This is a genomic window from Actinomycetospora sp. ABD4_176, assembly GCF_056311855.1.
In genome coordinates this window covers 2,768,624-2,823,560 of sequence record NZ_CM149974.1, presented here as the reverse complement: position 1 = coordinate 2,823,560, position 54,937 = coordinate 2,768,624, and the positions used below count along the sequence as shown (strand labels likewise).

Sequence of the window (54,937 nt, the reverse complement as noted above, 5' to 3'; positions counted from 1 at the left end):
CAGCGCGCACCCGAAAATGATCATCGGCCGGCACCCGATCCGGTCCGCGGCGGACCCGCCGACGAGGAAGAGCCCCTGCTGGCTGAGGTTGCGCAGCGCGAGCACCAGACCGATCGTCGCCGCCGCGTAGCCGAGCCCGGCCATGTACGTCGCCAGGAACGGCAGGACCAGGTAGAAGCCGACGTTGATCCCGAACTGGTTGATCACCAGGAGACGGCTCGGGGCCGACAGGGTCCGGAACGAGGCGAGCACTCAGCGCGCCTCTCGGTCGGAGACGGCCCGGGACCGGGCGGGTGGCACCCCGTGACCTCCTCGCTACTGCTCGTCGTGGATCGGGCGCGGCAGATCACCACAGATCGGGCATCAGCCACAAGACCTCAGCAGATGATGAGATGTTGCAAGAGCCGAGGAACTGCGGGGGTCTCGCGAGCGACGGGCGTGCGGATCAGCTCGCACTCAGGACGAAGAAGTCCTCGGCGACCGGCCACGCGGACTGCGGCAGGACGTCCTCGACGCGCCTGCTCGCCGCGAACCCCGCCTCGGCGAGCAGGCTCGCCGCGACCGTCGCGTCGAGCCCGCGCCAGAAGGGCGCGTGCCGACCCAGCACGATGCGGTCCCGGGCCCGGCGCAGACGTCCCCTGGCCCCCGGGAGCCCGACCGCACCCCGCGGGTCGGGCCGCCGCGGGCGCCACATGCCATCGACGACGAGCAGCGTTCCGCCGGGGCGGAGGACGGACTGCCAGGCCCGCAGCGCGGCGACCGGGTCGGGGAGGGTCCAGAGCACGTAGCGGGCGGTGACGACGTCGACGCCGCCGCGGAGCTCGGCGAGGTCGCCGACGGTGTCGGCGGCAGCCGGCACGAAGATCGGGCCGACGCGCCGCCGGGACGCCTCGGCCCGGGCGTGCCCGAGCATGCGCTCGGACACGTCGACCGCGACGACGTGGTGACCCAGCGCCGCGAGCGTCGTCGACAGGAAGCCGGTGCCGGTGCCGACGTCGAGCACGCGGCGCGGCCCGTCGCCGAGCCAGGTGGCCGCGGCCGCCGACCACGCCTCGCGGCGGTTGTCGCCGTAGCCGCGGTAGAAGGCGTCGTACCGCTCGGACCGGCGTGACCAGACCGCTGCGACGGCCGCGACAGCGCGTTCGGACCCGGACTCGGTGCGGTTCCTCGTCGCCATCGGCGCCTCCGTCGCGCGGTGCTGCGGCTATTGCCTCGAAGTGGCAACAGTAGACCAGGAGGCGGTCGCGGTCAGCCTGTGTCCGCGCGTCCCGTCCCGTCGACGGCCTCGACGAGGTCGGCACGTGCCCGCGCGACGCGGGACCGGATCGTGCCGATCGGGCAGCCGACCACCGCGGCGGCCTCGCGGTAGTCCAGGCCGAGCAGCTGGGTGAGGACGAACGCCTCGCGGCGGTCCCAATGCAGGGTCGCGAGGACCGAGTTCAGAGCGACGCGCTCGGCGTGATCGCCGTGACCGGCGACGGACTCGGCGACGCGGTCGCCGTCCGGGGCCTCCGCCGGGCGGCGCCCCCTGCGGCGGAGGTGGTCGGCGGCGACCCGGCGGGCGATGGTCAGCAGCCAGGTGCGCACCGAGGACTCGCCGCGGAACCGGGGCAGCGCCAGGAACGCGCGTTCGTAGGTTTCCTGGGTGAGATCCTCGGCGACGACGTGGTCGGACAGGTTCACCAGCAGGCGCCACACCTGGTGCTGGGTGGCGGTGACGAGCTCGCGCGCGGCCTCGCGGTCGCCGGCGCGCGCCGCCAGGGCGACGGCGCTGAGCGGGTCCGCGGGGGCGGCACGGCAATCGTCGGGGCACACGATGATCCGAGCCTCGCGCAGACCGCCGGAGGGATCAATCCGGCGGGTGGACGAGAAGCATCACTCCGCCTCGTCCCCGAGAAACTCGGCACGGCCCGGAACCGGACGGCCGCGATGGACGACCAACCGTCGTTCCCACCCGTCCGCGTGGAGGAGTGTCGATGTTCCCGGTTCCCGTCGCCGTCGCGTTCACCGTCCTGTTCGGCCTGACCGGGGCGTACGCGCTCGTCCGGTACGTCCGCATCAGCGCGGGCCCGCCGGCCGTGTCGGCCGGCGCGGCGACCGGCGAGGCCCGCGTGGTGGAGCTCCTCCACTTCCTGATGAGCGTGGCGATGATCGGGATGTCGTGGGGGCTCACCGGGGGTCCGACGTCGGTGAGCGGCATCGCGCAGCTGGTCGCCTTCGGGGTCCTGACGCTGCTCTTCGGGCGGCTCGCGCTCGCCGGTCGGGCTCTGGCCCGCGGCTCGCACGCGCTCATGGCGGCCGCCATGGTGTGGATGGTGGCCACCATGCCGCTGCTCATGGGCCACGTCCACGACACCGGCGGTGGCGAGGCCGGACACGGTCACCACGGTGGCGCCGGCAACGCCGTCGATCCGGGCATGGCGATGCCGATGCCACCGGCGGCTCCTCCCGCGTGGACCGTCGTGATCACCGTCGTGCTGGCCGCCGTCATGCTCGCCTCGGCCGTGTTCTGGGCCACGCGGGCCGTCCTGGCTGCCCGGACTGTCACCGCGCCGCCCCCGGCCGCTCCCGCCGGGGCACCTTCGGGCGGCGCGGTGCCGGAGGGATCGGTGGCGACGCTGACTGCTGTGACCCCCGAGGTCGACACGCCGAACCGCGGTGCTCGGGGTGGCGTCCTCCCGGCGACCTGCCACGCCCTGATGAGCGTCGGCATGGCCGCGATGCTCCTCCTCATGCTCTGAGGACCGCCCCGACAGCTCACGATCGATCGAGGAAACCATGACCGATGTGATCGACCCGCCGGGGTCCTCGCCGGAGTCCGAGTCCGAGCTGCCGCGCTCCGAGCCGTCCCGCCCCGGCGGCGCCGGCTGGTGGTGGCGGGGGCTGCGGCCACTCGTGGCGCGCCTGCACTTCTACGTCGGGCTCTTCGTCGGGCCCTTCCTGTTCGTCGCGGCGGTCAGCGGGCTGCTCTACACGATCACGCCGCAGCTCGACCAGCTCGTCTACCGCGATGTCCTGCACGCGCCGGTCGGCCCGACGACGCTCGACCTGCGGGCCCAGGTCACGGCGGCCGCGGCGGCGGTCCCGGACGGGACGGTGACCGAGATCCGGCCCGCCCCGGCGGCCGGCGACACCACTCGCGTGTCCTTCGAGGCCCCGGGCGTCCGCGAGGACTTCGCCCGCACCGCTTTCGTCGACCCGTCCACCGGGGACGTCCGCGGTGTCCTCGACACCTTCGGCGAGTGGCTCCCGGTACGTGCGTGGATCGACGAGCTGCACCGCACACTGCTGCTCGGCGACGTCGGGCGCGTCTACAGCGAGCTCGCCGCCAGCTGGCTGTGGGTGCTGGCCCTGTCGGGTCTGGCGCTCTGGGTGGTGCGCCGCCGGCGGGGGCACCGTGTGCGCCGCACCCTGCTGCCCGCGACCACGGCCCGCGGTGCGGCACGGCTGCGCTCGTGGCACGGCGCGGTCGGCGTCTGGGTGACGGTGGGTCTGCTGTTCCTGTCCGCGACCGGTCTGACATGGTCCCAGTTCGCCGGCGAGAACGTGTCCACGCTGCGCGGCGCGCTCGACTGGACGACCCCCGAGGTCAGCCAGGAGATCGCCGCAGCCCCGCCGACCCCCGCCGCGACGTCCCCGTCGACGTCGCCGTCGGACCTCGGCGCGACGGCCGACCGGGTGCTCGCCGCCGCCCGCGGGGTGGGCCTGGGCGACCCGGTGGCGATCACTCCCGCCGATCCCGGCGAGGCGTGGGTCGTCAACCAGGTGAAGCGCTCGTGGCCGGTGCTGCAGGACGCCGCGTCGGTCGACCCGGCCACCGGCCAGGTCCTCGACGTCGTCCGCTTCGCGGACTGGCCTCTGGCCGCGAAGCTCGCCAACTGGGGGATCGACGCCCACATGGCGATCCTGTTCGGCTGGGTGAACCAGGTGTTCCTCGTGGCGCTCGCGGTCGGGCTGCTCTGCATGATCGTCTGGGGCTACCGGATGTGGTGGACCCGCCGTCCGACCCGGGGCGGCCTGCCCAGCCCGCCCGGAGGATCGCAGCGTCCGAGCGTCGGTGCCGTCCTCGTGGTCGCGCTCGTCGCGATCGCCGTCGGCCTCTTCCTTCCCGTGCTCGGGGTGTCGCTGTTGGCGTTCCTGGTGCTCGACGCCGTCCGGCAGACCCTCGCGAGACGCGCGGACCCGGAGCCGACGGGGTCCGGCGACGAGGGCGAGGACGACTGGCGGCCGGTGGGTGTTGATCCCGGCGCCGGTGACGGGCAGCGTTGACGTCGTGGACTGCGAGGAGTGCCGGGAGGTGATCTCGGCCCGGCTCGACGGCGAGTCGACCCGGGACGAGGACGCCGCGTCGGACGCCCACCTGGCGACCTGCGCGGACTGCCGGCGCGCCGAGGACCGGATCGCGGCGCTGACGCGGAAGGCGCGGCTTACCGTCGTCGAGGCGGGACCGGACGTCGCCGACGCCGTCCTCGCTCGGGTGCTCGGTCCGGACGCGGCGCTGCCGGTGGTGGTTCCGGTGGCCACCTGCGGGTGCGCCGCCACGTGCGGGTGCGGCTGTCAGGACGGGCTGCCGTGCGGCTGCCACGCCGGGGCGGCCTGAGTCGGACGCGCCACGGGCCGGCACCGGTATCCCGGTGCCGGCCCGTGGCGTGCGTCAGACGCGCTGTACCTCGACGAAGTCGGCGTAGACGATGACGTTCGCGAGGTAGTGCCCCGAGCCCCGGTCGAAGCTCCCGCCGCAGGTGATGAGCCGCAGCTGGGGGTTAGCCGTGTCGTTGTAGACGGCGTCGGTCGGGAACGAGTCCTTCGGGATGGTCTCGACCCGGGACACCTCGAACACCGCTCGCTGCCCGTCGGCACGGTCGACGAACACCTGGGCGCCCGCGACCACCTCGTTCAGCTTGTTGAAGATGCCCGGCTGACCGCCGCCGTTGACGTGCCCGAGGATGATGCTCGGGCCCATCTCCCCGGGCGTGGGGCTCTGGTCGAACCACGACGCCTGCATCGGCTGGGACACCGGCGGCACCTCGAGGCTGCCGTTCTCCTGCAGACCCGTCGGCACGAGGCTCGACTCCGCCGAGATCGACGGCACCGTGACCCGGGTCGGGGACGACGCCGCCAGCGGGTCGGGCGAGGAGAACGCCGACGGGCCGGACGAGTTCGCCCCGACGATCAGGGCCAGGAGGACCAGGATCACGACCAGGCCGATCGAGATGTTGGTCATCGACGGCCCGGACCTGGCGTCCTTGTCCGTCTTCTCGGTGGTGGCCATGGTCAGTTGCCCGTGTCCACGCCGCCGGACGGGACGCGCTTGACCTGCGTCGCGTGCACCTCGCCGACCGGGCGGTACTTGTACCAGTAGTGGTTCACCGAGCTGCTGAAGTAGCAGACGGTGCGGGCGTGGCCGTAGTAGCCGCCGTGGTGGTAGCTCGAGTCGTAGTCGTCACCCTGGTCCGTCGTGGTGAGGGTGGCCTCGCTCTCGTCGAGGTCGGCGTCCGTCTGGCCCGGGGTGCTCGAGTCGGAGTCAGCGGCCGACTGCAGGTTCAGCACGCCGCTCAGCCCGCCGGACGGGACCACGCTGCTCCCGGTGGTGCCCCCGTCGGTGCTCGCGCCTCCGTCGGTGCTCGCGCCTCCGTCGGTGCTCGCGCCTCCGTCGGTGCTCATGCCTCCGTCGGTCGTGGTGCCCCCGTCGGCGGTCGTGCCCCCGTCGCCGCCCCCGTCGCCGATGATGTCGTCGAGGGGGGTGTCGCTGGCCGGGTCGGTGACGGTGTCGAGGACGTCGTCCAGCGGGGTGTCGGTGGCCGGATCCGTGACGGTGTCGACCACGTCCGTCACCGGGTCGGTGACGGGGTCGGTGCCCGGGTCGGTCACGGGGTCGAGCACGGGGTCGAGGACGGGATCGATCGGGTTGGTGTCGGTGCCGTCGGTGTCGGTGCTGTCCGTCGAGCTGTCGGTGTTGTCGTCGCCGTTGCCGTCCCGGCCCGGGTGGTAGTTCGACACCTCGACGCAGGTGTTGCCCGTGTAGTAGTCGGTCGCCGACGCCGAGCCCACGCCCAGCGACCCGATGAGCAGGACCCCGGCCCCGAGCACCAGGAACCGGCGTCCCTTCTCCTGACTTGTCATGCCTCTCTCCGTCCCCGGCCCTCGCCGGCCCGATCCGTGCACTGACCCGTCGCCCCGTCGACGTTGTCCGTGTCGGGTGTCACCCGTTCGTTGTTACTCGCTGGAAGCATCGTGACGAAAGCGTTAGCTCAAGCGTCGGACAACGCCTTCCTCCCCGGTGCCGCATCACCGTGCGTCGATCGGTCGACGACCTTGTCGTCGTCCGTGGCAGAGGCGGGCACGGCCGGCTCCGGCGCGGCGTGCGCGGGCTCCCGAGCCTCCGGAACGGGACGCTCCACGCACGCGCCGGCCGGGAGCGGCTCCGCGACCGGTTGCGCGCGCACCGGCCCGGGACGGCGTCGTCGGAGACGCCCGACCCGGTCGCGCACCCATCGCAGGACCTGCTCGGCCCGCTCGGGCGGGAGGAAGGCGAGGTACAGGGTCACGATCGTCATGCTGAAGAAGCCGACCGCGAGGGTGAGCTCGATCGACAGGTGCAGGAGCACGCCGATCGCGAGCACGTAGGGCCGCGCCACCTTGTTCCACACCAGCACGCCGACCGCGAGCTCGCCGGCGAGCGTGCCGTAGGTGGCGAGCTGGGCGAGCACCAGCGAGTCGGTGACGAACGACGGCACCGGGAAGCGGCTGACCTCGCCGATCCGCACCGCGTACGACACCGCCGTGCCGTCGCGCCAGTGCGCGCCGCCCGCCTTCTCCCAGACGGTGGAGATGTAGATGACGCTGAGCTGGATCTGCGCCAGGCGCAGGGCCCACGGCGCGCGACGGGGGAAGCTCCAGAGGTTCGCGCGGTCACTGCGCCACCGGTCCACCGAGACCGCGGAGCCGGCCGGCATGAGGAGCACGTAGAACGAGACGATCCGCAGCAGCGCGTCGCCCGCGTTGAACGCGAGCGGGGCCGAGCGGGTCACCGACATCATCACGACGAACACGACGAGGGCCGCGAGCCGCGTGCGAAACCCGACGGTGAGCGCGACGGCGGCGAGCAGGCCGAGCAGCCACAGCACCCAGATCGCCGGCGTGCCCAGGATGAGGCTGAACATCGTCCAGCTGCCGAAGGGCAGGTCCCGGGCCGTGATGACGCCGCGGTCGCCGAAGAACGGTTCGAGCACCGGGACGAGCGACAGCATCCAGAGCGTCGCGAGGACACCGAAGACGATGCGGATGACCTCGACCGGCGCCGTCGACTGCGGCGCGAACCAGAACCGGTCCCAGCCCGCACGTGCGCGCGCCCACCGGGCGGTCATCGCCGGCTCGCCGGAGTCGTGAAGAACGGGATCTCCCGCCACTCGCCCGCGTCGGGACCCGGCCCGGGAGGGAGGTTCTGCCGCGTCAGGCGGAGCAGCGTCACGCGCACCGGCTCGTGCCCGGCGGCGCGGTCCTGGTCGGCGACGTAGCCCGCGAAGGCGACGCGCTCACGTTCGGCGCCGCGCTTGCGCCACATCTGCTCGGCGTACTTGCGCCAGCGGTAGTCCCAGTACTCCGTGATCCCGGCCCCGCCCTCCATCGGGTAGACGCCGACGGTGCCGTCCGCGCGGTCGACGCGGGCCACCACCTCGTTGGTGGTGGTGGGCGGGCTGGGGGAGAACACGCCCCACCCCTGGTCGACCCCGGACGCGAGCAGGAACGGTCGGGTGGCGTCCCGCAGCTCCTCGCGGAGCTGCGACTTCGGGGCGACGCTCGCGAGCATGCCCAGGAGGACGAGCACGATCAGCACCGAGATGCCGAGGCGCTTCCGGCGGCTCGGGGCCTCCGGCGCCGCGGCGCCCTCGGCCGCGTCCTCCAGGTCCTCGGAGGCCGCCGGCGGGCGGTCCGTCTCCTGGGTCGTCGTCACGTCGTCCCCCGAACTCTCGATCTGCGTGCTCGCTCACACATCGGCGCCACGCGCTGAGCGTTACGGAGCAGGCAACTAACGCCTCCGTCGGCTGCGCGGCGCACGACATCTCAGCGATCGATGAGGTGTCGGGCTACGGTGTCGGCGTGCTGGCGCGGCAGGGACATCGGCTCGTCGTCCTGCTCGCCCTGCTCGCCCCGCTGGCGGGCGCGCTCGTGCTCGGAGTCCCGGCGGCCGGGGCGCACGAGTCGACGCCGACGGGCGTCACCCGCCTCGAGCTGGACCTGGGGTCCCGGGCGCTCGCGCTGACGATCACCGCGCCGCCCGAGGGCGGGGGCCGCCTACCGGTCGTGGTGCTGCCGCGCGGGGACGCGCCGCCCGGAGAGGTCACGCTCGCCGCCGTGCGGCCGGGCGCCGCCGCCGTCGACCCCGTCGCCGTGCCCGTGGCCCCGGTCGGGCGGCCGCACGAGGCCGCGCTCGCCGTCGACGGCCCCGGCGACTGGGAGGTCCTCGTCGACGACGGGAGGACGGTCGCCCGGGTCCCGCTCACCGTCCCCGCGCCCGCGGGCACGCCCGGCTGGGTGTGGGCGGTGCGGGTCGGTGCCTTGGTCGGTGTCGTCGCGCTGATCGCGGCGCTGAGCCCGGGCGCGCGGCAGCGACCACGCCTCGCCGTCGCTCTCGGGGCGCTGGCGCTGGTCGGCACGACGGTGGCGGTGACGGCGGTGGCGACGGCCCCGACCACCCCGACGGCCGCCGCTCCCGCGGCCGCCCCCCTGCCCGCGACGCCCCCGGCCGGCGCGCACTCCGGCCACTCCGGCCACTCCGGCCACGGTGGCGCCCCGCCGGCGGCCACCCCGGTCGCCGTCCCCGCGACGGCCGGCAGCGTCGTGGTCACGGCCACCACGGCGTCACCGCCGACCGCCGGCGCCCCGGCCGACCTGCAGCTCGACCTCACCGACTCCGCGACCGGCGCAGTCGTCGACGACATCGCCGTCCACGACGATGCCCTCATCCACCTCGCGGTGATCGGTCCTGACCGCCGGCTCGCCCACGTCCACCCCGTCCGCGTCGCGCCCGGCCGCTACGTCGTGCGCCTGACGCCGGCGACGGCCGGGCGCTACGGGGTGTTCGCCGAGATGGAGCGGGCGGGCGACGGCGGGCACCAGGTCGCGCGCACCGCGCTCGCCGTCGGCGGTCCCGCGCCCACAGCGACCGCGCCGTCGCCCGGGCCGGGACCGCAGCAGGTGGACGGGATGCAGGTCGACGTCCGGGTGGCCGACGCCGTGGCCGGGCGCCCCGCGCGGATCGCGGCGCGGTTCTCCGAGAACGGCCGCCCGGTCACCGACCTGCAGGGATGGCTCGGCATGGCAGGGCACCTCATGATGCTCGGGCCGGGCGTCGCCGGTGCGCCGGACCCGGCCGACCCGGCGTCGGCGTTCGGGCACGTCCACGACATGAGCGCCGCCGGACCGGCCGGTACCTACGGGCCCGAGGTCGGCTTCGACCACACCTTCCCGCGAGCCGGCACCTACCAGCTGTGGATGCAGGTGCAGCGCGACTGGCAGGTCGTCACCGTGCCGGTGACCGTCGACGTCGCACCGGGGTCAGCGACGACCCCCTGACGGCACGGCGAAGTGCCGCACGAGCCGGCGGTGACGATGGGCGAAGAAGGCCGCGATCACCCGGTGCAGGAGCGGGCCGGCCCTCCGCAGCGCCGCGCGGGGCTCGAACGCGACCCGATCGGTCAGGGTCGTCCCGCCGTCCGGGGCCGGCTCGAGGGTCCGTTCGTGGACCCAGCCGCGCATGCTGAGCATCGTCGACTCCTCGAGGAACCGACGGCCGGGCTCGAGCTCGGTGACCACGAGGTCGTCGGCGTCGAACGGCACGACGCCGAACAACCGCAACCACGCGCGACCGAGGGGCTCGCCCACCCGGACGGTGTCGATGCCGACCTCGTCCGCGCCGCGCGGGAACGCCATCGTCATCCACGGCCGCATCTCGTCGTTGATGCCCTCCGGGGTGACGACCCGGCGCCACACCGCCCCGGGGTCCGCGGCGACCACGGACGAGCGCTCGAACGACCACTCCCGCGCCATGGTCAGCGGAGGCTGTCGGCCAGCACCGGGTAGGGCACGAAGGTGCTGCGGTCCTCGTCGACGTCCAGCGGGCGGCCGAGCGGCGGGAACGCTCGCTGGGGACAGGCCAGGCGCTCGCACGTCCGGCACCCGCTGCCGATCGGGACGGTGGTCGAGCGGTCGGCGAGGTCCAGGCCCGAGGAGTAGACGAGCCGGTCGGCGTGCCGCAGCTCGCAGCCGAGACCCACGGCGAAGGTCTTGGTCGGGCTGTTCCAGCCGCCCCGGCGACGCGAGACGGTGCGGGCGATCCAGAAGTAGCGCTGGCCGTCGGGCATCTCGGCGATCTGGGTGAGCACCCGGCCGGGGGCGGCGAACGCCTCGTAGACGTTCCACAACGGGCACGTGCCGCCCGTGCGGGAGAAGTGGAACCCGGTCGCCGACTGACGCTTGGACATGTTGCCGGCACGGTCGACGCGGACGAACGAGAACGGCACACCGGGAAGCGACGGCCGCTGCAGGGTGCTCAGCCGGTGACAGATCGTCTCCACCCCGACCCCGAAGTGGTCGGCCAGGCGCTCGATGTCGTACCCGGCGTCCTCGGCCGCCCGGTGGAACGGCCGGTAGGGCAGCACGAGCGCGGCGGCCGCGTAGTGCGCGAGGCCGATGCGGGTCAGGGCCCGGGTGGCGTCGTCACCGATCTCGTCCGCGCCGGCGGCGACCTCGGTCTCGATGAGGTCCTCGAACTCCAGGAGCGCGATCTGGGTCGCGACGCGGAAGGCACGCTGACCGGGCCGCAGGTGCGGCGCCAGCCGCAGCACGCGGTGATCGGGGTCGAAGCGGTGCAGCTCCTCGTGCTCGTCGTCGCTCGCGGGCGGGTCGGCGCCGACGCTCACGCGCACGCCGTGGCGCTCGGCGAGCCGGCGGACCAGCGCCCCGCGGGTCTCGCCGGCCCGCACGCCGATCTCGGCGGCGACGCACTCGGCCGCCTCGTCGAGGGCCGCCACGTGGTTGCGGCGGCGGGAGAAGAAGTCGCGCACCTGCTCGTGCGCGGTCGGAGGGCGGGCGGTGGTCCCGCCCTCGGTCGTGCCCGCCACCGCGTGACGGAGCCGGTCGTGCCGCGTCCGCAGCTCGACGAGGGCCCGCGCGACGCCGGGCAGGCGTTCCGCGAGCTCGGCGACCTCGCTCGCGGCGACCCGTCCGTCGTCGAGCTCGTCGACGAGGGCCTCGCGCGCCTCGGCGGTGAGCCGTGCGGTGTCGCGGCCGGCGAAGAAGCCGGCGTCGACCCCGAACGCCTCGGTCAGGCGCAGCAGCACGGGAACGGTCAGCGGGCGCGCGTCGTGCTCGATCTGGTTGAGGTAGCTGGGGGAGATCTCCAGCAGGCGGGCGAGCCCGACCTGGGACAGGCGGTGCTCCTCGCGCAGCCGCCGCAACCGGGCGCCTGCGAAGGTCTTCGCCATCGGCCCGCCTCTCCTCCCTGACCAGGAAAGACCGTAGCGGAGATACGCACTTCATGCCTTCGCCGTCTTCGCCGGACGGGCGCTCGGCTTCGCCGGATGTGGCCCTCCGTGGCGCTCGTCCCGGCCCACCGGGCGCTGTCAGCGTCGTGATCGCGGCGGGCGGACGCCGCGGACAGCACGACTCCCGAGGAGGACCGAGATGAGCACGGACCCGGTGACCGCCGTCGAGGCCGAGGCAGCCGAGCTGGCGCAGCGGTGGGCCACCGACCCCCGGTGGGCGGGTGTCGAGCGGACCTACACCGCCGAGGACGTGGTGCGGCTGTCGGGCAGCGTCGTCGAGGAGCACACGCTCGCCCGGCGCGGCGCCGAGCGGCTGTGGGCCGCGCTGGACCGCGAGGACTACGTGCACGCGCTGGGCGCGATGACCGGCGGCCAGGCGGTGCAGATGGTGAAGGCCGGACTGCAGGCCATCTACCTGTCGGGCTGGCAGGTCGCCGCCGACGCCAACCTCGCGGGCGAGGTCTACCCGGACCAGAGCCTCTACCCGGCCAACTCCGTGCCCAGCGTGGTGCGCCGCATCAACAACGCCCTGCTGCGCGCGGACCGGATCGCCGTCGCGGAGGCCGGGAAGGGCGAGACCGACTGGCTCGTCCCGATCGTGGCCGACGCCGAGGCGGGCTTCGGCGGGCACCTCAACGTCTTCGAGCTGACCCGCTCGATGATCGCGGCCGGTGCGGCGGGCATCCACCTCGAGGACCAGCTGGCCTCGGAGAAGAAGTGCGGCCACATGGGCGGCAAGGTGCTCATCCCCACCAGCCAGCACGTGCGGTCGCTCAACGCCGCCCGGCTGGCCGCGGACCTCGCCGGCGTCCCGACGATCGTCGTCGCCCGGACCGACGCCCTGGCGGCGAACCTGCTCACCACCGACGCCGACGAGCGTGACCAGCCGTTCCTCACCGGCGAGCGGACCGCCGAAGGCTTCCACCGCATCCGCAACGGCATGGACTCGGCGATCAACCGCGCCCTGGCCTACGCCCCGTACTCCGACCTCATCTGGATGGAGACCGGCACGCCCGACCTCGACGAGGCGCGCCGCTTCGCGGAGGCTGTCCACGCGCAGTTCCCCGACCAGAAGCTGGCCTACAACTGCTCGCCCTCGTTCCACTGGCGTCGCCACCTCGGCGACTCCGACATCGCGAAGTTCCAGCGCGAGCTCGGGGCCATGGGCTACGCGTTCCAGTTCATCACCCTGGCCGGCTTCCACGCCCTGAACCACTCGATGTTCACGCTGGCCAAGGGCTACGCGGAGAACGACATGACCGCCTACGTCGATCTGCAGGAGGCCGAGTTCGCCTCGGAGTCGGACGGCTACACCGCGACGAAGCACCAGCGCGAGGTCGGCGCCGGCTACTTCGACCTGGTCTCCACCGCGGTCAACCCGAACTCGGAGACGACCTCGCTGCGCGGGTCGACGGAGTCGGAGCAGTTCTCGTGAGCGGCGCGGTGGCGCCGATCGAGCGCGTCGGGGTCGTCGGTGGCGGGCTGATGGGGTCGGGCATCGCCGAGGTGTGCGCCCGCGCGGGCTGCGACGTCGTCGTCGTGGAACGCGATCCGGGTGCCGCCGAGGACGCCCGCCGGCGCGTCCAGCGCTCCCTCGACCGCGCGGCGCGCCGCGGCAAGGTGAGTGGCGAGGAGCGCGACGGCGCGCTGGTCCGTCTCGGCGTCTCCTCCGACCTCGGCGATCTGGCCGACCGCGAGCTCGTGGTGGAGGCCGTCGTCGAGGACGAGGCGGTCAAGGCCGAGATCTTCACGACGCTGGACAAGGTCGTCACGGATCCCGCCGCGATCCTCGCGTCGAACACCTCGTCCATCCCGATCATGCGCCTCGCCACCGCGACGGGGCGCGCCGCACACGTGGTGGGCATGCACTTCTTCAACCCCGTGCCCGTGATGGGGCTCGCCGAGGTCATCGGCTCGCTGCTCACGGCGACCGATGTGCGGACCCGCGCCGAGGACTTCGTCGAGACCACCCTCGGCAAGACCGTCGTGCGCGCGGCGGACCGGGCGGGCTTCGTCGTCAACGCCCTGCTCGTGCCCTACCTGCTCTCGGCGATCCGGATGGTCGAGTCGGGAGTCGCCACGCCCCGCGACGTCGACGCCGGCATGCGGATCGGGTGCGCCCACCCGATGGGGCCGCTCGAGCTGGCCGACCTCATCGGGCTCGACACGGTCAAGGCCATCGCCGACTCGCTGTACGCCGAGTTCGCCGAGCCGCAGTACGCGCCGCCGCCGCTGCTGTGCCGGATGACCGACGCCCGCCTGCTCGGGCGCAAGACCGCCCGCGGCTTCCACGACTACTCCGACGGGGAGACCCCATGAGCGTGACCAGCTTCCGACCCGCGATCCGCCCGGCCGCGGTCAGCCGACTGATCGCCGAGGTCGGCGGGCTCGGCACCGCCGACGTCTGCGACCGCTTCGGCGCCCAGGCGCGGGTGCTCGACCTGCCCCTGCGGTCCTTCGGCGGACGCACGGCGTTCTGCGGACCGGTGCGGACCGTGAAGTGCCACCGCGACAACGCGCTGGTCGGCCAGCTGCTCGACGGACCGGGGATGGGCTCGGTGCTCGTGGTCGACGGCAGCGGCTCGCTGCGCAGCGCGCTGCTCGGCGACCGGCTCGCCGAGCTGGCCCGGGTGAACGGATGGAGCGGCGTGGTCGTCCACGGCGCCGTGCGTGACGTCGCGGCGCTCGAGGAGACCGACCTCGGCGTCGCCGCTCTGGGCGCGTGCCCGGAGCGCAGCAGCAAGACCGGCCGCGGCGAGGTCGACGCCGACCTCGCGCTCGGCGGGACCGCGATCCGCCCGGGCGACGTGCTCGTCGCCGACCGGGACGGCGTCGTCGTCCTCGACGCCGAGCGCGTGGACGCCAACCACTTCTGAGGACGGCCCCGGGCGCGGGCCGGGAACCACGAGCTGCACACGGACGACCTCCGTGTCGAGCGCGGGAACCGGTCCGCGCCGACGTCGAGGGGTGGAGACATGACGAGGTCGTCGATCGGGCCGGTGGCCTTCGTGGTCTATCCCGGCCTGACGCTGCTCGACCTGGCCGGCCCGCTACAGGTCCTGTGCGCCGCGCGTGACGTCGGAGCGGTCGGCGAGGTGGTCGTCGTCGGCACCTCCTCCGACGTGCTGGACACCGACACACCCCTGCGGGTGCAGGCGGACCGGTCGTTCGACGAGGTCGGAGACCCTGCTGTCCTCGTCGTGCCCGGGGGAGGGGTGCCCACCCTGCGGGCCATGACGGACACGGCGCTGATCGACTACCTGCGGCAGGCCGGCTCGGGCGCGCCCCGGGTGTGCTCGGTGTGCACCGGCTCCCTGCTCCTGGGGGCGGCCGGGCTGCTCGAGGGACGGCGGGCGACGACGCACTGGGCCTTCCGGCACGTCCTGCCGCGGCTCGGTGCCGTCTCCGCCGAGGGCCGGTGGGTGGAGGACGGCCCGGTCCTGACCGCGGCCGGGGTGTCGGCCGGAATCGACATGGCGCTGCACCTCGTCGGCGCCCTCGCCGGCGACGACGCCGCACGCACCGTGCAGTTCGGGATCGAGTACGACCCCGCGCCCCCGCTCGGTGCCCTGCCCTGGGACTCGGCGCCGCGCGAGTCGATGGCCCCGCTGGTCGAGCAGGCACTGGCCCTGGCGTGGCGCAACCTCCCTGCCGACCACCCGTGGCGACAGCCCGCCTGATCGTGCCCACCCGGCGTGGGGCGAGCGATCAGGCGTAGAGGGCCTCGGCGTTGCCGGCGAGGGTGAGCCGGCCGAGCTCGCCGTCGCCCATCGCCTCGGCCATGCGGGCGAGCTCGCCGGTCCGGTCGCCCCAGGGCTCGTCGCTGGCGAACAGCACCCGGTCGTGCCCGACGCCGCGACGCTCGATCTCGGCGGCGAGCCAGCGGGGCGCGAAGCCGATCGCCCAGCTCGTGTCGGTGTAGACCTGCTTGCCGGCCGCGATCCAGTCGAAGAACCGGCCGCCGACGAGCTTGATGTGCCCGCTCATGCCGCCGCCGAGGTGCACGAGGTGCAGCTTGACGTCGTCGGCGTAGCGCTCGACGAGCTCGCCGACCTCGTCGATGTCCGACGCCGCGCCCGGCGAGGTGTGGACGTGGACGACGCGCCCGTGCTCGCGGGCTGCGGCGAAGATCGCGTCGAGCTGGGGTCGGCAGGCCTCGTCGGACGCCCGGCCGCCGAGCAGGAAGCTGATCTTGATGACGCGGACCTCGGGCTCGGCGGCGAGCTCCAGCGCCTTCGCGGTCATCTCCGCGTCCTGCGGCCGCGGCGACGCCCAGATGCCGGCGCGGATCCGGGCGTCCTTCTGCGCGGCTTCGAGGCAGAGCTCGTTGAGCGCGAACGAGGCGCTCGCGTCCGGCACGCCGTAGTTCGGGATGGCGACGGCCAGCTCGGTGCCCTCGGCGTCGAGGTCGGCGCGCAGGTCGTCGATCGTCGCGCGGGCGCCGATGTCGGGGTTGACCGGCGGCCCGCCGTAGAACGGGTAGGCGGGCAGGACGCCCAGGTGGCGGTGGGCGTCGTGGACGGCGGGCACGACCCGGTCGGCGAGAGCCATGACGTGAGTCCAGCAACGCCGTGTTGCCGGGTGATGTCGTCCGGACGACGTCGTGTGACGCGGGCCGACGTGAGAGCGTGCCCGTCCGTGCGCACGGTGCAGGTGGTGGGGATCGGTCTGGGCGACCCGGGGCAGCTGACGCTCGACGCGGTGGAGGCGCTCGGCGGCGTGGACGTGGTGGTGCTGCTGCACAAGCCGGGACCGGCGGACGAGCTGACCGCGATCCGCGCGCAGATCGTCGAGCGCTTCGCCCCGCAGGCCCGCGTGGTCGAGCGCGACGACGCCGTGCGCGACCGCACGTCCCCCGACTACGAGGGCGCCACCGAGCGCTGGCGCGACGAGCGGGCGGCGCTCTACGAGCAGGCGCTGCTCGACGAGGTGCCCGACGGTGGCTCGTGCGCGCTCCTCGTGTGGGGCGACCCGGCGATCTACGACGGCACCGTCGAGATGCTCCACCGCCTCGACGCCCGCGGCCGCGTGGCGCTCGACTGGCGGGTGGTGCCCGGGCTCGGCGCACCGTCGGTGCTGGCCGCGGCCCACCGCACGACGCTGACCCGCACCGCCCGCGCCGCCACCATCACCCCCGCCCGCCGGGTGCTCGACGACAGCGTCGACTCGGGCGAGGCGGACCTCGTCGTCATGCTCGACGGCGCCCGCGACCACGGCCTGGCGCACCTGCCCGACGACGCCGAGGTCTACTGGGGCGCCTACGTCGGCACACCCGACGAGGTGCTCATCGCCGGGCGCGTCGGCGAGGTCCGCGAGCGCATCCTCGCCGCCCGCGCCGAGCACCGGGAGCGCAAGGGCTGGCTCATGGACACCTACCTGGTGCGCCGGCGCTGATGGGGCTCGAGGCGGTCTACCGCGCGTACCTGGACTGTCTGAACGAGCGCGGGTGGGACCGTCTCGGCGAGTACGTGCACGACGAGCTCGAGTACAACGGCGCGGCGCTGACGCTCGACGACTACCGCGCGCTGTTGGCCGGGGACGTGGCGGCGATCCCGGACCTGCGGTTCGTGGTGGACCTGCTGGTCGTCGACGGCGACCACGTGGCGTGCCGGCTGTGGTTCGACTGCACGCCGCGGGGCACGTTCCGGGGGCTGGCGGTCGACGGCCGCCGGGTCGCCTTCGCCGAGCACGTCTTCTACCGCTTCCGCGAGGGTCGGATCGCCCGGGTGTGGTCGGTGATCGACACCGATGCGGTGCGAGGGCAGCTGGAGGGCTGAGCGTCTACCGCCGCAGCCCCGCCGCCGTCGACCCGCCGCGCACGCGCAGCCAGCGCACGAGGGGCTCGGCGCCGGATTCGACCGCCGCGTCGAGCGGCGTCTGCCCGAGGTGGTGCTGGCAACGGTTCAGCTGCGCCCCGTGCCGGAACAGGATCTCCACCGTGCTGAGGTGGCCCCCGCGGCAGGCGCTCCAGAAGGCGAGGTCCACCTCGTCCCACCCGGGCGAGGGCGAGACGTGCAGGAGCGCGACGACCGCCTCGTCGTGACCCGCGGCCGCCGCGTCGACCAGCCCCGCGACGGAGCGGTCGGTCACGGTCCCCTCGACGTCCCCCACGAGGCCATTGTGGTTGCGCGCGACCGGTGGTGCGACTCGATCAGCCCCCGACCGCGCCCAGCGACCGCAGGTTCCAGCGCCCCGCACCGCCGGTGAGCACCGCGAGGGTCAGGGGCGCGACGTCGACGCGCCACGCGGCGGCGGGGTCGGCGCCCAGGGCGTGGGCCACCGCGGCGCGCACGACGGGCGGGTCGACGACGGCGAGGCCCACCGCGCGGTCCTCGCGGGGCAGGGCGTCTATCCATCCACCGACCCGCGCGACGAGCGCCGCCAGCGACTCCCCGCCGGGTGGTGAGGCGTCGGCGTCGGTGAGCCAGGCCTCCAGCGCCGCGGGGTCCTCGGCGGCGAGGTCGGCGGGGGAGCGCCCGGCCCAGACACCCGGGTCGGGGCCGGCGGGCGCCTCGCCGTCGGTCGCCCGCCCCGGCAGCACCAGCGTCGCGGTGCCCCGGCAGCGGGCGGACGGGGCGCACCACACCCGGGCGGGCTCCCCGAGCCGCCCGGCGAGCTCCGCCGCGGCGCGGCGCCCGGCGGTGTCGAGCGGCTCGTCGGCGGGGAAGCGGGCCTCGCGGGCGGCGGTGGTCGCGGCGTGGGCGAGCAGGTGCAGGCGCACCGGGGGATTCTCAGGTGCTCGTGCGCGTCTCGCGCACGAGGGCCACGACGACGGCGAGCAGCGCCAGCCCGAGGGCGGGCGCGGCGATGGTCCAGGGCGCCCGGTCGACGTAGGCGAGCGAGGCTGCGAGCACGGCGCCCCACTCCGGCGAGTCCGGGGGTGCGCCGAGCCCGAGGAAGCTGAGCGCGGCGATCCCGAGCGCGGCGTGCGGCACGCGCGCGAGTCCGTGGCGCACCACCGGCGCCACGACCGCGGGCAGGACGTGGCGCCGCGCGACCCGCCCCGGCGAGGCCCCGACCAGCACCGCCGCCCGCACGTACCCCGACGCGCGCGCCTCCGTCGCGAGCGTGCGGGCGTGCACGGCCAGGGGCACCCACCCGACGGCCGCGACGGCGATCGCGGCGCCGAGCAGGCCGGGCCCCGCGATCGCGGCCACCACCAGCCCGACGACGACCGGCGGCACCGCGTTGAGCACATCCGCCACGCCCGCCCGCGCCGACCGCGCGCCGACGCCCACCGCGAGCCCGACGACCACGCACACCGCCGTCACCGCCACCGCGGTCCCGACCGTGAGCAGCGCGCCGTGCGCCACGCGCGCCCACAGGTCGCGGCCCAGCGCGTCGGCGCCCAGCGGCACCGACCACGACGGCGGCGCGAGGCGGCGCTCGGTCACGGTCGTCGACGAATCGCGCGGCAGGCCGGCGACGACGACGAGCGCGAGCACCCCCGCCGCGGACCACGGCGCCCACGACCGCGCCCGCCCCGACGTGTCCGGCACCCCGACCGCCACCTCCGCCCCCGCCCGCGCCGGCCCGAGCAGCGCGCGGTGCGCGAGCACCCCGACGCCGCCCAGGACGAGCCCGAGCAGGACGAGCAGCGTGACCGCGGCCTGCGCGAGCGGGAGATCCTGCGCGAGCACCGCGTCGAGCGCGAGCGAGCCGACACCGGGGATGCCGAAGAGCTGCTCGACGGCCACCGCGCTCCCGAGCAGGCCCACCGTGAGCAGGGCGACCTGGGGCACCGCGGTCGCCACGGCCCGCCGCGCGACGCCGAGCGCGACCGTCGCGGGTGGGGTGCCCCACGAGCGCCAGGTGCGCACCCACGGCTCGGCGAGCGCCGCCTCCGTCGCCGACGACAGCATCCGCGCCAGCAGCCCGCCCGCGGGCAGGCCGAGCGCCAGCGCCGGGAGGACGAGGTACGGCGGGCCGGCGAAGCCGGTGCTCGGCAGCAGCCCCCACGCCACCGCCACCACGGCGACCAGCACCGCCCCGAGCACGATCTCGGGCACGGCGCCGAGCACGGAGGCCGCCACCGCGCTCCCGCGCCCGCCCGGGCCGCCCCGCCGCGCGGCGCGCCACACGCCGGGGGCGAGCAGCACGGTGGCGGTCACGGCGGCGACGACCACCGCCGCGAGCGCGAGCGTCAGCGACACCCCCAGCGCGGCGAGCACCGACGGCGCGACCGGCGACCGCGACACCCACGAGACGCCCAGGTCGCCGGTGAGCGCCCCGCCCAGCCAGCCGAGGGCGCCGGCCACGGGATCGGTCGGGAGGTCGAGCTCGGCGCGCAGCGCGTCGAGGGCGGCGGGGGAGAAGCCGCGCTCGGGGTAGCGCACGCGCAGCACCGCGGCGGCCGGGTCGTCGTCCCAGAGCCAGGGCAGCGCGGCGACGACGAGCGCCAGTGCCGCGACCGCGAGCCCGGCCGTGAGCAGCGGGAGGAGCCGGCGCGCGGTGCTCACCCGCCCGCCCCGGCGTGTCGCGCGAGCGAGGATGTGGCGATCCTGGCGATGAGCGCCAGCGATGCCGCATCGCTCGAACCCGGCACCCCGCTCACCCCGCGTGCGTCGCGGCGGTGATGAGGAACTGCTCGTTGGGGTCCTCGGCCACGCCGGTGACGCCCGCGCCGAGGCCCACCCGCGCGCGCTCGGTGACGTGCGGGACCACGGCGTCGGCGGCGAGCACCCGCGCCTCCACCTCGAGCGCGGCGCGCCGGCGGGCCTCGACGTCGCTGGTCGCGGCGGCCGCGGCGAGGATCGCGTCGGTGGCCGGGTCGCAGTAGCGCGCCTGGTTGTAGCTGCCGCCGCACGAGAAGTCGCTGGCCAGATAGCCGACGGGGTCGCCGGTGTCGAGCTGCTGGCTGCGGCTGATGATCACGGCGTCGAACGCCCCGGTGCCCAGCTGCGCCTCGAACGCCGAGCTCTCCAGCACCGTCACGTCCACGGTGAACCCGGCGCGGCGCAGGGCGTCGGCGTCCGCGGCGGCGATCTCAGGGAGCTCGGCGCGGTCGGAGTAGGTCGCGAGCCTGATGCGCTGGCCCGCGACCGGCGCGGGCGGGGTCACGGGGTGCGGGGGACGCGCGCCCGGAGCGACCGCCCAGGGCGTCGCGGGCCCGAAGAGGCCGGCGGCCGGGTCGGCGCGGCCCTCGTAGACGGAGCCCGCGACGTCGACCGGCGCCAGCGCGGCACGCACCGCGGCCCGCACCCCGGGGTCGGCGAAGACCGGCGCGCGCTGGTCGAGGTAGACCGCGACGCTGCGCGGCAGCGGCACCCCGACGACCCGCTGCGGCGGCGCGATCGAGGCCACCTGCGAGGCCGGGATCGCCTCGGCGACGTCCAGCTCGCCCGCGCGCAGGGCGTTGGCGCGCGCGGCGCCGTCGGCGAGGAAGCGGGCGTCGATGCCGGGCGCGCCCACCGGTCCGCGCCACGACGAGGGGTTCGCCTCGAGCGTCGCGCCGGCGGACCCGTCGACGCGGGTGAGCACGAACGGACCCGTGCCCGCCCGCACCGGGCTGGGCCGGGCCGGGTCGGCGTAGGCGGACGGGGCGAGGACCACCAGCTCGGGCGAGGCCAGGCGCTGGGGGAGCACCGGGTCGGGCGCGGGCGTGGTGACGAGGACGGCGTCGGCGCCGTCGGGGACCGCCGTCAGCGCGGGCCCGGTGCCGGGGGACGAGGCCAGCGAGGCCAGCGCCCGGGGTGCCGGCGTGGCGGCGGCCGCGCGGGTGAGGCTGCCGGCGACCGCCTGCGGGGTGAGCGGCGTGCCGTCGTGGAAGGTGACGCCGTAGCGCAGGACGAACCGCCAGCTCGTCGGCGAGACCTGCGTCCAGGTCGTCGCGAGCGCCGGTGTCGGCGTGCCGCCGGTGAGGACCACCAACGGTTCGGTGACGCCGAGGCGCGTCGCCAGCGTCGCCTCGTTGCCGTAGGGCGACAGGCCCGACGTGGGCGGGAAGGACAGCCCGACCCGCAGCCGTCCGTCGCCGCCGTCGCCGCCCGAGGAGCTGAAGCACCCGGCCAGGGCGAGGCCGAGGACGGCGAGCAGGACCCCGAGGCGGTGGGCAGATCTCACGACGGCCTCCCGGCGGTGAGGGTGTCGGCGTGCAGCGACGGCACGCGGCGGACGAGGACGCCCATGACGAGCGCGCTGGTCAGGGGCAGGGCCGCGGTGACGGCCCAGGGCAGGGCGGGCGGGCCGCCGGCGTCGAGCAGGGCCCCGAGCAGCGCGCTCCCCCCGAGCACGGCGAGGCCGCCGGCGGACGCGAGGACGCCGAAGTGCGCGCCGAGGCGCCGCTCGCCCGCGAGCCGCCCGACCGCGTCCTGCGCGATCGGCACGACCGTCATCTGCCCGAGCGTCAGCGTCACCACGAACACGACCGCCGGCACCGGCCCGGGCACCCCGACGCCGACGAGCACCGCCGTCGCCAGGAACGACAGCGCGAGCACCGCGAACCCGACGGGCAGCGCGCGGGTCCCGAGCCGCCGGCGCACCACCGCGGCCAGCGGGACCTGGCCCACGACCACGATCACCGCCGACAGCACGAACAGCGCCCCGAGCAGCCCGGCCGACCCGACGCGAGCGAGCTCCACGGGCAGCGCGAGGTAGAGCTGGTTGTAGCTCAGCAGCCACGACGCGTACGCCGCGGCGAACGCCAGGAACGCGCGGTTGCGCAGCACCTCGCCCCACCCCGCGAGCACCGGCTCGCCGGCGTGGGCGGCGGGCTCGCGCGGCATGCCGCGGGCGAAGGCGACGAGGACGACGACGAACACCCCCGCGGCCGCCAGCGCCGTCACCGCGAAGTCGACCGACAGCAGCAGCGAGCCGAGCACCGGGCCCACCACGACGCCGACCTCCCCGGCCACCCCGAACATCGCGAAGGCCTCGCTCCGGGTCGGGCCGTCCTCGCGCTCCAGCGCCCCCGCCCGCCGCGCCAGCTCCGCCTCCACCGCGGGCGAGAACAGCGCCGCGGCGAAGCCCGTCGCCACCGTCCCCGCGACCAGCAGCACCGGCCCGTCGGCCAGCGCGAGCAGCAGGAACCCGGCGATGCGGATGACGAACCCGGTCAGGGCCACCGGGCGGGTGCCGCACCGGTCGGCCAGCGCGCCGCCGAGGAAGAACAGGCCCTGCTGGCTGAACGTCCGCAGCCCGAGCAGCAGCCCGACGAGCGCGCCGCCGAGGCCGAGGTCGCGCGTGAGGTGCAGCGCGAAGAACGGCAGCACGAGGTAGAAGCCGGTGTTGAAGGCGAGCTGGCCGAGCACGATGAGACGCATCGGGCGGGGCAGCTCGCCGAGGCGGCCGAGGATCGACCACCGGCGCAGCAGGTCGGTCACGCCACCTCCACGTCGAGCACGGCGTCGAGCAGCGCGCGGGTGGCGTCCGTGGTGGGGCGCGCGAGGACGTCGTCGATCGGTCCGGTCTCGACGACCCGGCCCGCGGCCAGGACGGCGACGTCGGCGCAGAGCCGCTGCGCGACCCCCAGGTCGTGGCTGACGAGCAGCAGCCGGGTGCCCGACGCGTGGGCGAGGTCGCCGACGAGGGTCACCAGGCGCCGCCGCGTCGTCGGGTCGACGGCGCTGAACGGCTCGTCGGCGACGAGCACGGCCGGGCGGGTCGCGAGCGCCCGGGCCAGCGCGATCCGCTGGCGCTCGCCGCCGGAGAACGCGGCCGGGCGGCGGTCGGCGACGGCCGGGTCGAGGCCGACGGCGTCGAGCAGCTCGGCGACCCGCTCCCCGTGCCCGCCGGGCACGCCCGCGCACTCCAGGGGCTCGCGGAGGCTCGCGCCGACCGGCAGCCGCGGGTCGAGCGAGCTGCCGGGGTCCTGGGCGACGACTCCGACGGCCCGGCGCAGCTCCCCGGGGCGGCGCGGCGTCACGACCTCGCCGCGGAACCGCACCGTGCCCGCGTCCGGGGCCTCGAGCGCGAGCAGCACCCGCAGCAGCGTCGACTTCCCCGACCCGGACGCGCCCACGACCGCGAGGTCGCGATCGGCGGGGACCTCGAGGTCGAGCCCGTCGAGGGCCGTGCGCACGACGCGACGCCACGGCCGGTCGCCGGGCACGGTGTAGCGGCGGGTCACGCCCGCGAGGGAGAACGTCATGCCCGCACCTCCGGCACCGACAGGCGGGCCGCGTCGACGAGCTCGCGGGTGACCTCGTGGCCGGGCGCGGCGAGCACCTCGCGCACCACGCCCTGCTCGACCACCCGGCCCCCGGCGACGACCACGACCCGCTCGCACACCGCGGCGAGCACCCCGAGGTCGTGGGTGACCAGCAGCAACGCCGTCCCCGACGCCGCGAGCGCGCGGTCGAGACGGTCGAGCAGGGACCGGGCGACGGGTCCGTCGAGGGCGGCGGTCGGCTCGTCGGCGACGAGCAGGCGCGGACGGCAGGCCAATGCCGCGGCGAGCGCGACGCGCTGGCGCTGCCCGCCCGAGAGCTGCGACGGTCGCGCGCGGGCGAGCTCGGCGGGCAGGTCGACCTCGGCGAGCGCCTCGACCACACGGGTCCGGGCGGCGGCGCGGTCGAGGCCCTGGTGGCGGCGCAGCGGCATCGCGAGCTGGCGGCCCACCGACAGCAGCGGGTGCAGGGCGGTCGCGGAGTCCTGGGCGACCATGGCGACGCCGCGGCCCCGCACGCCGGCGAGCGCGGTCTCGGGCGCGTCGACGAGCTCGGTGCCGCCGACCCGCACGCTGCCGCCCGCCCGGGTCCCGGGGGGCAGCAGGCCCGCGACCGCGGCCGCGGTCAGCGACTTGCCCGCCCCCGACGGCCCGACGACGCCCCACCGCTCGCCCGGCGAGACGGCCAGCGTGACCCCGTCGACACACGTCACACCGCCGGCGGCGACGGTGAGGTCGCGGATCTCGACGACGGGGGACACGGGCCGCGACCCTAGGTCCTTCCCGCGCTGCCGGGGCGCTTGCCCGGCGTGCTCTGCAACGCATGAAGGGCACGCGCACTCGTGCACGTGTTGCCAGTCGATGGTGGGACGGACCTCCGCAACGACCTGTGCACCGGCTGAACTGCCTGTTCAAGGCATATACCTCATCACATGCGCAGGCGTTGACGAGCTGATCTGCGGGACCTACCGTCGTGCGGTCCCCGTCGAGTTCGACGGTGACGTCGTCGTGCTCGTGAACAGGAGGACCTCGTGACCACTGCCGGTGCCGTCGCCCGCGCCCGGGCCACCGCCATCCCCGCGTCCGAGACGCTGCCGTGGCTGATCAGCGCCGTCGTCGTCGGTCTGCTCCTCTACTACTTCATCGGTGTCGACGAGGGGGCCGTCTCGGTCTTCGGCGACACCAGCGTCATCCACGAGTTCGTGCACGACGCCCGGCACTTCCTCGGCTTCCCCTGCCACTGATCCGGTCGCCGAGGAGGGACTGCTGACATGGAGGCACGCTCGTTCGTGCTGCGCGGCGCGCTGGCCGGGGCGATCGCCGGGCTCGTCGCCTGGGTGTTCGCGCTGATCTTCGCGGAGCCGCAGATCGACGCCGCGATCGCCTACGAGGAGGGTCGGGGCGAGGCCGAGGAGGCGCTCGCCGTGGCGGCCGGCTCGGCCCCCGCCGGCGGCGCCGAGGAGGAGGTCGTCAGCCGGGGCGTCCAGGCCACGATCGGCATCGGTGTCGGCATGGTCGGCATCGGCGTCGCCGTGGGCCTCCTGTTCGCCGTCGCCTACACGCTGCTGCACGGCCGCGTGGCCCTGCGGCCGCGCGTGCTCGCGCTCGTCATCGCGGGCGCCGGGTTCCTGACGCTCTACGCGACGCCGTTCGTGAAGTACCCGGCGAACCCGCCGGCGGTGGGCAGCGACGAGACGATCGGTGATCGTACGGCGCTGTACCTGGTCATGGTGATCGGCTCGTTGCTGTTCCTCGCGGCGGCGGTGGCGGTCGCCCGGCAGGTGCGGGCGCGCATCGGCACGTGGAACGCGGTGCTGGTCGGCGGTGTCGTCTACATCGCGCTCTCGACGATCCTCATGCTCGTCCTGCCGAACCTGGGCGAGCTGACGATCAACGTCATCGAGAACGGTCCGCGGGTCACCGAGACGCCGCAGCCGCTGCTCGACCCGTCGGGGACGATCGTGTTCCCGGGCTTCGACGCCGACGTGATCTACGACTTCCGCATCGCGTCGTTCACCGCGCAGGCCCTGCTCTGGGGCGTGCTCGGCCTGGTGTTCGGGGCGCTCGTCGAGCGCCGGCTCGCGAAGGGCGAGGTCGGCGAGCGCACGCCCGAGGCGTCCGCCGCCTGACGACGCACGACCCCGACGGCCCCGTCCCTCACCCCGAGGGGCGGGGCCGTCGTCATGCGCCGCCGGTCGCCCGGGGACGCGGCAGGACGAGGGGCGTCCCGGTCAGGGGGTCCTCGACGACCAGGGCGTCGACACCGAAGACCGAGGCGACGACCTCTTCGGTGATCACCTCGGAGGGCGCGCCCTGCGCGACGATCCTCCCGTCGCGCATGGCGATCACGTGGTGGGCGTAGCGGGCCGCGAGCTCGAGGTCGTGCAGCACCATGACCACCGTGCGTCCCCGGTCGGCGTTGACGGTCCGGAGCAGGTCCAGGACGTCGAGCTGGTGCGCGAGGTCGAGGAACGACGTCGGCTCGTCGAGGAGCATCGTCTGCGGTCCCTGGGCCAGGACCAGTGCGATCCAGGCACGCTGGCGCTGGCCCCCGGAGAGCTCGGCGACCGGCCGCTCGGCCAGGTCCTCGAGGCCGGTGGCGGCGAGCGCGGTGGCGACCGCCGCCTCGTCCTCGGCCGACCACTGCCGGAACCACCGTTGGTACGGGTGGCGGCCGCGGCCGACGAGGTCGGCGACGGTGATCCCGTCCGGGGCCACCGGCGCCTGGGGGAGCACCCCGATCCGCCGGGCCAGCTCGAGGGCCGGCAGGCGGGACAGCTCCTCACCGTCGAGCAGCACGCGGCCCGACGCGGGGCGCATCAGCCCGGCGAGGCCTCGCAGCAGGGTCGACTTGCCGCAGGCGTTCGGTCCGACGATCGCCGTGATCCTCCCCGCGGGCAACCGGACGGACTGGCCGTCGATCACCATGCGGTCGGGGGTGTAGCCCAGGCGCAGGTCCTCCCCGGAGAGGGTCATCCGCTCGCTCCGATCCGGTTGGCGCGCACGAGCAGCGCGATGAGCACGGGCGCGCCGACGAGCGCGGTCAGCACCCCGACCGGCAGCTCGCGCGGGGCGAATGCGGTCCGGGCGACGAGGTCGGTTGCCGCGACGGTGAGGGCCCCGACCGCCGCCGACGGGAGGAGGCCGGGGCTGCGCTCCCCGAGCAGGCGGCGCACCACCTGGGGTGCGACGAGGGCGACGAACCCGACCGGTCCCGCCGCCGCGGTGGCCAGGGCGGAGAGGCCGACCGCGCAGGCGAGCAGGGCCAGGCGCGCACGGAGGATCCGCCGCGAGAGGGCGCGCGCGAGATCGTCCCCGAGCTCGAGCAGCGCGAGGTGGCGGGTCAGCACGACCGCGGCCGGCACCAGCACCGCGACCGCCGCCGCGACCGGGACCACGTCCGGCCAACCCCGGCCGGAGAGGCTGCCGACGAGCCAGACCGCTGCCTGGTACGCCGCGTTGACGTCGGCCCGGCCGAGCATGAAGGTGGCCGCCGCGCTGAGCATCGCGGCGACGCCGATCCCGACGAGCACCAACCGGTAGCCGGAGAAGCCGTTGCGGTAGGCCAGGACGTACACCACCGCGGTGGCGAGGGCCGCGCCGGTCAATGCTCCCGCGGTGACCCCGAGCGCCGAGGCGCCGACACCCAGGATCATCACCACGGCGCCGGCGGACGCCCCCGCGTTCACCCCGATCACGTCGGGGCTGACCAGGGGGTTGCGCGCGATCCGCTGCAGCACGGCGCCCGCCACCCCGAACGCGGCCCCGACCAGCACGCCGACCAGGGCTCGCGGCAGCCGGTCGAGCACGACGATGTCGTAGGTGATGATCGTCCCGTCCCCGGCCAGGGTGTCCAGGACGGTCCCGAGCGACATGGGGTACTGCCCGACCCCGATCCCCACGAACGCGACCCCACCGGCGGCGAGCGCGGCGAGCACGCCGACCGCGAGACCCCGGAGCCGGAAGCGGGTCGAGAACCCGCGCCGGCGCACCACCACGGTCACAGCACGGCTACCTTCCGTGTCCGGACGAGGTGGAGGAAGAACGGCCCGCCGACGATCGCCGCGGTCACGCCGATCTGGACCTCTTCGGGAGCGATGACCACGCGGCCGACCACGTCGGCCAGCAGCACCACGGCGGCCGCGAGGAGCGCGGCCACGGGGAGCACCCAGCGGTGCGCGGTGCCCACCAGCGGCCGCGCGACGTGCGGGGCGACGAGACCGACGAACGCCACCGGCCCGGCGATCGCGGTCGCGGTGCCCGCGAGCACGACGAGGGCCGCGAGCCCGAGGGCCCGTGTCGTCCCCGGCCGCGCGCCCAGGCTCTGTGCCGTGTCGTCGCCCAGGGCCGCGGCGTCGAGCCGGCGGACGAGCACCGCGGCCAGGACGCCGCCCGTGACGGCGAGCGGCACGGCCTGCGCGACGGAGACCAGGTCGGCGCGGGCGAGCGAGCCGATGATCCAGTAGCGGTACCGGACGAAGAGGTCGCGGTCGAGCAGCACGATCGCCCAGACGGCCGCCATGACCAGGGCCGAGACGGCGGCGCCGGCGAGGGCGAGCTTGATCGGGGTGACGCCGTCGCGCCCGGCGCCGCCGATCGCGTAGACGGTGACCGTGGCCAGGGCACCGCCCGCGAGCCCGAACCAGACGTAGCCGGCGAGCGCCCCGACGCCCGTGACCGACATCGCCGCGATCATCGCCGCCGCGGCCCCCGCGTTGACGCCGAGCGTGCCCGGGCCGGCGAGCGGGTTGCGGGTGACGCCCTGGGCGATGCACCCGGCCAGGCCGAGGCAGGTCCCGGCGAGGAGGCCCGCCGCCGTCCGCGGCACCCGGACGTGGCGGACCACGATGTCCGCGGGCCGGCCGGCGAAGTGCCACAGCCCGTCGTGCAGCTCGGCCCACGACAACGGCCGGCTGCCGATCTTGAGCGAGGCGACGGTCGCGAGCGCCACGAGGACGGCGGACGCCACGAGGACCCCGGCCGCACCGAACGGCGCCCGTCGGGTCCGCCAGAACCGGCCGAGCAGGGGGAGGGGCGTCGCGGGCGCCGCCACTACCGGTGGACGAGGCCGGCGACCGTCTCCGCCGCGTACGGGCCGCGGACCCCGGCGGCGCGGTCCTCGAACAGGAACGGGAAGACGCGCCGTTCCCGGACGGCACGGACGGCACCCAGCGCGGGGTCGTTCAGGATCCGCGCCACGTCCGCCTCGCCGTCGGGGCCGATCGTCGCGGGATCGCAGCACGTCGAGGTGAGGATGACGTCCGGGTTGCGGGCGGCCAGTTCCTCCTTGCTCACCGCGACGTGCCGGCGCTCGGTGAGGTCGGCGAACGCGTTCTGCGCCCCGGCCATCGCCAGCACCTGGGTCCCGAAGTCGATGCCCGACGCGACCCGGTAGCTGCCGTCGTCGTCGCCCAGCACGATCGCGACCCGCGGCGCGGGACGGCCCGCGACCTGCTCCGCCACCGCGTCGACCCGGCCCTGCAGGTCGGCCACGACCGCGTCGGCCCGCTCGGGCACGCCGAACAGCCGCCCGAGCCCCCGCAGGTCCGCGTAGACCGTCTCCATGCGCACCGTCGCCGGGTCGATCGCCTCGTCGGACAGACCGTCCCGGCTCGGGCACAACGGAGCGTTGATCCACGTGGCGATCCCCAGCCGACCCAGGTCGGCGCGGGTGCTGATGCTCTCGGAGCCGCTGGTGGCGAAGGCGTTGTTGAAGCCCGCCAGCACGAAGTCCGGGTTCGTGGCGAGCAGGGCCTCGCGCGACGGCAGGTCGGGGATGTTCGGGACCCGTGCCTGGGCCTCGGCGTGCTGAGGAAGGACCGGCGCCCCGTGGTAGGACGTGCCGACCAGGCGGTCGGAGAGCCCGAGGGCGTGGATCGCCTCGGCCGCCGGCTGGTAGAGCGCGTAGACGCGCTGCGGAGGTCCCGGGACGGTCACCGGCAGGCCGCAGTTCACCTCGGTGATCCCGCCCGGGCCCACCGCCGCCGGCTCCGGCCGCCCGCCGCACCCCGCCAGCACCATCGCGCCGACGGCCATCAGGACGAGCCAGCCTCGCGACCTGCGGCGACCGGACGGAAAAGACACAACGGACCTCCTCGGCGTCGGTGAGGAGAATGCATCAACATCGACATCTCATGAAGTGATGAGGTGTGTGCCGTGCTTCACGGTCGGACTCTCGCGACACGCTGAGTCGATCATGTGGTGGTCCGTTCGTGTCCGCGCACCCAGATGTAGGGTCCGCCGCGTCGATGGTTCCCGGGTCGTCCTCGTGGCGGTCCGGGTGGCAACAGGGAACCCGGTGCGAATCCGGGACTGCCCCGCAGCGGTGAGCGGGAACGACCGCCGTCACGAGCACTGGGTCCGCCAGGTCCTGGGAAGCGACGGCCAGTAGGTGGTGCCGAGAGGTGCCGTGCCCGCGAGTCCGAAGACCTGCCATCGGTGGGTGCGCCGCCGGCGCGCTCGGGTCCGCGGCCTCGTGGGAGGGCCGGGCGGACGGACGTCGGACGGCGCGATCACGGGGAAGTGACCGCACCCGCGACGGACGGCCTGCTCGGCTCCCGGCACGGGAGGCGGGCCCTCGGGCAGCGAGCCACGAGGAGAAGGCCCTGACCACCGTCGAGCAAGCCCCCGCGCGACCGGAGACGGCGTCGCCCGTCCCGGTCATCCGCCGCAACGGCCAGACCACGCCGTTCGACGCGAGCAAATCTCGTCCGCGCTCACACGCGCGTTCCTCGACGTCGAGGGCACCGAGGCCGGCTCCTCGAGCCGGGTCCGTGCCGTGATCTCCGAGCTCACCGAGGCCGTCGAGCTGGCCCTCCTGCGCCACGCCGGCCCCGACCGCGCGGTGCACATCGAGGAGATCCAGGACCAGGTGGAGCTCGCGCTCATGCGCGGTGGCCACCACAGGATCGCGCGGTCCTACGTCCTCTACCGCGAGGAGCACGCCCGCGCCCGGGCGGCGGCGCCGTCGGCGGAGGCGGAGCTGCACGTCCGTCTCGCCGACGGCACGACCGCTCCGGTGGATCTGGACCGCCTCCGCCGCGTGATCGCCGAGGCGTGCGACGGGCTGCCGGGCGCCGACGCCGACCGGGTGCTCGCCGAGACGCGCAGGCTGCTCTACGACGGCATCGGGGCCGCCGAGCTCGACCAGGCCCCGGTGCTCGCCGCGCGGTCGCTGGTCGAGACCGATCCCGACCACTCCGTGGCGAGCGCCCGGCTGCTGCTCGACGTACTGCGCCGGGAGGCCTTCCCGGCCGTCGGTCTGCCCGCGCCGGCCGACCACGCCGAGGCCGCCGACGCCTATCCGGCCTACCTCGCCGCCTACGTGCGCCGCGGCATCGAGGTCGGGCACCTCGACCCGGCACTCGGCGAGCTCGACCTCGACCGCCTCGCGACGTCCCTGCGACCCGAGCGCGACCTCGACTTCACGTTCCTGGGCCTGCAGACCCTCTACGACCGCTACTTCCTGCACGTCGGGGGCGAGCGCTACGAGATGCCGCAGGCGTTCTTCCTGCGCGTCGCCATGGGGCTCGCGGTCCGGGAGATCGACCGGGAGGCCCGCGCCGCGGAGTTCTACGAGCTGCTCTCGGCGTTCGACGTCATGTGCTCGACGCCGACGCTGTTCAACGCCGGCACCACGCGCCCGCAGCTCTCGTCCTGCTTCCTCACCACGCTGCCCGACCACCTGCCCGGCATCTTCTCCGGCATCAGCGACAACGCGCTGCTCTCCAAGTACGCGGGCGGCCTCGGCAACGACTGGACCCCGGTCCGGGGCACCGGCGCCCACATCCGCGGCACCAACGGCGAGTCGCAGGGCGTCGTGCCCTTCATGAAGATCGCCAACGACACCGCGGTGGCGGTCAACCAGGGCGGGAAGCGCAAGGGCGCGGTGTGCGCCTACCTCGAGACCTGGCACATCGACGTCGAGGAGTTCCTCGACCTGCGCAAGAACACCGGCGACGACCGCAGGCGCACCCACGACATGAACACCGCGAACTGGGTGCCCGACGAGTTCGTGCGCCGTGTGCGGGCCGACGGCGAATGGACACTGTTCTCGCCCGACGAGGTGCCCGACCTCCACGACCTGCACGGCGACGCGTTCGCGCAGGCCTACCGGGCGCACGAGGAGGCGGCACGGCGGGGCGAGCGGACGGTCGTCCGCGGGGTCCGAGCCGTCGAGCTCTGGCGGCGGATGCTGACGATGCTCTTCGAGACCGGCCACCCGTGGATCACGTTCAAGGACCCCTGCAACGTGCGCTCGCCGCAGCAGCACGCCGGGGTCGTGCACTCGTCCAACCTGTGCACCGAGATCACGCTCAACACCACGTCCGCCACCGGTGCGGAGGAGGTGGCGGTGTGCAACCTGGCGTCGGTGAACCTGGCGCGGCACGTCGGTCGGGACGGCCTCGATGTCGAGAAGCTGGGCCGGACCGTCCGCACCGCGGTGCGGATGCTCGACAACGTCGTCGACGTCAACTTCTACACGATCCCGGCGGCGCGCAGGTCCAACCTGCGCCACCGCCCCGTGGGCCTGGGGATCATGGGTTACCAGGACGCGCTGTTCGCCCAGCGCATCCCGGTCGCCTCGGAGGCGGCGGTCGAGTTCGCCGACGTCTCCATGGAGCACGTCAGCTGGCACGCCATCGCCGCGTCGTCCGACCTCGCCGCCGAGCGCGGCCGCTACGCGTCGTTCGACGGCTCGCTCTGGAGCCGCGGCGTCCTGCCGATCGACTCGGTGGAGCTGCTCGCGGACACCCGTGGCGACGGCGAGCTCGTCCTCGACCGCACACAGCGCCTCGACTGGGGCTCGCTGCGTGAGCGGGTGCAGCACCAGGGCATGCGCAACTCGAACGTCATGGCCATCGCCCCGACAGCGACGATCGCCAACATCACCGGCGTCACCGCCTCGATCGAGCCGCTCTACCGCAACCTCTACGTCAAGGCGAACATGAGCGGCGACTTCACGGTCGTGAACCCGCACCTCGTGCGCGATCTCGCCGAGCGCGGGCTCTGGGACGCGGTCATGGTCTCCGACCTCAAGTACTTCGACGGCGCCCTCGGCGAGATCGACCGGGTGCCCGACGACCTCAAGGAGCTCTACGCGACCGCGTTCGAGGTCGACAGCTCGTGGCTGGTGGAGGCCGCGGCGCGACGCCAGAAGTGGCTCGACCAGGCCCAGTCGCTCAACCTCTACGTCTCCCGACCCGACGGGCGAGCCCTCGACGCGCTCTACCAGCTGGCCTGGGAGCGCGGGCTCAAGACGACGTACTACCTGCGCTCGCAGGCGGCCACGCGCGTCGAGAAGTCCACGCTCGCGACCGCCGACGGCAAGCTGAACGCGGTCGCCCCGGCCGCGCTCGCGGCGCCGATCCCGACCCCCACCCCGGCACCGGCACCCGCGCCGAGCCCGGCGCCGGTCCTCGACCCGGACGCCGCGCCCGCCTGCTCCATCGACGACCCCGACTGCGAGGCCTGCCAGTGACGACCATCGAGAACGCCGCCGAGGGCACGGGACTCGGCGCCATCGAGCGCGGCGCCGAGCGCGTCGACGTCTCCGACAAGCGCATGATCAACGCCCGGGCGGACGTCAACCAGCTGCTGCCGATGAAGTACCGGTGGGCGTGGGAGAAGTACCTGTCGGGCTGCGCGAACCACTGGATGCCCTCCGAGGTGTCGATGCAGGCCGACATCGCCCTGTGGCGCTCCCCGGACGGGCTGACTCCCGACGAGCGGCACATGGTGAAGCGCAACCTCGGTTTCTTCGCCACATCGGAGTCCCTGGTCGCGAACAACATCGTGCTCGCGGTGTACCGGCACCTCACCAACCCCGAGTGCCGCCAGTACCTGCTGCGCCAGGCCTTCGAGGAGGCCGTGCACACGCACACCTTCCAGTACATCTGCGAGTCGCTGGGTCTCGACGAGGGCGAGCTGTTCAACGCCTACCGCGAGGTCCCGTCGATCACCGACAAGGCGGGGTGGGCGCTGGAGCGCACCAGGACCCTCGAGGACCCGGACTTCCGCACCGGCACCACGGAGGCCGACCAGGCCTTCCTGCGCGACCTCGTCGCGTTCTACGTGGTGTTCGAGGGGATGTGGTTCTACACGGGGTTCGCGCAGATCCTCTCGCTCGGCCGCCGCGGGAAGATGGTCGGTATCGCCGAGCAGTACCAGTACATCCTGCGCGACGAGTCGATCCATCTGAACTTCGGCGTCGACGTCATCAATCAGATCGCGGTCGAGAACCCGCACCTGTGGACGTCGTCGTTCACCCGCGAGATCCGGGAGATGCTCGCCGAGGGCTGCGAGCTCGAGATCGCCTACGGCCGCGACACGCTGCCGCGGGGGATGCTCGGGCTCTCCGCGGACTCCTGCGAGCAGTACATGCGGTTCGTCGCCGACCGTCGCTGCGCGCAGCTGGGTCTAAACCCGCTCCACGGCGAGAAGGAGAACCCCTTCGGCTGGATGAGCGAGTCGATGGACCTCACGAAGGAGAAGAACTTCTTCGAGACGCGGGTGACCGAGTACCAGACCGGCGGCACGCTGACCTGGTAGGTGCCGTGGGTATGTGAGCACTTTCCGGCGCTATAGCGCCGGAAAGTGCTCACATACCGGAGGTCACCGGTGCTGGTCGTGGCCGACGGCCTCGTCGAGCACGGCACCGACGTGGTCGTCGTGCAGCCGGTACGACGACCCGTCGTCGGTGACGAGGCCGAGCTCGACCAGGCGGTCCATCTCGGGGGCGAGCTTCGCGGTCTCGACCCTCGCGGCGCGCGCGAGGTCGTCGAGCGGCGCCGGGCCCTCGCGCAGGGTGGTGAGCGCCTGGAGGCGCGTGGGGTCGGCGATGGCCTGCAGCGCGCTTGCCATCCGCTCGGCGCGGGCCTCGTCGACGGTGCCGGTCGGGTCGTTCTCGGTGCCGTGTCCCATGCCAGAGGCATGGGCCGGTGAGCGCGGGCCGAAACGTCAGGTCAGGAGTCGGACGGCGCCCGCCACCGCCGCGCACACCGCGAACCCGAGCCCCAGGGGCAGCAGGGTGGCGACGGCCGTCCAGCGCACGCTGCGGGTCTCGTGCCAGATGGTCAGCACCGTCGTGCTGCACGGGTTGTGCAGCAGCGTGAACAGCATGAGGTTCACCGCGGTCAGCAGCGTCCAGCCGCCCACGCCGACGAGCACCGAGCCGATCTGCGCGTCGTCGCCCAGCTCCAGCATCACGCCCGGCGCGGCGCCGAGCGTGTTGGCGCCGAGGGTCAGGGTGAGCATGACGATCGTCGGGATGATGATCTCGTTGGCCGGCACCGCCACGAGGTAGGCGAGCAGGATGACGCCGTTGAGCCCGATCACCCAGCCGACCGGCTCCAGGGCCGTGACGAGGTGCGCGGCCACGCTGGCGTCGCCCAGGTGCACGTTGCCGATCAGCCAGATCACCGCGCCCGCCGGCGCGGCCATGAGCACCGCGCGGCGCAGCACCTTGAGCGTGCGGTCGATGATCGAGGTGTAGAGCGTGCGCAGCACCTGCGGCGGCCGGTAGGGCGGCAGCTCGAGCGAGTACACCGAGCTCTCGCCGCGCAGCACGGTGCGCGAGAGCAGCCACGACACCGCGAGCGTCACCCCGATGCCGACGATCACCACCGCGACGACGCTGCCCGCGGCGACGAACCCCGCGAGCGCCGGCGGCACGACGGCCCCGACGAAGATCGTCCCCATGAGGATCAGGGTCGGCCAGCGGCCGTTGCAGATGCTGAAGTTGTTGGTGATGATCGCGATCAGCCGCTCGCGGCGGCTGTCGATGATGCGCGTGGCCGTGACGCCGGCGGCGTTGCAGCCGTAGCCCATCATCATCGTCAGCGCCTGCTTGCCGTGGGCCCCGGAGCGGGCGAAGAGCCGGTCGAGGTTGAACGCCACCCGCGGCAGGTAGCCGAAGTCCTCGAGCAGCGTGAACAGTGGGAAGAAGATCGCCATCGGCGGCAGCATCACGGCGATCACCCAGGCCGTGGCCAGGTAGACGCCGTCGACGAGCAGGCCGGTGACCCACCACGGCGCGCCGGCGGCGGTGAACCCGGAGACCAGCCAGGCGTGCCCGTTCTCCACGAGCAGCTGGTAGAGCAGGTCCGACGGCACCGCGGCGCCGGCGATCGTGAACCAGAAGACGCCGAAGAACAGCACGCCCATCGCGACGAAGCCCCACACGCGGTGGGTCAGGACGCGGTCGAGGGCGCGGTCGACGGTGAGCTTCGCGCGGGCGTCGTCGCGGTCGACGCTCGTCGCGGCGATCCGCGCGGCGTCGGTGTAGAGCGACTCGACGATCCGGTCGCCGAGGTCGTGGGGGTCGTCGGAGAGCCCGCGGCGCAGGCGCGCGGCCTCGTCGAGGAGGTCGGTCATGCCGTCTGCTCCAGCGGGGACGCGAGCGAACCCAGCGTCCCGTCCCGCACCGCCTCCTCGATGCCCGCGTCGCCCTCGAGCAGGCGCAGCGCCACCCAGCGGCTGTTGGGCACGCCGGGGAAGCGGGCCTCGACCTGCGCGGCGAGCTCGGCGACGGCCCGCTCGAGCGCGGGGTCACGGTGCACGAGGCGCAGGGGCGGGGGCGGGTCGTCGCTCGCCGCGACCTGCGCGATCGCCGCCAGCAGGTCCGGCAGGCCCTCGCCGCGCCGCGCCGCGGTGGCGACGACGGGGACGCCGAGCTCCCGGGTGAGGTGGCGGGTGTCGACGGTGATGCCGTGGCGGCGGGCCTCGTCGACGAGGTTGAGCGCGACGACCACGCGCCCGGTGATCTGGCGGATCTGCAGCACCAGGGGCAGGTTGCGCTCGAGGCGCGTCGCGTCGACCACCACGACGACCACGTCCGGGCGCCCGAAGAGCAGCACGTCGCGGGCGACGTCCTCGTCGGTGCTGGTGGACAGCAGCGAGTAGGTGCCGGGCAGGTCGACGATCCGGTAGCCCGCCCCGCCGTAGGAGAAGCCGCCCTCGGCGCGAGCAACGGTCTTGCCCGCCCAATTGCCGACGTGCTGGCGCAGCCCGGTCAGCGCGTTGAACACGGTGCTCTTGCCGGTGTTGGGATTGCCGGCCAGCGCGAGGACGTGGTCGTAGCGGCCGGGGTCCATCCCCAGGCGGGCGAGCCGGGTCGACGCCGGGGAGAGCGCGCACGAGGCGCAGGCGTCCTCCGGGGGCCCGTCACCCGGCGGCGGTCCGACACCGGGCGAGGGGAGCGGGGCCGCCACGGCTCAGCGCTCCTCGGATCCGGCCTGCTCGACGTGCACCGTGCGCGCCTGCCCGCGCCGCAGCACGACCAGCGCGCCGCGCACCTCGTACGCGGTCGGGTCGCCCAGCGGGCTGGTCATGTCCGCGCGCACGGCGGCGCCGGGCAGCAGCCCCAGGTCCATGAGCCGGCGGCGCTCGCCGCCACGGATGTCGAGAGCGGTGACCACGGCCCGGTGGCCGCGGGGCAGCTCGTCGAGGGTCATCGCTGACCACCTCCGTCCTGCTCCGGGGACCTGGTTTCGTCCGGCCCACCACGAAAAGTTCGGCTGGCCGAACTCTACGACGCGGAGCCCCGGTGGAACACCCCTTCGAGGACATCGTCGACCCACAGCGCGTCGGCGAGCTCCGGGCCGAGGTCCAGGTCGCGCTCCCCGTCGGCCGCGCCCACCCGGACCTGGAACGGCCCGCCGAACGGCCGGCGGGCGAGGAGCTCGAGGCGGACGCCCAGCTCGATCGCCTGCTCACGCAGCCACGCCAGCATCGCCGGCTCGGTGTCGTCGACGCGGACGAGGCGCCCGCGGTCGCCGGGCTCGAGCGTCGCGAAGCGGCGGGCCGTGAACTCCGCGACCGTGCCGTCCGCGGCGGGGATCGGGTCGCCGTGCGGGTCGAAGCGCGGGTGGCCCAGCCGCGCGTCCATGCGGTCGAGCAGGGTGGGCGAGACGTGGTGCTCGAGCACCTCGGCCTCGTCGTGCACCTCGTCCCACCCGTAGCCGAGCTCGCGGACGAGGTAGGTCTCGAGCAGGCGGTGGCGGCGCAGGACGTCGAGCGCGGCGCGGGTGCCGGTGTCGGTGAGCCGCACCCCGCCGTAGGGCCGGTGCTCGACCAGCCCCTGCTCGGTGAGCTTGCGCAGCATCCCCGACACCGACGACGCCCCCACGCCGAGGCGCTTGGCCAGCGCCGTCGTCGACGCCGGGCCCTCGCCGCGCTCGTAGTGGGCGTAGATCGCCTTGATGTAGTCGTCGACCGCCGCGGTGCGCGGCGCGGCGGTCCCGGACATGCCGACAGGGTAGCGTCGGCGGGCTCCGGCTCAGAGGGTGTCGCGCAGCGCCCGCACGGCCCGCACGCAGGCGGTCGCCGACTCGGCGTGCCGGCGGCAGTGCTCGTGGTGGTCGGCGTGCGCTCCGCAGGCCGCGGCGCTGGCGTCGCAGGCCGCCGCGGCGGCGTCGAGCACGCCGGCCAGCGTGGCCGTGTCGCCGCCCTCCCCGCGGTTGAGGACCCGGTGGGCGGCGGCGCAGACGTCCGCGCAGTCCAGGGCGCGCCGGACCTCCCCGGCCATCCCGCCGATCGCGGTCATCGCGACGACGCACGCGGTGCTGACCTGCTCGCACTCTGCCAGGGCGTCGAGGGCCGCGACCCGCTCGGGCGCGGCCGCGTCGCCGATGCTCGCCAGGTGCTCCGTGGTGTGGCTCATCCTGCCTCCTCGTCGGGTCCGCGCGTGGAGTTCCCCGCGAACCGGGCCCGGAAAAGCCCCGGGCGGTGGGCACCGAGGACGGGGACGGCCCCGAGCGTGCGGACCACCGGCGCGCGGAAGAAGCCGCGGCCCGCCGTCAGCCCCAGGTCGTCCACGCCTGCCAGACCCGGCACCTCGCGTGGCAGGGCGAGCACGTCGGGCACCCGGACGCCGAACGGCATCGGCGGCACGCGGTAGGCCGGCGTCAGGTCCCAGCCGCGCACGGTGCGGCGGCTGAACCAGGGCGGGATCGTGTCGAAGAGGATCTGCCCGTCCGGGAAGCGCGCGGCGCAGTCGGCGAGGAGCGCGAACGCGTCCTCGCGGGTGAAGTACATGAGCAGGCCCTCGGCCGTGACGATCGTGGGCGCGCCGTCGTCGGCCTCGGTCATCCACGTCCGGTTCAGCGCGGAGAGCGCGAGCGGGTGGACGCGGTCGGCGTCGGGCAGCAGCTGCCGGCGCAGGGCGTGCACCTCGGGCAGGTCGACGCTGTACCAGTCGACGTCCGGCTCGCCGGCCGCCAGTAGGTCGTCTGCAGCCCCTCGCCGAGCGCCACCACCGTCGCGTCCCGGTGCTCGGCGAGGAACGCCCGCAGGGCGGCGTCGAAGGTCCGCGCGCGCAGCGCGTGTATCTGGCTCGGGGCGCCGAAGCGCTCCGCGTACGGGTAGGCCAGAGCGTCGTGCGCCGCGACGGCCCAGGGGTCGTGGAACCCGGAGCCGGGCCGGCGGGCCTCGGCGGCGCGGTTGTGCAGCGTCCACAGCGTCGTCTCCGGGACGCCGGTGAGCTCCGGGCGCACGGTCACAGTCCCGCCCGCCCGTCGGCCCAGTGCGCCTTGGTGGCGACGGCCCGGCGCGCCAGCCCGTACTCCAGGCGCACGCGCCGTCGCAGGGTGTCGATGCTGCCGACATGCCCGGCGAGGCACACCTGCTCGGGCGCGGGCTCGCGGTCGGCGACGTGGCGCTCCAGCCAGGATCCGAGTGCGACGCCGGGGGTCCGGCCGGTGAGCACGATGTCGAGCGACGGGGCGAGCGCAGCGGCGGCCGCCAGGTCTGCGGCCGGCACCTCGATCGTACCGCGTGCGTCGCCCGCCGTCGGCACCAGCGCCGCGAACAGGCCGAGTGCGGTCGCATCGCCGAGGAACAGCTCGTGGCGGTCGGGCTCGCGGCGCATGCCGCCGCCCGGGCCCAGGACGCCGACCTCGGCCCCGACGCGCAGCCCGGCGACCCACGCGGTGCCGGGCCCCTCCCCGTGCCGGACGAACACGACGTGGAACCGGCCGCTGTCCGGGTCGACGTCGGCGGGGGTGTAGTGGCGGAACTCCCGCTCGCCGACCCGGAACTCCACCTCCTGCCCGCGGACCCACGGCCGGCCGCGCCAGTGGGGGCCGGCGAAGCCGACGCGGACCAGGCCGGGAGAGAGCTCGTCGACCTCGACGACGGTGGCCGGGCGTCCGAACCAGCGTTCGGCCCGGGCGGCGAGGGAAGCGGGGAGCGAGGGCACAAAGGTGAGGCTATCCTTACCCCGTCCGCACGGGAAGCTATCCTCGCGTGGTATGGGCGACGTGCTGGACCGGGCGCGCGAGATCGCCGCCGACGTGCTGGTGCCCGCCGCGGACGAGGTCGACGCGACCGCCACGATCCCCGACGCACACTTCCGGGCCCTGGCCGACGCCGGGCTCTACGGCCTCGCCGCCCCGCCGGAGCACGGCGGCCCGGACGTGGCGTTCGAGGACTTCCTCGGCGTCGTCGAGACCCTCGCCGGCGCCTGCCTCGCCACCACCTTCACCTGGATGCAGCACCACGGCTCGGTGCGGGCGCTCGCCGCGACCGGCAACGACGCCCTGCGCGAGCGTCACCTCGCCGCCGCCGTCGCGGGCACCACCCGCTGCGGCGTCGCCTACGCCGGCGCCATCCCGCAGCCGCCGCTGCTGTGGGCGACGCGGGTCGAGGGCGGCTGGCGCCTCGACGGCACCGCACCGCTGGTCACCGGCTGGGGCCTGGTCGACCTCCTGCAGATCTCGGCGCGCGACGTGGCGACCGCCGACGCCGACGACGACGGCGCCCGGATCGTCACGGTGCTCGTGCCGGCGTCGGCGCCTCCCGGCGTCGCCGTGCACCCGCTCGACCTCGCCGCGGCGAACGCCAGCCGTACCGTGCGCCTCGAGGTCGACGGCTGGGTCGTCGGCGACGACGCCATGGTCGCGACGCCCACGCGTGCGCAGTTCCTCGCCGGCCAGCACGCGAGCGCGCGCGTCAACGGCTGCCTCGCCCTCGGCGTCGCGGGTCGCTGCGCCGCGCTCGTCGAGGAGGCGGGGGAGGCGACGGTCGCGGCGACGCTGCGGGATGCTCTCGACGCCGCCCGCGACGGCCTCGACGCCGCGCTCGCCGACCCGGAGGCGATGCCGGCCGCGCGCGCCGCGGCCTCGGCCCTCGCCGTGCGGGCGGCCGCGACGCTCACCGTCGCCGCCGGCAGCCGCGCGATCGTCGGCCGGCACCCGGCCCGGCGGCTCGCCCGCGAGGCGGCGTTCACGCTCGTCGCCGCCGGCCGCCCGGAGATCCGCGCGGAGCTGCTGGGTGCCGTCGGCATGTGAGCAGAGAGGAGGGCTACAGCCCTCCTCTCTGCTCACATGCCGCAGGCACACGACGACCCCCCGGCCGAGGAGGTCGAGGGGTCGCCGCGCACCGCGCAGTGGACGCTTGTCGGAACGATCACCGCGCGAGATCGGGGGTCAGGCCAGGGTGAGGCCGTTCGCGTGGTCGAAGCGCTCGGCGGCGTCGTTCCAGTTGACGACGTTCCACCAGGCCTTCACGTAGTCCGGCTTGACGTTCTGGTAGTCCAGGTAGAAGGCGTGCTCCCACATGTCGAGCATGACGACGGGCACGATGCCCAGCGGCACGTTGGCCTGCTGGTCGTAGAGCTGGAAGATGCGCAGCTTCCCGGTGAGGGAGTCGACGCCGAGGATCGCCCAGCCCGAGCCCTGGATGGTCGTGGCGACCGCGGTGAAGTGCTTCTGGAACAGATCGAACGACCCGAAGTCGCGGTCGATCGCCGAGGCCAGCTCACCGGTCGGCTTGTCGCCGCCGTCCGGGCTGAGGTTCTTCCAGAAGATCGAGTGGTTGATGTGCCCGCCGTAGTTGAAGGCGAGGTTCTTCTCCCACAGCAGGGCCGTCGTGCCGATCGTGTCCTGCTCGCGGGCCTCGGCGAGCGCGTCGATCGCGGTGTTCAGCCCGGTCACGTAGGTGTTGTGGTGCTTGTCGTGGTGGAGCTCCATGATCTTGCCCGAGATGTGGGGCTCGAGAGCGCCGTAGTCGTAGGGCAGGTCGGGGAGCGTGTACTCCGCCATCGGGTTCTCCCGTCGATGGGCTGCTGCGGATCACCTGAGAAGCCAGCCTGATGCTGTTGCAGGATGTTCGCAACTCCGCGGTATTGGCCACGGCTCGCCGCGGGGGCGCCGAGGGGTCGACGTCGCGGGGCCGATGGGTCCGTGGTGCCCGCCCCTGGAGCGGGTGAACCGTCCGGGGCGTCCGGGGCGTCCGGTATGACAGGGATCCCGCGATCCGCCCTCGGAGGCGACGACGCCCCCGGCGCCGGGTGACGCGGCCGCCGCGCAGGCGCTGCTCGCCGAGGCCGGCTACGGCCCGCAGAACCCGCTGCGCGTGCGGCTGTGGACCTTCCCGAACCGTCCCGAGCTCCCGGTGCTCGCGTCGGCGATCGCCGCCCAGCTGCAGCCGGCCGGGATCGCCGTCGACATCACCGTCGGCGACTACGCCGCCCAGGAGCCGGAACTGCTCGCCGGCCGCTTCGACATGTTCATCAACTCCCGCAGCTACCTCTCCGACTTCCCGGACCCGGCGGGCGTGCTGGACTCGGACTACACCTGCGACGGGTCGTACAACATCGACCGCTACTGCAACCCGGCGTTCGACGCCACGGTCGCCGGCCTCGGTGCGGTGCCGGACCCGGCGCAGCGCGCCGACGTGTTCCGGCAGGCCGCGGCCACCCTGACCGCGGACACGGTCAACGTCCCGCTCGTGCACCCGCAGAACACCGCCGCCGAGCGGGGCGTCACCGGCTTCACCCCGGACCCGCTCGACCTGCGTCCGGTGCTGCCCACGTTGGCGCCCGTGGACTGAGTGCTCGACCCCGTGATCGGTGCCGCCCTCCGCCGGCTGGCGTGGATCCCGCCGGTCCTGCTCGTCACGTCGGTCGCGGTGTTCGCGCTGCCGCGGCTGCTCGGCGGCGAGGTGACGCGGTCGGTGATCCGCGCCCGCAGCGCCTCGTCGACGCCGGACCCGGCGACCGAGGAGCGGCTGACCCGCGAGCTCGGGCTCGACCGGCCCGTGGTGACGCAGTACCTCGACTGGCTGGGCGGGGCGGTGCGCGGCGACCTCGGGGCGTCGTTCACCACCCGCTCGCCGGTCGGGCCGGAGGTCCTGGAGGCGGCCGGGGTCTCGCTGGCGCTCGCCGCGCCGGCGCTCGCGATCGCGCTCGCGGTCGGCGTCCCCCTCGGCGCGCTCGCCGCGGGGCGCCCCGACGGCGCCGCCGACCGGGCCACCCGGTGGGGCGGCGCGGTGGCCCTCGCGGTGCCGGAGTTCGTGCTGGGCCCGGTGCTCGTCCTCGTCGTCGCCGTCGGGGCCGGGTGGCTCCCGGCCCTGGGGTGGGGCAGCCCGCAGGAGGCGGTCCTGCCCGTGCTCACCCTCGCCGTGTGGCCCGCGGCGCTGGCGGCGCGGCTCGTGCGGGTCGAGACCGCCGAGGTGCTCGGGCACCCGTCGGTGCGGACCGCAAGCGCGAAAGGGCTGTCGCCGCGCCGGACCCTGCTGGTGCACGTGGTGCCGCGCGCCCTGACGTCGGTCGTCGCGGGCGCGGGCCCGTTCCTCGGCGGGACGCTCGGCGGTGCCGTGGTCGTCGAGGTGGTGTTCGCCGTGCCCGGCCTCGGCCGGCTGCTCGCGGAGGCCGTCGGCGACCGCGACCTGCCGGTGATCCAGGCCGGGCTCGTGCTCGTCGTCGCCGTCGCGCTGCTCGCCGCCCTCGCCACCGAACTCGCTCAGATGGCCACCGACCCGCGGCTGCGCCCGTGAGACGCGCGCTCCTCGCCGGCGTCGCCGTGCTCCTGACCGTCGTCGCGGTGATCGAGTGGCCCGCGGAGGCCGTCGACTTCGCGAACCGTCTCGCCCCGCCCTCGTCCGCGCACCTCCTGGGCACCGACCAGCTCGGCCGGGACGTGCTCGCCCGCGTCCTCGGCGGGATGCGGTACTCGCTGGGTCTCGGGCTGCTCGCGCTCGCCGTCGCCGTGGCGGTCGGCACCGCGGGCGGGCTGGCGAGCGGCTGGTGGCCGCGGCACCCGCTGGCGCGGGGGACGCAGTCGCTGGTCGACGTCCTCGTGGCGCTGCCGGCCCTGCTCGTCGGCCTCGTGGTCGCCGCCGTGCTGGGGTCCGGGCTCACCCCGGCGCTGCTCGCGATCGTGGTGACCGGCTGGGCGCCGTTCGCCCGCCAGGCCCACCGCCTGACGGTCGCCGTGCGCGAGGAGGGCTGGGTGCTGGCGGCCACCGCGCTCGGCGCCGGACCGGGACGGGTGCTGCGCCACCACGTGCTGCCCGCGATCTCCTCGCCCCTGCTCGCGTCGGTCGCGGCGCGGTTCGCCGGCACGGTGCTCACCCTCGCCGGGCTGTCCTTCCTCGGGCTCGGCGTCCAGCCGCCGACGCCGGAGTGGGGAGCGATGCTCGCCGAGGGGCGCACCTACGTGTTCGTCGCGCCCTGGCTGGTGGTGGCGCCGGCCGCGGCGCTGGTCGCGAGCACGCTCGCCCTCGGGTGGGTCGCGCGGGATCAGCCCAGCGGCAGCGGCGCGAGCCGGTACGCCGGCGGCTCCTGGCCGTGGAGGTGGCGGACGAAGTAGTCCCAGGTCCGGCGGAACACGTAGTGGCGGCGGTGGAAGATCGAGTGGTCGCCGCCCGGGACGATGAGCATGTCGACGTCCTTGTCCGCGGTGATCAGGGCGTCGACGAGGCGGTGGGTCTGCGTCACGAGCACCGTCTCGTCCAGCTCGCCGTGGATCAGCAGCAGCCTGCCCGCCAGGTTCGCGGCCAGCGCGGGCGTCGACAGGGCGGCGCGGTCGGCGTCACCGTGGTAGTGCTCGGCCCACATCTGCAGGCCGTAGGTGTCGTCGTGGTTGCCGGCCACCGCGACCCCGACCCGGTAGAGATCGGGGTGGGCGAGCATGCCGCGCGCCGCGGCGAACCCGCCCGCCGAGTGGCCGGTGATTCCGACGCGGTCCGTGTCGAGCCACGGGTGGCGCCGTCCGAGCTCCCGGATCGCCGCGACGTGGTCGTCGAGCGCGCCGGCGTTGCCGAGGTCGCCGTAGGAGTGGTCGTGGAAGGCCTTGCTCCGCCCGGCCGTGCCCCGGCCGTCGATCGCGACGACCGCGAAGCCGAGCGCCGCCAGCGCCTCCGGCTCGCCCTGGTGGGGGGAGTCGAAGGCCGGCAGCGCGCGGTGGTTCTGCGGGCCGGGGTAGACGTGGTCGATCACCGGATAGCGCTGCTGCGGGTCCAGGCCGTGCGGGCGCCAGAGCAGGCCGAAGATCGGCGTGCGGCCGTCGGCGGCGGTGGCGCGGAACCGCTCGGGCGGGCTCCAGCCGTCGGCGCGCAGCGCGTCGGTCCCGGGCGCCTCGAGCTCGACCAGCACCTCGCCGTCCTCGTCGAGCACCCTGACCTGCGGCGGCACGGCGGGGGAGGAGGCACGGTCGACGAGGTAGCCGCCACCGGGTGGGGCCACGGCGTCGTGGTCGAGGTCGTCGTCGGTGAGCAGCGCGAAGCCAGTGCCGTCGAGGCCGATCCGGGCGATCCGGCGGACGTAGGGGTCCCCGTCGGAACCGTGCCCGCCCGCGAGGAACCACACCAGCCGGCGCTCCTCGTCGACCCGCAGCACGGCGCGCACCGGCCACGGGCCCGACGTCACCTGCACGGCGTCCCCGCCGTCCGGGGGGTAGAGCCACAGGTGGCCCCACCCGTCGCGCTGGGACCACCAGAGGATCTCCCCGGTGCCGAGCACGTGCGTCATCGTCGGCTCGCCGAGCTGCGGGGTGGCGTCGACGCGGGTCGTGCCGGTCTCGGTGATCAGCGTCGTCGTCGCCCCGGTCGCGGGGTCGAGGCGGCGCAGGTGCAGGGTCCTCGCATCGCGGGACTGCCGCAGGTAGTGCACGGCGTCCCCGTCGGCCGACCACCACGCGTACACGAACGCCGTGCCGTGCACGGCGGGCTCGGGGTCGTCCTGCCCGTCGATCTTCGTGCGGGCCGCGACGTCGAGGACGTGCCACGTCATCGTCGGGTGCGCCTCGTCGTCGGGCATCGGGTAGGCGAGGCGGTGCTCGACCGGGCGCCCGCCGCCGGGCGGCACCGACTCGACGAGCACCTGCTCGGGGAGTCCGCGCTCGTCGAGCCGGTGGACCAGCAGCCGGGTCGAGTCCGGCGACCAGGTCAGGTAGACGAACGGGTCCGTGCCGAACGAGCGCAGCAGCACGGTGAGGCTCATCGGGGCGTTCGCGGCGCCGTAGGCGAGGCCGGGCTCGGCGTCGTCGGTGAGCGCGAACTCCTCGCCGTCGTCGCGGGAGCGGACCCAGACGTTCCCGTCGCGCCCGAACGCGACCCGACGCCCGTCGGGCGAGGCGGTCTCGTTCGGCAGCGGCGGGGTCCCGTCGATGCTGGTCAGCGCGCCGTCGGCCCACCGGTACCGCTGGCCGAGTGCGCTGAACCGGACGCCCGAGTCGTCGACCTCGACCGCCACGACCGGTAGCGCGTCGGCCTCGACCGCCCGGCCCGTCTCCCGCGAGAGCGCGGCGGCGACCCGGTCGTGGTCGAACAGCGCCGTGCCCTCGCCCTTGCCCGGGTCGACCAGCACGTGGCGCCCGGCGGCGACGTACCAGAAGCGCTCGCCGTCGCCGAGCCACTGCGGCGTCACGGTGGGCACGCGGCGGGCGCGGTAGGGCGCGAGCATCTGCTCGGCGCGGGCGTACTCGGCTGCCGCGAGCGTGGGGGTGCGGGAGACGGGGCCGGCCATGCCCCGAGTGGACACCGTGCCGTCGCGGCATGGTCAAGCCCGGACAGCAGGAATGCGGCGCGCCACCCTCACAACGAGCTGAGCACGGCGATCGACTCGGGCCCGCTCGAAGTGCTCGGGACGCGGAGTGCCCTCAGACCCTGGGCACCCGCCGCATCGCCTCGGTGATCCCGATCGCCAGCAGCTCGTCGAGCCCGATGCCGCCGGCGCGCGCCATGACGGCGAGCACGCTCTGCGGCGAGAACGAGCAGTACAGGCTGGCCTCGAGGAACACCGGCCGGCCGGTCGGGTCGACGCGCAGGTCGAACAGCGAGTGGTCGCGACAGCCGAGCGCGACGTGGGCGCGCCGGGCGACGTCGTGCACGCGGGCCGTCAGCGGGTCCTCGGGGTCGACGAGCACGACGTCCGGGTCGTCCTTGGCCACGAGGCGCAGGCCGCCACCCTCCGCGGGGGCGAGCTTGTCGGCGTACCCCCGGATCGGGCGGACGTCGGCGTCGAGGCGGTACTCCTCGAGCGGCAGCCCGACGAGCTCGCCGTCCCGTTCGACGAGACCGCAGCGCACCTCCCGCCCCAGGGGCACGAACTCCTCGACGAGCACGCGGTCGGCGTGCGCCGATGCGGCCTCGAGCGCGGCGTCGTACTCGTCGGCGTGGCGCACCAGGGTGACGCCGAGCGAGTTGTCGGCGTCCTCGGGCTTGACGACCACCGGTGGTGCCACCGTAGGGCGCTCCCCGCGCTGCAGCACCTCGCCGGCGGGCACGGCGACCCCCGCCGCGGCGACCATCGCCTTCGCGGCCGCCTTGCTCGCCCCGATCGCCATGACCTCGCCGGTGTTGCCGACCAGCGGCACGCCCAGGACCTCGAACAGCGAGCGGTAGGACGTCATCCCGGGCCGGCAGAACATCTGCGGGAGCACGACGTCGGGGCGCAGCTGCCCGAGGTGGTGCAGCGCGTCCCCGGGGGCGAGCGCCGGCGCGGCGGCGATCGCGTCGGCGTCCAGCGTGGCGGGGAAGCGCCACCGCCCGTCGGGCGAGACGTAGGCGGGGACGGGCTCGTAGCGGACGGGATCGGCGGTGGCGGCGAGGCAGCCGCGGGCGTAGGTCAGGGACAGGTCGGCGTGGAAGTCGCTGACGGCGGAACCGGCCAGGTGCAGGACGCGGAGGGGCACGTCAGTCCCCGGCCGGCTCGACGAGCTTGCCGATGTTCACGTCGACGCGGATCCAGGGCCGGCCCGCGACGAGGTTCCCCAGCAGCAGCGACGGGATCTGCAGGTGGTGCAGCAGCAGGAACGGCAGGGGGTCGTCGAGGGAGAACACGGCGTCGGTGCCGGCGCGCAGGACGGCGAGGCGCTCCGGGATCGTCGACGGTCGGGAGAGCATCCGCCACAGCTCGTGGTAGAGCCAGTAGGTCGGGCGGCTGTCGGGACTCGGCGTCAGCGGCGGGCCGTCGACGTCGGTGAGGTACGCCCGGGCCAGGGCCCGCGCGTCCCGGTGGAACATCGTGATCGCCGAGTGGGTGCGCGGGTTGCACTCGAGGGCGACGAGGCGGCCGTCGGCGGTCTCGATGAAGTCGAACGACACCTGGCCGGTCACCCCGAGGGCGCCGACGAAGCGGCGGACCCACTCCTCGATCGCCGGCTTGTCGACCATCGCGTAGTTGAGCTGGAACGCCGACGACTCGCAGCACGCCCACACCTGCACGCGGCCCTCGCGGACCGTGCTGTGCGTGCAGTACTCCCGCCCCGGGGTGAACTCCTGGAGGATCCACGGGGCCTCGTCGGACATCGGCTTGCTCCGCGCCAGCTCGGCGGTCCGGGCCGCGGTGGGCCGCGGCAGCGTCGTGAGGTCGAGGCGGGCGACGGGGTCGTAGGGGACGCTCTTGAGGATCCACGGTCCGGGTTCCGCGTCGAAGTCGAACGCCTCGACCTGCGCGGGGTCGGTGACGCGGCGGGTGTCGGGCACCGGCAGGCCCAGCTCCTGCGCGGCCCGCGCGAAGCGGTCCTTGTCGTCGAGCGTGCGCAGCACCTGCGGGTCCGGGTGGAGCACCTCGCAGAACTCGCCGATCACCGGCTTGGCCAGCGCGTCGTGCCGGCTGGCGGCCGGGCTGCACACCGGCACCCACACGTCGACGCCCTCGGCGACGACGACGTCGCGCAGCGCCTCGGTGTACCCGGGCGCGCCCGGGGCCGGGACGACGTGGAAGGCGTCGACGGCCCGGGAGAAGCGGTGCCCGGTGAAGCGGTAGCGCGCCGACTCGACCATGACCACGCGGTGCCCGGCGGCGTGGAACGCCCGCGCGAGGGCCAGCGCCTTGGTCATCTTCCCGCCGCTGACCAGCACGGTCCGCGGTGCCGCGGCCGTGGTGCGGTGGGGCGGGTGCAGGACGGAGCGCACCAGCGCGGCCGCCGTCACAGCCAGCGTCACCGGCAGCGGCACGGTCAGCAGCGTCAGCGCGCCCAGCGTCCGCGGGGCGTGCCGGACGACGCGCCGCAGGCGCCCGGTGGTCACGCCGCGACCATGCCGCGGTGCATCACCCGGTCACCCGTGACGTCGCCGTGGTCGGCGCGGTGCAGGACGCACCCGTTGTCCCAGACGACGACGTCGCCCGGCGTCCACGCGTGGCGGAAGGTGTTGACCTCGGCGGTCGAGTGCTCGTAGAGGTACCCGATCGTCTGCCGCGCGGCCCCGCGGTCCATCCCGCTCATCGCGACGCAGCGCTCGGGGGTGGAGAGGTAGAGCGCGGTCCGGCCGGAGACCGGGTGCCGGCGGAAGACGGGGTGCTCGGCGCTGGTCTCGGGCCCGGCGTCCTCGGGGCGCAGGCCGCTGACGACGTGGGTGATCGTGCGGCCCGCGAGGTGCATCCGCACGTCGCTCGGCAACGTGTCGTAGGCGCGGTACTGGTTGGTGAACAGCGTCTCGCCCCCCGACGCCGGGATCGTCACCGCGCGCAGGGCGGTGTACTGCGGCGGCCGGGCGACGTAGCTGGTGTCGACGTGGAAGACGCTGCGCGGCGGCGTCGTGCGACCGACGTTGGAGACGACGTTGAGGTCCTCGAGGTGCTCGCGGCCGGGCACCGGCGTCTCGCCGACGGTGAAGGTGAGGTCGCCGAAGCGGCGCAGGAACGCCGCGAAGCCGTCGTCGTCGAGCGCGTCCTGGCCCGGCAGCACCAGGACGCCGTGCTCGCCCAGCAGGCGGCGCAGCTCGGTGACCTGCTCGTCGTCGAGGGTGGCGGCGTCGCTCAGGTCGAGGCCGCGGACCTCGACCCCGACGGGTCGCTGTTCGGTGATGTGCACTCCGGGGTCCCCTCTCGGACGCGACGGATCAGGGTCAGGCCGTCGCGCAGCGGCAGGACGACCTGCTCCACCCGCGGGTCGGCGGCCACCTCGGCGTTGAAGGCGGCGACGGCGGCACCGTTGGCGCTGGGCTCGTCGGAGCGCCACGGCTCGCCCTGCAGCAGGGTGTTGTCCACGCAGACCAGACCGTGCGGTGCCAGCAGGTCGGTGTCGAGCAGGGTGGCCACGTAGTGTGCGTACCCGCCCTTGTCGGCGTCGACGAACACGAGGTCGAACTCCTCGCCGGCCGCGGCCAGTGCGGCGAGGGTGTCCGCCGCGGGCCCGACCTCGACGGTGATGCGCCGCCCCGCGGTGGAGCCGGCGAACGACCGGCGGGCGAGCTCGGCGACCCCGGGGTCGAGCTCGCAGGCGACGAGGCGCCCGTCGTCGGGCAGGGCCTCGGCCATGGCGAGCGCCGAGTAGCCGGTGAACAGCCCGATCTCCAGCACCCGGCGGGCGCGGGTGGCGGCCACCAGCATCTTCAGCGCCTGGCCCTCGACGTGCCCGGAGAGCATCTCCTGCTCGAGGAAGACCGCATCGGGGTCGCGGCCGGCCCAGTCGTGGGCACGGGTCGCGGCGGCCAGCCGGGCCAGCGCGTCGGACTCGGGCGTGGTGCAGCGCTCGAGGTACGGGTCGAGGCCACCGGCGAGCTCCCGGGCGCGGCGCAGGTCGTCGCGCACCGCCGCGGGCACGTCCGGCCCGAGCCCGTCGGCGACCCGGTCGAGCAGGGCAGCGAGGATGCCGACCGGGGTCACCGGCCGCGCGCCCGCCACCCCGTCCGGTGGCGCGCTCATCGCCGGAAGGTGTCGAGCCCGGCCCCCGCACGCGGGAGCCCTGCGCACAGCTCCCGGTGCGCGGCCAGGGCCTCCTCGAGCTCCGCGGCGCCGAGGTCGTTGACGAAGTGGCACGTCCCGATGGGACGGGGCGTCGCCGCGCGCAGCAGCCCGTCGCGGGTCTGGAGGATCGCGTCGGTGGCGCGGCGCAGCAGCTCCGCGGTGAGCAGCGGGCTGTCGAGGGAGAGCCCGAGCCTGCTCATCAGCCCGAGGACGCGGTCGCGGTCGGACGCGGTGATGTAGCCGCGGCGCGCCGCGAGCGTCGTCGACAGGGCCATGTCGATGCTGATTGCGTGTCCGTGGAAGAACGGCTCGTCGCCGGCGAGCTCGAGCGTCGGGCTCCACGTGTGCCCGAAGGCGATGACGCGGTCGAGGTCGAGCTCCTGGAGGTTGGGCACCTCGAGGCGCAGCATCGTCTCGATGGCGTCGTAGGTCAGCCGGCGGGTGACGTCGCGCAGCTCCGGCGACCCCTCGAGGTGCCCGAACCGCGTCTCCAGGAGCTCCTCGCCGTACTTCTCGAGCAGCTCGAAGATGCCCTCGTCGCCGACGACCGCGATCTTGATGAGCTCGGCCATCCCGTTGCGCACCTGCTCGGTGGGCAGGGTCGCGAGGAACGAGAAGTCGAGGAACACCTGCTGGGAGGCGTGGAACGCGCCGAGGCGGTTCTTGGCCCTGCCGTGGTTGACGGCGACCTTGATGGCGACGCTCGCGTCGACCAGCCCGATCAGCGTGGTCGGGACGCGGATGTAGTTCGTCGCGCGGCGGAAGATCGAGCAGGCGAAGCCCGCGACGTCGGTGACCAGGCCACCGCCGACGACGAGCACGGGCTCGGTGCGCACCAGGCCGAACTCGCCGAACCCGTCGACGATCCGCTCGGCGGTGCGCATCGTCTTCTGTCCCTCGTCGATGGCGATGGGGAAGACGGTCAGCGCGATCCCGTGGTGGTCGAAGTAGGCCCGCATCGCGTCGCCGTGGAGCTCGGCGACGGTCGCGTCGACCACGGCGAGGCAGCGCCCGTAGGGCCGGTAGGCGTCGGCGAGGCCGGTGTTCGGCGGGGAGAAGACGCCGTCGGTGAGGACGAGCGAGTAGTCGATCTTCTGGTAGCCCTCGACGTGGAAGGCGGTCTCGGTGGCCGTGAGGGTGGGCTGGGCTGTCACCGGCTGGGCGGTCATGGGCGCGTGGTCTCCCGTCCGTGGTGTGTCACGGGCTCTCGGGTGCTGCGGGGCGGACGGGGGATCAGGCGGCGAGCTCGGCGACCTCGCCGGCGGCCAGCCGGTCGACGCGGCGGGTGGCGTCGGGGAACGCGGAGCCGGCGGTGTTCTCGTTGGGGAACGCGACGACGGTGACGCCCGCGGCCGCGGCGGCGCGCACGCCGTCGGGGTTGTCCTCGATCGCCACCGCGTCGCCGGCGTCCACGCCGAGAGCGTCGAGGGCGAAGGCGTAGGCGGCCGGGTCGGGCTTGGGCTCGTCGACGTGGTCGGAGGTCACGATGACGTCGAAGTCGCCCGCGCCCACGCCCGGCCCCAGGGCCTCGATGACCGCCTGGACGTTGTCGAAGGAGGTCGTCGTGACGAAGCCGACCTTCCAGCCGTTGCTCTTCGCGGCGCGCAGCGTGTCCAGGACGCCGGCCCGCGGGTCGACCCCGTGGGCGCGGAGCTCGTCGCGGAAGCGCTGGGACTTGGTCGCGTGCACGGCGGCCGCGTCGACGTCCTCGCCCCGGCGCTCGGCCTCCTCGGCGATGCGGGCCTGCCCGCCGGCGCGGTCGAGGCGGGACCGGTAGTCGTCGCGGTCCCAGTGCCAGTCGAGACCGTGCTCGGTGAAGGCCCGGTTGAAGGCCGCACGCTGGATCTCGGAGGTGTCGGCGACGCTGCTGATGGAGCCGAACAGGAGTGCCCTCACCGGGGTGTCCCTTCCTCAGGCGGGCGCGGGTGTCGCGCCGCGAAGCGGGTCCCCGGGGTGGGTGAACCGAAACGCTCCTCCCCGCGCCGCTCGGTGACCTGCGCCTCCGCCCGGGCCGGCACCGGCACCCGGCCGTCCGATTCAGTCGGCGTAGAGGCGGATCTCCAGCCCGTCGGGGTCGAACACGGGCAGGATCCTCCCGCCGTGCGCACCGGTCGCGACGTCGCCGTGGCGCTCGCCGAGCTCGTCCATCCGCGCCCGCCACTGCTCGACCTGCGCGCGCTCGGGGACGAGCAGCGCCAGCGGGTCGAACCCCGCGAGCGCGGCGGCGCGCGCGGGGTCCTCCCGCAGGGCGATGCCCGCGTCCCCGCCGGCGGGCAGGCGCAGCGCCACGCCCCGGACCACGCCGTCGTCGTCGGTGAACTCGAGCGCGACCTCGAGGCCGAGGACCCGCTCGTACCAGGCGCGGCTGCGCGCCAGGTCCGACACCGGCAGCTTGACGTGGTGGAAGCCGGTGACGGTGGCGGTCATGCGCTCATCGTGGAGGTCAGGCGGCCTTCTCGGTACTCGGCAGCGCGTCCTGGATCGCGCGCAGCTCCTGGGCCACGGTGACGAGGCCGTCGGCGTTGACGCGCCTGAGCTCCTCCAGCACCTGCTCGAGGAGCGTGTTCGTGGTCTCCAGGGCCTCGCGCAGCGGCGCGGTCCCGGCGATGTCTCCCAGCATGGTTCCTCCTACCGTCGGTACTCGGTACCGACGGTACCCGATACTCGCAGACAACACCTCCGCACCGGTCAGTCCTGCCGGTAGGTCTCCAGGAACCCGCCGATGCGGGTGATCGCGTCGTCGAGGGTCGCGGCGTGGGGGAGGGTGAGGATGCGGAAGTGGTCGGGCGTGGGCCAGTTGAACCCCGTGCCCTGCACGACCTGGATCTTCTCCTCGCGCAGGAGGTCGAGCACGAACTGCTCGTCGTCCTTGATCGGGTAGACGTCCGGGTCGAGGCGCGGGAAGGCGTAGAGCGCCCCGCGCGGCTTCACGCAGCTCACGCCCGGGATCGCGTTGAGCTTCTCGTACGCCCGGTCGCGCTGCTCGCGCAGCCGGCCGCCCGGCGCCGTGAGCTCGCCGATGCTCTGGCGCCCGCCGAGCGCGGCCTGGATCGCGTACTGCGCGGGGGTGTTCGCGCACAGGCGCATCGAGGCCAGCATCGCCAGGCCCTCGAGGTAGTCGCGCGCGTGCTGGCGCGGGCCGGTGACGACGAGCCAGCCCGAGCGGAAGCCGGCGACGCGGTGGGTCTTCGACAGCCCGGAGAACGTCAGGACGACGAGGTCCGGCGCGAGCGACGCGACGTCGTGGTGCACGGCGTCGTCGTAGAGGACCTGGTCGTAGATCTCGTCGGCCATCACCATGAGGCCGCGGCGGCGGGCGAGGTCGAGCAGGCCCTCGAGGACCTCCTTCGAGTACACCGCCCCGGTCGGGTTGTTCGGGTTGATGATGACCAGCGCCTTGGTGCGGTCGCTGATCTTCGCCTCGACGTCGGCGAGGTCGGGCATCCAGTCGGCCTGCTCGTCGCACACGTAGTGCACGGCGCGCCCGCCCGCCAGCGTGGCCACGGCGGTCCACAGCGGGTAGTCGGGCGCGGGCACGAGCACCTCGTCGCCGTCCTCGACCAGCGCCTGCACGGCCATGGAGATCAGCTCCGAGACGCCGTTGCCGAGGAACACGTCGTCGACGTCCACCTCCAGCCCGCGCGCCTGGTAGCGCTGCGCGACGGCCCGGCGCGCCGGCAGCACGCCGCGCGAGTCGGTGTAGCCGTGCGCCTGCGGGAGCATCCGGATCATGTCCTGGACGATCTCCTCGGGCGCCTCGAAGTCGAAGAGCGCGGGGTTGCCGGTGTTGAGGCGCAGGACGCTGTGGCCCGCCTCCTCCAGCAGGTTCGCCTGCTCGACCACCGGGCCGCGGATCTCGTAACAGACGTCGCGGAGCTTGTTCGACTGCCGGAACTCCACTGGCACTACCTCTCGCAGGTCGACTCCGCACGGCGCGGGGCCGTGCTCACGGTCTACCAAACGAGGACGCGCGGAGCGGGCACCCGGTTGTTCAACTCTTGGGTTGAATAAAGAGTCCTTCGGCGATACCGTCGCGTCCCGACCACGAACGACACAGGCGGGGGAGGCCGTGATGGCGGTGGTGCTGGTGGCGACGATGTCGCTCGACGGGTTCATCGCCCGTCCCGACGACTCGGTGGGCCCGATCTTCGACTGGTTCTCGGCCGGCGACGTCGACGTGCACGCCGGGGACGAGCAGCGCCCGTTCCGCACGGGGAAGGCGAGCGCGGACTGGGTGCGCGAGCAGTGGGGCCGCATCCGGTCGGGCGTCATCGGGCGCCACCTCTTCGACCACACCGGAGGCTGGGAGGGACGACCACCCGCGGGCGAGCACGTCGTCGTCCTCACCCACTCCGTGCCGACCGACTGGGC

At 74.6% G+C, this 54,937-nt stretch carries 58 protein-coding genes, 2 pseudogenes and 1 riboswitch (2 of these 61 cut by a window edge); of the genes and pseudogenes, 19 read left to right on the top strand and 41 right to left on the bottom strand.

Features of this window, described 5'->3' with window-relative positions; translation table 11 throughout:
• From ACYX4T_RS13685 to ACYX4T_RS13675, 3 genes are all read right to left on the bottom strand, one after another.
• Window positions 1-252, bottom strand: partial view of an MFS transporter gene (locus ACYX4T_RS13685; protein WP_476015039.1) — the beginning only. 1,002 nt of this gene lie to the left of the window's left edge; only the first 252 of its 1,254 coding nucleotides appear in the window; its start codon is at window positions 250-252; its stop codon lies beyond the left edge, outside the window.
• A gap of 193 nt (window positions 253-445) precedes the next feature.
• Window positions 446-1,177 carry a class I SAM-dependent methyltransferase gene (locus ACYX4T_RS13680; RefSeq protein ID WP_476015038.1) on the bottom strand — a complete coding sequence of 244 codons (732 nt, stop codon included), beginning with the start codon at window positions 1,175-1,177 and terminating at the stop codon, window positions 446-448.
• Window positions 1,178-1,248: 71 nt separating this feature from the next.
• Complete coding sequence (locus ACYX4T_RS13675; protein WP_476015037.1) at window positions 1,249-1,815, bottom strand: sigma-70 family RNA polymerase sigma factor; 567 nt, start codon at window positions 1,813-1,815, stop codon at window positions 1,249-1,251.
• Window positions 1,816-1,976: 161 nt separating this feature from the next.
• Here ACYX4T_RS13675 and ACYX4T_RS13670 point away from each other — a divergent pair, with 161 nt between their 5' ends.
• The 3 genes from ACYX4T_RS13670 to ACYX4T_RS13660 are packed head-to-tail and all read left to right on the top strand — an operon-like array spanning window position 1,977 to window position 4,600.
• Window positions 1,977-2,741 carry a DUF5134 domain-containing protein gene (locus ACYX4T_RS13670; protein ID WP_476015036.1) on the top strand — a complete coding sequence of 255 codons (765 nt, stop codon included), beginning with the start codon at window positions 1,977-1,979 and terminating at the stop codon, window positions 2,739-2,741.
• A 37-nt stretch (window positions 2,742-2,778) separates the two neighbouring features.
• Entirely contained in the window at window positions 2,779-4,269 is a 1,491-nt protein-coding gene (locus ACYX4T_RS13665; RefSeq protein WP_476015035.1) for a PepSY-associated TM helix domain-containing protein, read from the top strand.
• Between the two features lie 4 nt (window positions 4,270-4,273).
• Window positions 4,274-4,600: a zf-HC2 domain-containing protein gene (locus ACYX4T_RS13660; RefSeq protein ID WP_476015034.1), complete on the top strand. Its 327-nt coding sequence runs from the start codon at window positions 4,274-4,276 to the stop codon at window positions 4,598-4,600.
• 54 nt (window positions 4,601-4,654) lie between these two features.
• Here the strand turns inward: ACYX4T_RS13660 and ACYX4T_RS13655 are convergent, their stop codons facing one another.
• The 4 genes from ACYX4T_RS13655 to ACYX4T_RS13640 all read right to left on the bottom strand — a co-directional run bounded on the left by ACYX4T_RS13655 (window position 4,655) and on the right by ACYX4T_RS13640 (window position 7,954).
• Window positions 4,655-5,272: a class F sortase gene (locus tag ACYX4T_RS13655; RefSeq protein WP_476015033.1), complete on the bottom strand. Its 618-nt coding sequence runs from the start codon at window positions 5,270-5,272 to the stop codon at window positions 4,655-4,657.
• Window positions 5,273-5,274: 2 nt separating this feature from the next.
• The gene (locus tag ACYX4T_RS13650; RefSeq protein WP_476015032.1) at window positions 5,275-6,123 is read right to left on the bottom strand and encodes a hypothetical protein; all 849 of its coding nucleotides are present in this window, start codon (window positions 6,121-6,123) and stop codon (window positions 5,275-5,277) included.
• A 128-nt stretch (window positions 6,124-6,251) separates the two neighbouring features.
• The gene (locus tag ACYX4T_RS13645) at window positions 6,252-7,367 is read right to left on the bottom strand and encodes an HTTM domain-containing protein (protein ID WP_476015031.1); all 1,116 of its coding nucleotides are present in this window, start codon (window positions 7,365-7,367) and stop codon (window positions 6,252-6,254) included.
• Window positions 7,364-7,954 carry a hypothetical protein gene (locus ACYX4T_RS13640; protein WP_476015030.1) on the bottom strand — a complete coding sequence of 197 codons (591 nt, stop codon included), beginning with the start codon at window positions 7,952-7,954 and terminating at the stop codon, window positions 7,364-7,366. Before ACYX4T_RS13640 ends, ACYX4T_RS13645 begins: the two co-directional genes overlap by 4 nt.
• A gap of 146 nt (window positions 7,955-8,100) precedes the next feature.
• Here ACYX4T_RS13640 and ACYX4T_RS13635 point away from each other — a divergent pair, with 146 nt between their 5' ends.
• Window positions 8,101-9,576, top strand: a complete 1,476-nt coding sequence (locus ACYX4T_RS13635; protein WP_476015029.1) for a hypothetical protein — start codon at window positions 8,101-8,103, stop codon at window positions 9,574-9,576.
• Here the strand turns inward: ACYX4T_RS13635 and ACYX4T_RS13630 are convergent.
• Window positions 9,559-10,050 carry a hypothetical protein gene (locus ACYX4T_RS13630; protein WP_476015028.1) on the bottom strand — a complete coding sequence of 164 codons (492 nt, stop codon included), beginning with the start codon at window positions 10,048-10,050 and terminating at the stop codon, window positions 9,559-9,561. The two genes, ACYX4T_RS13635 and ACYX4T_RS13630, sit on opposite strands and share 18 nt — an antisense overlap.
• Window positions 10,051-10,052: 2 nt before the next feature.
• On the bottom strand, window positions 10,053-11,486 hold the full coding sequence (locus tag ACYX4T_RS13625; RefSeq protein ID WP_476015027.1) for a short-chain fatty acyl-CoA regulator family protein: 1,434 nt from the start codon (window positions 11,484-11,486) through the stop codon (window positions 10,053-10,055).
• 199 nt (window positions 11,487-11,685) lie between these two features.
• On the opposite strand from ACYX4T_RS13625, the gene aceA reads away from it, so the two are divergent.
• The 4 genes from aceA (at window position 11,686) to ACYX4T_RS13605 (ending at window position 15,226) form a co-directional block, all read left to right on the top strand.
• The gene (aceA, locus tag ACYX4T_RS13620) at window positions 11,686-12,981 is read left to right on the top strand and encodes an isocitrate lyase (RefSeq protein ID WP_476015026.1); all 1,296 of its coding nucleotides are present in this window, start codon (window positions 11,686-11,688) and stop codon (window positions 12,979-12,981) included.
• Between the two features lie 8 nt (window positions 12,982-12,989).
• Window positions 12,990-13,865, top strand: a complete 876-nt coding sequence (locus ACYX4T_RS13615) for a 3-hydroxybutyryl-CoA dehydrogenase (RefSeq protein WP_476015272.1) — start codon at window positions 12,990-12,992, stop codon at window positions 13,863-13,865.
• A complete protein-coding gene (rraA, locus tag ACYX4T_RS13610) occupies window positions 13,862-14,422 on the top strand; it encodes a ribonuclease E activity regulator RraA (protein ID WP_476015025.1) in 561 nt (186 codons plus the stop codon). Before ACYX4T_RS13615 ends, rraA begins: the two co-directional genes overlap by 4 nt.
• A gap of 99 nt (window positions 14,423-14,521) precedes the next feature.
• A complete protein-coding gene (locus tag ACYX4T_RS13605; protein WP_476015024.1) occupies window positions 14,522-15,226 on the top strand; it encodes a DJ-1/PfpI family protein in 705 nt (234 codons plus the stop codon).
• A 28-nt stretch (window positions 15,227-15,254) separates the two neighbouring features.
• Here the strand turns inward: ACYX4T_RS13605 and ACYX4T_RS13600 are convergent, their stop codons facing one another.
• Window positions 15,255-16,097 carry an amidohydrolase family protein gene (locus ACYX4T_RS13600; protein ID WP_476015023.1) on the bottom strand — a complete coding sequence of 281 codons (843 nt, stop codon included), beginning with the start codon at window positions 16,095-16,097 and terminating at the stop codon, window positions 15,255-15,257.
• Between the two features lie 87 nt (window positions 16,098-16,184).
• Between ACYX4T_RS13600 and cobF the strand changes: the two genes are divergently transcribed.
• A complete protein-coding gene (gene cobF, locus ACYX4T_RS13595; RefSeq protein WP_476015022.1) occupies window positions 16,185-16,940 on the top strand; it encodes a precorrin-6A synthase (deacetylating) in 756 nt (251 codons plus the stop codon).
• The gene (locus tag ACYX4T_RS13590) at window positions 16,940-17,323 is read left to right on the top strand and encodes an ester cyclase (RefSeq protein WP_476015021.1); all 384 of its coding nucleotides are present in this window, start codon (window positions 16,940-16,942) and stop codon (window positions 17,321-17,323) included. The genes cobF and ACYX4T_RS13590 overlap by 1 nt, the downstream gene beginning before the upstream one ends.
• 4 nt (window positions 17,324-17,327) lie before the next feature.
• Here ACYX4T_RS13590 and ACYX4T_RS13585 read toward each other — a convergent pair whose 3' ends face one another.
• From ACYX4T_RS13585 to ACYX4T_RS13555, 7 genes are all read right to left on the bottom strand, one after another.
• A complete protein-coding gene (locus ACYX4T_RS13585) occupies window positions 17,328-17,657 on the bottom strand; it encodes an ankyrin repeat domain-containing protein (protein WP_476015020.1) in 330 nt (109 codons plus the stop codon).
• A gap of 40 nt (window positions 17,658-17,697) precedes the next feature.
• Window positions 17,698-18,267: a histidine phosphatase family protein gene (locus ACYX4T_RS13580; RefSeq protein ID WP_476015019.1), complete on the bottom strand. Its 570-nt coding sequence runs from the start codon at window positions 18,265-18,267 to the stop codon at window positions 17,698-17,700.
• 10 nt (window positions 18,268-18,277) lie between these two features.
• Entirely contained in the window at window positions 18,278-20,005 is a 1,728-nt protein-coding gene (locus ACYX4T_RS13575; RefSeq protein WP_476015018.1) for an ABC transporter permease subunit, read from the bottom strand.
• 91 nt (window positions 20,006-20,096) lie between these two features.
• A complete protein-coding gene (locus ACYX4T_RS13570) occupies window positions 20,097-21,608 on the bottom strand; it encodes an ABC transporter substrate-binding protein (RefSeq protein ID WP_476015017.1) in 1,512 nt (503 codons plus the stop codon).
• Window positions 21,605-22,867, bottom strand: coding sequence for an MFS transporter (locus ACYX4T_RS13565; RefSeq protein WP_476015016.1), 1,263 nt, complete (start codon window positions 22,865-22,867; stop codon window positions 21,605-21,607). Before ACYX4T_RS13565 ends, ACYX4T_RS13570 begins: the two co-directional genes overlap by 4 nt.
• Window positions 22,864-23,634, bottom strand: coding sequence for an ABC transporter ATP-binding protein (locus tag ACYX4T_RS13560; protein WP_476015015.1), 771 nt, complete (start codon window positions 23,632-23,634; stop codon window positions 22,864-22,866). Before ACYX4T_RS13560 ends, ACYX4T_RS13565 begins: the two co-directional genes overlap by 4 nt.
• Entirely contained in the window at window positions 23,631-24,413 is a 783-nt protein-coding gene (locus tag ACYX4T_RS13555) for an ATP-binding cassette domain-containing protein (RefSeq protein WP_476015014.1), read from the bottom strand. Before ACYX4T_RS13555 ends, ACYX4T_RS13560 begins: the two co-directional genes overlap by 4 nt.
• 270 nt (window positions 24,414-24,683) lie before the next feature.
• Here ACYX4T_RS13555 and ACYX4T_RS13550 point away from each other — a divergent pair, with 270 nt between their 5' ends.
• On the top strand, window positions 24,684-24,896 hold the full coding sequence (locus ACYX4T_RS13550; protein ID WP_476015013.1) for a CbtB domain-containing protein: 213 nt from the start codon (window positions 24,684-24,686) through the stop codon (window positions 24,894-24,896).
• Between the two features lie 27 nt (window positions 24,897-24,923).
• Window positions 24,924-25,781: a CbtA family protein gene (locus tag ACYX4T_RS13545; RefSeq protein ID WP_476015012.1), complete on the top strand. Its 858-nt coding sequence runs from the start codon at window positions 24,924-24,926 to the stop codon at window positions 25,779-25,781.
• 52 nt (window positions 25,782-25,833) lie between these two features.
• Here ACYX4T_RS13545 and ACYX4T_RS13540 read toward each other — a convergent pair whose 3' ends face one another.
• The 4 genes from ACYX4T_RS13540 to ACYX4T_RS13525 form a co-directional block, all read right to left on the bottom strand.
• Window positions 25,834-26,628 carry an ABC transporter ATP-binding protein gene (locus ACYX4T_RS13540; protein ID WP_476015011.1) on the bottom strand — a complete coding sequence of 265 codons (795 nt, stop codon included), beginning with the start codon at window positions 26,626-26,628 and terminating at the stop codon, window positions 25,834-25,836.
• Window positions 26,625-27,656 carry a FecCD family ABC transporter permease gene (locus tag ACYX4T_RS13535; RefSeq protein WP_476015010.1) on the bottom strand — a complete coding sequence of 344 codons (1,032 nt, stop codon included), beginning with the start codon at window positions 27,654-27,656 and terminating at the stop codon, window positions 26,625-26,627. The genes ACYX4T_RS13540 and ACYX4T_RS13535 overlap by 4 nt, the downstream gene beginning before the upstream one ends.
• Window positions 27,653-28,621 (bottom strand): FecCD family ABC transporter permease, encoded by a 969-nt coding sequence (locus ACYX4T_RS13530; RefSeq protein ID WP_476015009.1) that lies wholly within the window; start codon window positions 28,619-28,621, stop codon window positions 27,653-27,655. The genes ACYX4T_RS13535 and ACYX4T_RS13530 overlap by 4 nt, the downstream gene beginning before the upstream one ends.
• Before the next feature lie 83 nt (window positions 28,622-28,704).
• The gene (locus ACYX4T_RS13525; protein WP_476015008.1) at window positions 28,705-29,688 is read right to left on the bottom strand and encodes an ABC transporter substrate-binding protein; all 984 of its coding nucleotides are present in this window, start codon (window positions 29,686-29,688) and stop codon (window positions 28,705-28,707) included.
• 196 nt (window positions 29,689-29,884) lie between these two features.
• A riboswitch (cobalamin riboswitch) is annotated at window positions 29,885-30,103 on the top strand.
• A 154-nt stretch (window positions 30,104-30,257) separates the two neighbouring features.
• On the opposite strand from ACYX4T_RS13525, the pseudogene ACYX4T_RS13520 reads away from it, so the two are divergent.
• Together ACYX4T_RS13520 and ACYX4T_RS13515 are read left to right on the top strand one after the other, a co-directional pair.
• Window positions 30,258-33,133 (top strand): annotated as a pseudogene (locus tag ACYX4T_RS13520) (ribonucleoside-diphosphate reductase subunit alpha).
• Window positions 33,130-34,203, top strand: a complete 1,074-nt coding sequence (locus ACYX4T_RS13515) for a ribonucleotide-diphosphate reductase subunit beta (protein WP_476015007.1) — start codon at window positions 33,130-33,132, stop codon at window positions 34,201-34,203. The pseudogene ACYX4T_RS13520 and the gene ACYX4T_RS13515 overlap by 4 nt, the downstream one beginning before the upstream one ends.
• A 63-nt stretch (window positions 34,204-34,266) precedes the next feature.
• Here ACYX4T_RS13515 and ACYX4T_RS13510 read toward each other — a convergent pair whose 3' ends face one another.
• The 9 genes from ACYX4T_RS13510 to ACYX4T_RS13470 form a co-directional block, all read right to left on the bottom strand.
• Window positions 34,267-34,575 carry an ArsR/SmtB family transcription factor gene (locus ACYX4T_RS13510; RefSeq protein ID WP_476015006.1) on the bottom strand — a complete coding sequence of 103 codons (309 nt, stop codon included), beginning with the start codon at window positions 34,573-34,575 and terminating at the stop codon, window positions 34,267-34,269.
• Between the two features lie 36 nt (window positions 34,576-34,611).
• Entirely contained in the window at window positions 34,612-36,027 is a 1,416-nt protein-coding gene (locus tag ACYX4T_RS13505; RefSeq protein ID WP_476015005.1) for a nucleoside recognition domain-containing protein, read from the bottom strand.
• Window positions 36,024-36,863, bottom strand: a complete 840-nt coding sequence (locus tag ACYX4T_RS13500) for a FeoB small GTPase domain-containing protein (protein ID WP_476015004.1) — start codon at window positions 36,861-36,863, stop codon at window positions 36,024-36,026. Before ACYX4T_RS13500 ends, ACYX4T_RS13505 begins: the two co-directional genes overlap by 4 nt.
• Before the next feature lie 3 nt (window positions 36,864-36,866).
• Window positions 36,867-37,106, bottom strand: coding sequence for a FeoA family protein (locus tag ACYX4T_RS13495; RefSeq protein WP_476015003.1), 240 nt, complete (start codon window positions 37,104-37,106; stop codon window positions 36,867-36,869).
• 74 nt (window positions 37,107-37,180) lie between these two features.
• Complete coding sequence (locus tag ACYX4T_RS13490; RefSeq protein ID WP_476015002.1) at window positions 37,181-37,900, bottom strand: metal-dependent transcriptional regulator; 720 nt, start codon at window positions 37,898-37,900, stop codon at window positions 37,181-37,183.
• A gap of 30 nt (window positions 37,901-37,930) precedes the next feature.
• On the bottom strand, window positions 37,931-38,314 hold the full coding sequence (locus tag ACYX4T_RS13485) for a four-helix bundle copper-binding protein (RefSeq protein WP_476015001.1): 384 nt from the start codon (window positions 38,312-38,314) through the stop codon (window positions 37,931-37,933).
• Complete coding sequence (locus tag ACYX4T_RS13480; protein WP_476015000.1) at window positions 38,311-38,823, bottom strand: class I SAM-dependent methyltransferase; 513 nt, start codon at window positions 38,821-38,823, stop codon at window positions 38,311-38,313. Before ACYX4T_RS13480 ends, ACYX4T_RS13485 begins: the two co-directional genes overlap by 4 nt.
• Complete coding sequence (locus tag ACYX4T_RS13475) at window positions 38,754-39,146, bottom strand: hypothetical protein (RefSeq protein WP_476014999.1); 393 nt, start codon at window positions 39,144-39,146, stop codon at window positions 38,754-38,756. Before ACYX4T_RS13475 ends, ACYX4T_RS13480 begins: the two co-directional genes overlap by 70 nt.
• A 2-nt stretch (window positions 39,147-39,148) precedes the next feature.
• On the bottom strand, window positions 39,149-39,850 hold the full coding sequence (locus ACYX4T_RS13470; RefSeq protein ID WP_476014998.1) for a siderophore-interacting protein: 702 nt from the start codon (window positions 39,848-39,850) through the stop codon (window positions 39,149-39,151).
• Between the two features lie 52 nt (window positions 39,851-39,902).
• Between ACYX4T_RS13470 and ACYX4T_RS13465 the strand changes: the two genes are divergently transcribed.
• Window positions 39,903-40,940: an acyl-CoA dehydrogenase family protein gene (locus ACYX4T_RS13465; protein ID WP_476014997.1), complete on the top strand. Its 1,038-nt coding sequence runs from the start codon at window positions 39,903-39,905 to the stop codon at window positions 40,938-40,940.
• A 138-nt stretch (window positions 40,941-41,078) separates the two neighbouring features.
• On the opposite strand, the gene ACYX4T_RS13460 is transcribed toward ACYX4T_RS13465, so the two are convergent.
• On the bottom strand, window positions 41,079-41,693 hold the full coding sequence (locus ACYX4T_RS13460) for a superoxide dismutase (RefSeq protein ID WP_476014996.1): 615 nt from the start codon (window positions 41,691-41,693) through the stop codon (window positions 41,079-41,081).
• A gap of 241 nt (window positions 41,694-41,934) precedes the next feature.
• On the opposite strand from ACYX4T_RS13460, the pseudogene ACYX4T_RS13455 reads away from it, so the two are divergent.
• The 3 genes and pseudogenes from ACYX4T_RS13455 to ACYX4T_RS13445 form a co-directional block, all read left to right on the top strand.
• Window positions 41,935-42,483 (top strand): annotated as a pseudogene (locus ACYX4T_RS13455) (ABC transporter substrate-binding protein); the annotation flags it as partial.
• Complete coding sequence (locus ACYX4T_RS13450; protein WP_476014995.1) at window positions 42,484-43,428, top strand: ABC transporter permease; 945 nt, start codon at window positions 42,484-42,486, stop codon at window positions 43,426-43,428.
• Window positions 43,425-44,243, top strand: coding sequence for an ABC transporter permease (locus tag ACYX4T_RS13445; RefSeq protein ID WP_476014994.1), 819 nt, complete (start codon window positions 43,425-43,427; stop codon window positions 44,241-44,243). The genes ACYX4T_RS13450 and ACYX4T_RS13445 overlap by 4 nt, the downstream gene beginning before the upstream one ends.
• Here ACYX4T_RS13445 and ACYX4T_RS13440 read toward each other — a convergent pair.
• The 10 genes from ACYX4T_RS13440 to ACYX4T_RS13395 form a co-directional block, all read right to left on the bottom strand.
• Window positions 44,174-46,399, bottom strand: coding sequence for a S9 family peptidase (locus ACYX4T_RS13440; RefSeq protein ID WP_476014993.1), 2,226 nt, complete (start codon window positions 46,397-46,399; stop codon window positions 44,174-44,176). The genes ACYX4T_RS13445 and ACYX4T_RS13440 overlap by 70 nt on opposite strands.
• A gap of 133 nt (window positions 46,400-46,532) precedes the next feature.
• The gene (locus ACYX4T_RS13435) at window positions 46,533-47,567 is read right to left on the bottom strand and encodes a D-alanine--D-alanine ligase family protein (RefSeq protein WP_476014992.1); all 1,035 of its coding nucleotides are present in this window, start codon (window positions 47,565-47,567) and stop codon (window positions 46,533-46,535) included.
• A gap of 1 nt (window position 47,568) precedes the next feature.
• Entirely contained in the window at window positions 47,569-48,906 is a 1,338-nt protein-coding gene (locus tag ACYX4T_RS13430; RefSeq protein WP_476014991.1) for an ATP-grasp domain-containing protein, read from the bottom strand.
• Window positions 48,903-49,691 carry a TauD/TfdA dioxygenase family protein gene (locus ACYX4T_RS13425; RefSeq protein ID WP_476014990.1) on the bottom strand — a complete coding sequence of 263 codons (789 nt, stop codon included), beginning with the start codon at window positions 49,689-49,691 and terminating at the stop codon, window positions 48,903-48,905. Before ACYX4T_RS13425 ends, ACYX4T_RS13430 begins: the two co-directional genes overlap by 4 nt.
• Complete coding sequence (locus ACYX4T_RS13420) at window positions 49,637-50,524, bottom strand: O-methyltransferase (protein ID WP_476014989.1); 888 nt, start codon at window positions 50,522-50,524, stop codon at window positions 49,637-49,639. Before ACYX4T_RS13420 ends, ACYX4T_RS13425 begins: the two co-directional genes overlap by 55 nt.
• Entirely contained in the window at window positions 50,521-51,735 is a 1,215-nt protein-coding gene (locus ACYX4T_RS13415) for a sedoheptulose 7-phosphate cyclase (RefSeq protein WP_476014988.1), read from the bottom strand. Before ACYX4T_RS13415 ends, ACYX4T_RS13420 begins: the two co-directional genes overlap by 4 nt.
• Window positions 51,736-51,799: 64 nt before the next feature.
• The gene (locus ACYX4T_RS13410; protein WP_476014987.1) at window positions 51,800-52,462 is read right to left on the bottom strand and encodes an HAD-IA family hydrolase; all 663 of its coding nucleotides are present in this window, start codon (window positions 52,460-52,462) and stop codon (window positions 51,800-51,802) included.
• 141 nt (window positions 52,463-52,603) lie between these two features.
• Window positions 52,604-52,993, bottom strand: a complete 390-nt coding sequence (locus tag ACYX4T_RS13405) for a VOC family protein (protein ID WP_476014986.1) — start codon at window positions 52,991-52,993, stop codon at window positions 52,604-52,606.
• A gap of 16 nt (window positions 52,994-53,009) precedes the next feature.
• Window positions 53,010-53,186, bottom strand: a complete 177-nt coding sequence (locus tag ACYX4T_RS13400) for a hypothetical protein (protein WP_476014985.1) — start codon at window positions 53,184-53,186, stop codon at window positions 53,010-53,012.
• A gap of 68 nt (window positions 53,187-53,254) precedes the next feature.
• The gene (locus ACYX4T_RS13395) at window positions 53,255-54,466 is read right to left on the bottom strand and encodes a pyridoxal phosphate-dependent aminotransferase (RefSeq protein ID WP_476014984.1); all 1,212 of its coding nucleotides are present in this window, start codon (window positions 54,464-54,466) and stop codon (window positions 53,255-53,257) included.
• A gap of 169 nt (window positions 54,467-54,635) precedes the next feature.
• Between ACYX4T_RS13395 and ACYX4T_RS13390 the strand changes: the two genes are divergently transcribed.
• Window positions 54,636-54,937: the 5' portion of a dihydrofolate reductase family protein gene (locus ACYX4T_RS13390; RefSeq protein WP_476014983.1), read on the top strand. It continues 292 nt past the right edge of the window; the window shows 302 of its 594 coding nt (coding positions 1-302); it begins with the start codon at window positions 54,636-54,638; its stop codon lies beyond the right edge, outside the window.

Coding starts and splice junctions, on each gene's coding strand:
- ACYX4T_RS13680 (WP_476015038.1), bottom strand. CDS start 1,177: ATGGCGACGAGGAACCGCACCGAGTCCGGGTCCGAACGCGCTGTCGCG.
- ACYX4T_RS13670 (WP_476015036.1), top strand. CDS start 1,977: ATGTTCCCGGTTCCCGTCGCCGTCGCGTTCACCGTCCTGTTCGGCCTG.
- ACYX4T_RS13665 (WP_476015035.1), top strand. CDS start 2,779: ATGACCGATGTGATCGACCCGCCGGGGTCCTCGCCGGAGTCCGAGTCC.
- ACYX4T_RS13655 (WP_476015033.1), bottom strand. CDS start 5,272: ATGGCCACCACCGAGAAGACGGACAAGGACGCCAGGTCCGGGCCGTCG.
- ACYX4T_RS13650 (WP_476015032.1), bottom strand. CDS start 6,123: ATGACAAGTCAGGAGAAGGGACGCCGGTTCCTGGTGCTCGGGGCCGGG.
- ACYX4T_RS13645 (WP_476015031.1), bottom strand. CDS start 7,367: ATGACCGCCCGGTGGGCGCGCGCACGTGCGGGCTGGGACCGGTTCTGG.
- ACYX4T_RS13630 (WP_476015028.1), bottom strand. CDS start 10,050: ATGGCGCGGGAGTGGTCGTTCGAGCGCTCGTCCGTGGTCGCCGCGGAC.
- ACYX4T_RS13625 (WP_476015027.1), bottom strand. CDS start 11,486: ATGGCGAAGACCTTCGCAGGCGCCCGGTTGCGGCGGCTGCGCGAGGAG.
- aceA (WP_476015026.1), top strand. CDS start 11,686: ATGAGCACGGACCCGGTGACCGCCGTCGAGGCCGAGGCAGCCGAGCTG.
- rraA (WP_476015025.1), top strand. CDS start 13,862: ATGAGCGTGACCAGCTTCCGACCCGCGATCCGCCCGGCCGCGGTCAGC.
- ACYX4T_RS13605 (WP_476015024.1), top strand. CDS start 14,522: ATGACGAGGTCGTCGATCGGGCCGGTGGCCTTCGTGGTCTATCCCGGC.
- ACYX4T_RS13600 (WP_476015023.1), bottom strand. CDS start 16,097: ATGGCTCTCGCCGACCGGGTCGTGCCCGCCGTCCACGACGCCCACCGC.
- ACYX4T_RS13590 (WP_476015021.1), top strand. CDS start 16,940: ATGGGGCTCGAGGCGGTCTACCGCGCGTACCTGGACTGTCTGAACGAG.
- ACYX4T_RS13560 (WP_476015015.1), bottom strand. CDS start 23,634: ATGACGTTCTCCCTCGCGGGCGTGACCCGCCGCTACACCGTGCCCGGC.
- ACYX4T_RS13545 (WP_476015012.1), top strand. CDS start 24,924: ATGGAGGCACGCTCGTTCGTGCTGCGCGGCGCGCTGGCCGGGGCGATC.
- ACYX4T_RS13540 (WP_476015011.1), bottom strand. CDS start 26,628: ATGACCCTCTCCGGGGAGGACCTGCGCCTGGGCTACACCCCCGACCGC.
- ACYX4T_RS13525 (WP_476015008.1), bottom strand. CDS start 29,688: ATGGCCGTCGGCGCGATGGTGCTGGCGGGGTGCGGCGGGCGGCCGGAG.
- ACYX4T_RS13510 (WP_476015006.1), bottom strand. CDS start 34,575: ATGGGACACGGCACCGAGAACGACCCGACCGGCACCGTCGACGAGGCC.
- ACYX4T_RS13505 (WP_476015005.1), bottom strand. CDS start 36,027: ATGACCGACCTCCTCGACGAGGCCGCGCGCCTGCGCCGCGGGCTCTCC.
- ACYX4T_RS13495 (WP_476015003.1), bottom strand. CDS start 37,106: ATGACCCTCGACGAGCTGCCCCGCGGCCACCGGGCCGTGGTCACCGCT.
- ACYX4T_RS13490 (WP_476015002.1), bottom strand. CDS start 37,900: ATGTCCGGGACCGCCGCGCCGCGCACCGCGGCGGTCGACGACTACATC.
- ACYX4T_RS13485 (WP_476015001.1), bottom strand. CDS start 38,314: ATGAGCCACACCACGGAGCACCTGGCGAGCATCGGCGACGCGGCCGCG.
- ACYX4T_RS13465 (WP_476014997.1), top strand. CDS start 39,903: ATGGGCGACGTGCTGGACCGGGCGCGCGAGATCGCCGCCGACGTGCTG.
- ACYX4T_RS13460 (WP_476014996.1), bottom strand. CDS start 41,693: ATGGCGGAGTACACGCTCCCCGACCTGCCCTACGACTACGGCGCTCTC.
- ACYX4T_RS13440 (WP_476014993.1), bottom strand. CDS start 46,399: ATGGCCGGCCCCGTCTCCCGCACCCCCACGCTCGCGGCAGCCGAGTAC.
- ACYX4T_RS13420 (WP_476014989.1), bottom strand. CDS start 50,524: ATGAGCGCGCCACCGGACGGGGTGGCGGGCGCGCGGCCGGTGACCCCG.
- ACYX4T_RS13415 (WP_476014988.1), bottom strand. CDS start 51,735: ATGACCGCCCAGCCGGTGACAGCCCAGCCCACCCTCACGGCCACCGAG.
- ACYX4T_RS13405 (WP_476014986.1), bottom strand. CDS start 52,993: ATGACCGCCACCGTCACCGGCTTCCACCACGTCAAGCTGCCGGTGTCG.
- ACYX4T_RS13400 (WP_476014985.1), bottom strand. CDS start 53,186: ATGCTGGGAGACATCGCCGGGACCGCGCCGCTGCGCGAGGCCCTGGAG.